At 61.4% G+C, this 56815-nt stretch carries 52 protein-coding genes, 1 pseudogene and 1 riboswitch (1 of these 54 running past the window's edge); of the genes and pseudogenes, 28 read left to right on the plus strand and 25 right to left on the minus strand.

The window, feature by feature from the left end; genetic code table 11:
* Positions 1-329 precede the first annotated feature (329 nt).
* A pseudogene (locus tag CKW25_RS18685) lies at positions 330-878 on the minus strand (BCCT family transporter); the annotation flags it as partial.
* A 482-nt stretch (positions 879-1360) separates the two neighbouring features.
* On the opposite strand from CKW25_RS18685, the gene betI reads away from it, so the two are divergent.
* From betI to yccS, 10 genes are all read left to right on the plus strand, one after another.
* A complete protein-coding gene (gene betI, locus CKW25_RS18690) occupies positions 1361-1969 on the plus strand; it encodes a transcriptional regulator BetI (RefSeq protein ID WP_095081431.1) in 609 nt (202 codons plus the stop codon).
* Between the two features lie 178 nt (positions 1970-2147).
* A complete protein-coding gene (betB, locus tag CKW25_RS18695) occupies positions 2148-3620 on the plus strand; it encodes a betaine-aldehyde dehydrogenase (RefSeq protein WP_095081433.1) in 1473 nt (490 codons plus the stop codon).
* Between the two features lie 215 nt (positions 3621-3835).
* Positions 3836-5539, plus strand: coding sequence for a choline dehydrogenase (gene betA / locus CKW25_RS18700; RefSeq protein ID WP_095081435.1), 1704 nt, complete (start codon positions 3836-3838; stop codon positions 5537-5539).
* Positions 5540-5811: 272 nt separating this feature from the next.
* Positions 5812-6507 carry an RraA family protein gene (locus CKW25_RS18705; protein ID WP_095081437.1) on the plus strand — a complete coding sequence of 232 codons (696 nt, stop codon included), beginning with the start codon at positions 5812-5814 and terminating at the stop codon, positions 6505-6507.
* A gap of 160 nt (positions 6508-6667) precedes the next feature.
* Positions 6668-8110, plus strand: coding sequence for a TldD/PmbA family protein (locus CKW25_RS18710; RefSeq protein ID WP_095081439.1), 1443 nt, complete (start codon positions 6668-6670; stop codon positions 8108-8110).
* Positions 8110-9447 (plus strand): TldD/PmbA family protein, encoded by a 1338-nt coding sequence (locus CKW25_RS18715; protein ID WP_095081441.1) that lies wholly within the window; start codon positions 8110-8112, stop codon positions 9445-9447. The genes CKW25_RS18710 and CKW25_RS18715 overlap by 1 nt, the downstream gene beginning before the upstream one ends.
* A 188-nt stretch (positions 9448-9635) precedes the next feature.
* Entirely contained in the window at positions 9636-11063 is a 1428-nt protein-coding gene (mdtD, locus tag CKW25_RS18720) for a multidrug transporter subunit MdtD (RefSeq protein WP_095081443.1), read from the plus strand.
* Positions 11064-11171: 108 nt separating this feature from the next.
* Positions 11172-12557: an ATP-dependent RNA helicase DbpA gene (gene dbpA / locus CKW25_RS18725; RefSeq protein WP_095081445.1), complete on the plus strand. Its 1386-nt coding sequence runs from the start codon at positions 11172-11174 to the stop codon at positions 12555-12557.
* Between the two features lie 204 nt (positions 12558-12761).
* Complete coding sequence (locus CKW25_RS18730; protein WP_095081446.1) at positions 12762-13940, plus strand: NAD(P)/FAD-dependent oxidoreductase; 1179 nt, start codon at positions 12762-12764, stop codon at positions 13938-13940.
* A gap of 315 nt (positions 13941-14255) precedes the next feature.
* Positions 14256-16439: a YccS family putative transporter gene (gene yccS, locus CKW25_RS18735; RefSeq protein ID WP_095081448.1), complete on the plus strand. Its 2184-nt coding sequence runs from the start codon at positions 14256-14258 to the stop codon at positions 16437-16439.
* A 29-nt stretch (positions 16440-16468) separates the two neighbouring features.
* Here the strand turns inward: yccS and CKW25_RS18740 are convergent, their stop codons facing one another.
* Entirely contained in the window at positions 16469-17206 is a 738-nt protein-coding gene (locus CKW25_RS18740; RefSeq protein WP_095081450.1) for an ABC transporter substrate-binding protein, read from the minus strand.
* Positions 17207-17472: 266 nt separating this feature from the next.
* Here CKW25_RS18740 and CKW25_RS18745 point away from each other — a divergent pair, with 266 nt between their 5' ends.
* Positions 17473-17925: a GNAT family N-acetyltransferase gene (locus CKW25_RS18745; RefSeq protein ID WP_095081452.1), complete on the plus strand. Its 453-nt coding sequence runs from the start codon at positions 17473-17475 to the stop codon at positions 17923-17925.
* 288 nt (positions 17926-18213) lie between these two features.
* Here CKW25_RS18745 and CKW25_RS18750 read toward each other — a convergent pair whose 3' ends face one another.
* The 3 genes from CKW25_RS18750 to CKW25_RS18760 are packed head-to-tail and all read right to left on the minus strand — an operon-like array spanning position 18214 to position 21191.
* Entirely contained in the window at positions 18214-18510 is a 297-nt protein-coding gene (locus tag CKW25_RS18750; protein ID WP_095081453.1) for a helix-turn-helix domain-containing protein, read from the minus strand.
* A 23-nt stretch (positions 18511-18533) separates the two neighbouring features.
* On the minus strand, positions 18534-19025 hold the full coding sequence (locus tag CKW25_RS18755; RefSeq protein ID WP_095081454.1) for a M48 family metallopeptidase: 492 nt from the start codon (positions 19023-19025) through the stop codon (positions 18534-18536).
* A 42-nt stretch (positions 19026-19067) separates the two neighbouring features.
* Positions 19068-21191: a bifunctional diguanylate cyclase/phosphodiesterase gene (locus tag CKW25_RS18760; protein WP_095081455.1), complete on the minus strand. Its 2124-nt coding sequence runs from the start codon at positions 21189-21191 to the stop codon at positions 19068-19070.
* Between the two features lie 309 nt (positions 21192-21500).
* Here CKW25_RS18760 and CKW25_RS18765 point away from each other — a divergent pair, with 309 nt between their 5' ends.
* The 3 genes from CKW25_RS18765 to CKW25_RS18775 all read left to right on the plus strand — a co-directional run bounded on the left by CKW25_RS18765 (position 21501) and on the right by CKW25_RS18775 (position 23696).
* Positions 21501-22172 (plus strand): polysaccharide lyase family 7 protein, encoded by a 672-nt coding sequence (locus CKW25_RS18765; RefSeq protein ID WP_095081457.1) that lies wholly within the window; start codon positions 21501-21503, stop codon positions 22170-22172.
* Between the two features lie 76 nt (positions 22173-22248).
* The gene (locus CKW25_RS18770) at positions 22249-22500 is read left to right on the plus strand and encodes a helix-turn-helix transcriptional regulator (RefSeq protein WP_095081458.1); all 252 of its coding nucleotides are present in this window, start codon (positions 22249-22251) and stop codon (positions 22498-22500) included.
* On the plus strand, positions 22497-23696 hold the full coding sequence (locus tag CKW25_RS18775; protein ID WP_095081459.1) for a type II toxin-antitoxin system HipA family toxin: 1200 nt from the start codon (positions 22497-22499) through the stop codon (positions 23694-23696). Before CKW25_RS18770 ends, CKW25_RS18775 begins: the two co-directional genes overlap by 4 nt.
* An 87-nt stretch (positions 23697-23783) precedes the next feature.
* Here the strand turns inward: CKW25_RS18775 and fba are convergent, their stop codons facing one another.
* The 6 genes from fba to tkt form a co-directional block, all read right to left on the minus strand.
* Positions 23784-24848: a class II fructose-bisphosphate aldolase gene (fba, locus tag CKW25_RS18780; RefSeq protein ID WP_027617054.1), complete on the minus strand. Its 1065-nt coding sequence runs from the start codon at positions 24846-24848 to the stop codon at positions 23784-23786.
* A gap of 174 nt (positions 24849-25022) precedes the next feature.
* On the minus strand, positions 25023-25358 hold the full coding sequence (locus CKW25_RS18785; protein ID WP_095081460.1) for an MliC family protein: 336 nt from the start codon (positions 25356-25358) through the stop codon (positions 25023-25025).
* Positions 25359-25417: 59 nt separating this feature from the next.
* A complete protein-coding gene (locus tag CKW25_RS18790) occupies positions 25418-25639 on the minus strand; it encodes a hypothetical protein (RefSeq protein ID WP_095081461.1) in 222 nt (73 codons plus the stop codon).
* A gap of 34 nt (positions 25640-25673) precedes the next feature.
* Positions 25674-26837 (minus strand): phosphoglycerate kinase, encoded by a 1164-nt coding sequence (locus CKW25_RS18795; RefSeq protein ID WP_095081462.1) that lies wholly within the window; start codon positions 26835-26837, stop codon positions 25674-25676.
* A 25-nt stretch (positions 26838-26862) separates the two neighbouring features.
* Entirely contained in the window at positions 26863-27918 is a 1056-nt protein-coding gene (epd, locus tag CKW25_RS18800) for an erythrose-4-phosphate dehydrogenase (RefSeq protein ID WP_095081464.1), read from the minus strand.
* Between the two features lie 189 nt (positions 27919-28107).
* Positions 28108-30105: a transketolase gene (gene tkt / locus CKW25_RS18805; RefSeq protein WP_095081465.1), complete on the minus strand. Its 1998-nt coding sequence runs from the start codon at positions 30103-30105 to the stop codon at positions 28108-28110.
* A gap of 273 nt (positions 30106-30378) precedes the next feature.
* Between tkt and CKW25_RS18810 the strand changes: the two genes are divergently transcribed.
* The 4 genes from CKW25_RS18810 (at position 30379) to CKW25_RS18825 (ending at position 34918) form a co-directional block, all read left to right on the plus strand.
* A complete protein-coding gene (locus CKW25_RS18810) occupies positions 30379-31374 on the plus strand; it encodes a metalloregulator ArsR/SmtB family transcription factor (protein ID WP_095081467.1) in 996 nt (331 codons plus the stop codon).
* Between the two features lie 19 nt (positions 31375-31393).
* On the plus strand, positions 31394-32584 hold the full coding sequence (gene metK, locus CKW25_RS18815) for a methionine adenosyltransferase (protein WP_095081468.1): 1191 nt from the start codon (positions 31394-31396) through the stop codon (positions 32582-32584).
* 156 nt (positions 32585-32740) lie between these two features.
* Positions 32741-34423: an NAD-dependent DNA ligase LigB gene (gene ligB, locus CKW25_RS18820; protein ID WP_095081469.1), complete on the plus strand. Its 1683-nt coding sequence runs from the start codon at positions 32741-32743 to the stop codon at positions 34421-34423.
* Between the two features lie 99 nt (positions 34424-34522).
* Positions 34523-34918: a DUF1090 domain-containing protein gene (locus CKW25_RS18825; protein WP_095081471.1), complete on the plus strand. Its 396-nt coding sequence runs from the start codon at positions 34523-34525 to the stop codon at positions 34916-34918.
* 78 nt (positions 34919-34996) lie between these two features.
* Here CKW25_RS18825 and CKW25_RS18830 read toward each other — a convergent pair whose 3' ends face one another.
* Entirely contained in the window at positions 34997-35446 is a 450-nt protein-coding gene (locus tag CKW25_RS18830; protein WP_095081472.1) for a cytochrome c, read from the minus strand.
* A gap of 126 nt (positions 35447-35572) precedes the next feature.
* Here CKW25_RS18830 and CKW25_RS18835 point away from each other — a divergent pair, with 126 nt between their 5' ends.
* Complete coding sequence (locus CKW25_RS18835; RefSeq protein ID WP_095081473.1) at positions 35573-36745, plus strand: murein transglycosylase A; 1173 nt, start codon at positions 35573-35575, stop codon at positions 36743-36745.
* Positions 36746-36822: 77 nt separating this feature from the next.
* Here CKW25_RS18835 and CKW25_RS18840 read toward each other — a convergent pair whose 3' ends face one another.
* Positions 36823-37206: an MAPEG family protein gene (locus CKW25_RS18840; RefSeq protein ID WP_095081475.1), complete on the minus strand. Its 384-nt coding sequence runs from the start codon at positions 37204-37206 to the stop codon at positions 36823-36825.
* Positions 37207-37241: 35 nt separating this feature from the next.
* On the minus strand, positions 37242-38075 hold the full coding sequence (locus CKW25_RS18845) for an EamA family transporter (RefSeq protein WP_095081477.1): 834 nt from the start codon (positions 38073-38075) through the stop codon (positions 37242-37244).
* Between the two features lie 194 nt (positions 38076-38269).
* Here CKW25_RS18845 and CKW25_RS18850 point away from each other — a divergent pair, with 194 nt between their 5' ends.
* Positions 38270-39439 (plus strand): MFS transporter, encoded by a 1170-nt coding sequence (locus CKW25_RS18850; RefSeq protein WP_095081478.1) that lies wholly within the window; start codon positions 38270-38272, stop codon positions 39437-39439.
* Positions 39440-39615: 176 nt separating this feature from the next.
* Here CKW25_RS18850 and CKW25_RS18855 read toward each other — a convergent pair whose 3' ends face one another.
* The gene (locus CKW25_RS18855) at positions 39616-40020 is read right to left on the minus strand and encodes an acyl-CoA thioesterase (protein WP_020295316.1); all 405 of its coding nucleotides are present in this window, start codon (positions 40018-40020) and stop codon (positions 39616-39618) included.
* 197 nt (positions 40021-40217) lie between these two features.
* Positions 40218-40320: riboswitch (S-adenosyl-L-homocysteine riboswitch) on the plus strand.
* Between the two features lie 22 nt (positions 40321-40342).
* Here CKW25_RS18855 and ahcY point away from each other — a divergent pair.
* From ahcY to CKW25_RS18880, 5 genes are all read left to right on the plus strand, one after another.
* A complete protein-coding gene (gene ahcY, locus CKW25_RS18860; protein WP_095081479.1) occupies positions 40343-41752 on the plus strand; it encodes an adenosylhomocysteinase in 1410 nt (469 codons plus the stop codon).
* 158 nt (positions 41753-41910) lie between these two features.
* Positions 41911-42756 (plus strand): methylenetetrahydrofolate reductase [NAD(P)H], encoded by an 846-nt coding sequence (gene metF / locus CKW25_RS18865; RefSeq protein WP_095081480.1) that lies wholly within the window; start codon positions 41911-41913, stop codon positions 42754-42756.
* Between the two features lie 84 nt (positions 42757-42840).
* Positions 42841-43935 (plus strand): hypothetical protein, encoded by a 1095-nt coding sequence (locus CKW25_RS18870; RefSeq protein WP_095081481.1) that lies wholly within the window; start codon positions 42841-42843, stop codon positions 43933-43935.
* A 33-nt stretch (positions 43936-43968) separates the two neighbouring features.
* A complete protein-coding gene (locus CKW25_RS18875) occupies positions 43969-44784 on the plus strand; it encodes an ABC transporter substrate-binding protein (protein ID WP_095081482.1) in 816 nt (271 codons plus the stop codon).
* A 227-nt stretch (positions 44785-45011) separates the two neighbouring features.
* Positions 45012-46865, plus strand: coding sequence for a DEAD/DEAH box helicase (locus CKW25_RS18880; RefSeq protein WP_095081483.1), 1854 nt, complete (start codon positions 45012-45014; stop codon positions 46863-46865).
* A gap of 68 nt (positions 46866-46933) precedes the next feature.
* On the opposite strand, the gene CKW25_RS18885 is transcribed toward CKW25_RS18880, so the two are convergent.
* Both CKW25_RS18885 and CKW25_RS18890 read right to left on the minus strand, forming a co-directional pair.
* Positions 46934-47530, minus strand: coding sequence for a YceI family protein (locus CKW25_RS18885; protein ID WP_095081485.1), 597 nt, complete (start codon positions 47528-47530; stop codon positions 46934-46936).
* A gap of 31 nt (positions 47531-47561) precedes the next feature.
* Entirely contained in the window at positions 47562-48113 is a 552-nt protein-coding gene (locus tag CKW25_RS18890; protein WP_095081486.1) for a cytochrome b, read from the minus strand.
* 301 nt (positions 48114-48414) lie between these two features.
* Between CKW25_RS18890 and CKW25_RS18895 the strand changes: the two genes are divergently transcribed.
* Both CKW25_RS18895 and CKW25_RS18900 read left to right on the plus strand, forming a co-directional pair.
* Entirely contained in the window at positions 48415-49821 is a 1407-nt protein-coding gene (locus CKW25_RS18895; RefSeq protein WP_095081487.1) for an adenosylmethionine--8-amino-7-oxononanoate transaminase, read from the plus strand.
* A 208-nt stretch (positions 49822-50029) separates the two neighbouring features.
* The gene (locus CKW25_RS18900; protein WP_095081488.1) at positions 50030-50749 is read left to right on the plus strand and encodes a 16S rRNA (uracil(1498)-N(3))-methyltransferase; all 720 of its coding nucleotides are present in this window, start codon (positions 50030-50032) and stop codon (positions 50747-50749) included.
* A 72-nt stretch (positions 50750-50821) separates the two neighbouring features.
* Here CKW25_RS18900 and CKW25_RS18905 read toward each other — a convergent pair whose 3' ends face one another.
* The 3 genes from CKW25_RS18905 to CKW25_RS18915 are packed head-to-tail and all read right to left on the minus strand — an operon-like array spanning position 50822 to position 53374.
* Positions 50822-51724 (minus strand): transporter substrate-binding domain-containing protein, encoded by a 903-nt coding sequence (locus CKW25_RS18905; protein ID WP_095081489.1) that lies wholly within the window; start codon positions 51722-51724, stop codon positions 50822-50824.
* Positions 51725-51753: 29 nt separating this feature from the next.
* The gene (locus CKW25_RS18910; RefSeq protein WP_095081490.1) at positions 51754-52104 is read right to left on the minus strand and encodes a RidA family protein; all 351 of its coding nucleotides are present in this window, start codon (positions 52102-52104) and stop codon (positions 51754-51756) included.
* A 28-nt stretch (positions 52105-52132) separates the two neighbouring features.
* Positions 52133-53374 carry a D-amino acid dehydrogenase gene (locus CKW25_RS18915; protein ID WP_095081491.1) on the minus strand — a complete coding sequence of 414 codons (1242 nt, stop codon included), beginning with the start codon at positions 53372-53374 and terminating at the stop codon, positions 52133-52135.
* A 107-nt stretch (positions 53375-53481) separates the two neighbouring features.
* On the opposite strand from CKW25_RS18915, the gene CKW25_RS18920 reads away from it, so the two are divergent.
* A complete protein-coding gene (locus CKW25_RS18920) occupies positions 53482-54414 on the plus strand; it encodes a LysR family transcriptional regulator (protein WP_095081493.1) in 933 nt (310 codons plus the stop codon).
* Here CKW25_RS18920 and CKW25_RS18925 read toward each other — a convergent pair.
* From CKW25_RS18925 to CKW25_RS18945, 5 genes are all read right to left on the minus strand, one after another.
* Positions 54402-55019 (minus strand): hemolysin III family protein, encoded by a 618-nt coding sequence (locus CKW25_RS18925; protein WP_095081494.1) that lies wholly within the window; start codon positions 55017-55019, stop codon positions 54402-54404. The two genes, CKW25_RS18920 and CKW25_RS18925, sit on opposite strands and share 13 nt — an antisense overlap.
* A 125-nt stretch (positions 55020-55144) precedes the next feature.
* The gene (locus CKW25_RS18930) at positions 55145-55576 is read right to left on the minus strand and encodes a hypothetical protein (protein WP_095081496.1); all 432 of its coding nucleotides are present in this window, start codon (positions 55574-55576) and stop codon (positions 55145-55147) included.
* Entirely contained in the window at positions 55569-56168 is a 600-nt protein-coding gene (locus tag CKW25_RS18935) for a nucleotidyltransferase domain-containing protein (protein ID WP_095081585.1), read from the minus strand. The genes CKW25_RS18930 and CKW25_RS18935 overlap by 8 nt, the downstream gene beginning before the upstream one ends.
* A gap of 69 nt (positions 56169-56237) precedes the next feature.
* Complete coding sequence (locus CKW25_RS18940) at positions 56238-56696, minus strand: chemotaxis protein CheW (RefSeq protein WP_095081497.1); 459 nt, start codon at positions 56694-56696, stop codon at positions 56238-56240.
* Positions 56689-56815: the 3' end of an Hpt domain-containing protein gene (locus CKW25_RS18945; protein WP_095081499.1), read on the minus strand. The gene runs 5789 nt beyond the window's last position; the window shows 127 of its 5916 coding nt (coding positions 5790-5916); its start codon lies off the right edge, out of view; the stop codon is at positions 56689-56691. Before CKW25_RS18945 ends, CKW25_RS18940 begins: the two co-directional genes overlap by 8 nt.

Here is a 56815-nt window from a genome sequence, read left to right on the forward strand (position 1 = left end):
GAGAGGATCGCGGCGTTTTTGTTCGTACACATATATGACCAGGAACACGGACAACTGTGGCGAGGGAGCTTGCTCCCGCTCGGTTGCGTAGCAACCGCAAATCCATACAGCGCGGTTTATCTGCAAGAACCGGGTCGCGGGTTTTGGGGCCGCTTCGCAGCCCAGCGGGAGCAAGCTCCCTGGCCACAATGGTGCTGCGGTGCAGTTGATGCACCGCATCACCTCAAGTCTTAGCTGTAAACCCGGCCAAGGAGTTGCCGATGGCTTTCAAACTGATCGAGCACGTCACGGGTGATCTGATCCTGAGTGAAGCCCATCAAGTCGTATTTGCCGAAGCCGTCCACCGCATGACCGGCCACGCCCTTGACCCAGCGCTCGCCCACCAGCGGATACAACGCCGAACGCAACGCCAGCGGCTGGTTATGACGATAGGCAAAGTACGCCACCGCCAGGCCGACCAGGGCATAGATCGCCCAGCCATGCAGGCCCCAGTGCAGGAAGGTCAGCTGTACCGCCTGACGCGCCGCCAGGTTGCTGCCGGCCACGCCTTCTGGCGGGTTGAAGTAGTGGTCCAGAGGCTCGGAAGCACCGAAATACAGCAGCGAGATGCCGATACCGGACGAGAACAGCATCCCGGCCCAGGCGCCATAGCTGAAGTCCGGGGTGTCGTCCTTGCTGCCCAGCTTGAGCTTGCCGTAGGACGAAAACGCCAGGCCCACAACGAATACCAGGTAGGCGGCGATCACCACCATGTAGTACCAGCCGAAGCTTCGCGACAACCAGGCCTAGGCAACCCCCAGCATTCTCCCGGCTTCTTGCGGCGCGGCAATGAGAATGGCGGTCAGCAGCAGAATCAATGCGGTGGAGGTGTAGAACACCCAACCGTTGACCGTCACCTTCTCGGGTGGGGTCTTTATAAGAGAGGCAGAACTCATTGCACAGATGCTCCAGGCAGTGCGAGAGAAGGACACAAGGCAAAGCAGCACCCGACCAATCGGTTAGTTGGCAGTCGACCGACGGGTGATATAAAGACACCCCGAAAAAAGCCCGAAACCGCGGCACAAGCATGGAGAACCGACCTCGAAGGTCTTGCGCGCGTACAAGACGTCGCACATGACCCTAAGCGTCATGCCCATTCACTTCGTCCGTCGCTATCGGTTCGCAGCATGCACCGCGTGGGTTTCGAGCTTTTGGGGATGTCGTTTTTCCGACGACTACACCGAGGAAAAACCTGTAGGTAGCGACGATTTGTCGCAGATCTTATTCTTTGTTGATTGAACGTTCAATCAAAACAAAATAGACTGGCCCTCAATCCAGCAGCCGCTTGTCGACCGCTGGAAGGCCTAAGGAGATGTGCAAGATGCCCAAGGTCGGTATGCAACCCATCCGCCGCCAGCAATTGATCGAAGCCACGTTGCAGGCCGTCGACCAGGTCGGAATGGGGGACGCCAGCATTGCGCTGATCGCCCGTTTGGCCGGTGTCTCGAATGGCATCATCAGTCACTATTTTCAGGACAAGAATGGCCTGATCGCCGCCACGATGCGGTATCTGATGAGCGTCCTCAGCGAGAACGTCACCGCGCGCCGCCAGGTGTTGGGAGATGACAGCCCACGGGCTCATCTGCAGGTGATTATCGAAGGCAACTTCGACGCCAGCCAGGTCAATGGCCCGGCAATGAAAACCTGGCTGGCCTTCTGGGCCACCAGCATGCACCAGCCGTCTTTGCACAGGTTGCAGCGGATCAACGATCACCGCCTGTATTCCAACCTGTGCTGCCAGTTCCGCCGCGTGTTGCCGCTTGATCAAGCGCGCAGCGCCGCCCGCGGCCTGGCAGCGCTCATCGATGGCTTGTGGTTGCGCGGCGCGCTGTCGGGAGACGCTTTCGACACCGAGCAGGCGCAACGAATCGCTTACGAATACATGGATATCCAACTGGCCAAGCAGGAGTGCAAAAGCACGAGTGCATAGACCAGAAAACTAAATAAATACACGGTTTAAAACGTAGCGAGCGAAGGCAAGACAAGGCGAAAACCGACGAGTAAGCAGAGTTGACGTTAGTCAATGAGCATTACGAGGAGGTTTTCCACGCAGGATTGTCGAGCGCAGTCGTTTTTAGCCCAACCACTTATGCACTTGCGAGGACTCTATGGCCCGTTTCGAACTGCAAAAACTCTACATCGATGGCGGCTACACCGACGCTGGCAGCGATGCCACCTTCGAAGCCATCAACCCGGCTAACGGTGAAGTTCTCGCCAAAGTGCAACGTGCGACCTTCGACGACGTTGAACGCGCTGTCGTCAGCGCCGAAAAAGGCCAGAAAATCTGGGCCGCGATGACCGCCATGGAGCGTTCGCGCATCCTGCGCCGTGCCGTTGACATCCTGCGCGAGCGCAACGATGAACTGGCCGCCCTGGAAACCCTGGACACCGGCAAGTCGTACTCCGAAACCCGCTACGTCGACATCGTGACTGGCGCAGACGTACTGGAATACTACGCAGGCCTGGTGCCCGCCATCGAAGGCGAGCAAATCCCGCTGCGCACCACCTCGTTCGTCTACACCCGTCGCGAGCCGCTGGGTGTCGTGGCCGGTATCGGCGCGTGGAACTACCCGATCCAGATCGCCCTGTGGAAATCCGCGCCTGCCCTGGCGGCCGGTAACGCGATGATCTTCAAGCCAAGCGAAGTCACTTCCCTGACCACCTTGAAACTGGCCGAGATCTACACCGAGGCAGGCCTGCCAGACGGCGTGTTCAACGTCCTGACCGGCAGCGGCCGTGAAGTCGGCACCTGGCTGACCGAGCACCCGCGCATCGAAAAAATCTCCTTCACCGGCGGCACCGACACCGGCAAGAAAGTCATGGCCAGCGCCTCCGCTTCCTCGCTCAAAGACGTGACCATGGAACTGGGTGGCAAGTCCCCGCTGATCATTTTCGACGACGCCGACCTGGATCGCGCAGCCGACACCGCCATGATGGCCAACTTCTACAGCTCCGGTCAGGTCTGCACCAACGGCACTCGCGTGTTCGTACCGAGCCACCTGAAAGCCGCTTTCGAAGCCAAGATCGTTGAGCGCGTTGCCCGCATCCGCGTTGGCAACCCGCAAGACGAGAACACCAACTTCGGCCCACTGGTCAGCTTCGCCCACATGGAAAGCGTGCTGGGCTACATCGCCAAGGGCAAGGAAGAAGGCGCTCGCGTCCTGTGCGGCGGCGGTCGCTTGACCGACGGCGAGTTCGCCAAGGGCGCGTTCGTGGCGCCGACCGTGTTCACCGACTGCACCGACGACATGACCATCGTTCGTGAAGAGATCTTCGGCCCGGTGATGAGCATCCTCACCTATGAAACCGAAGAAGAAGTGATCCGCCGCGCCAACGACACCGACTTCGGCCTGGCCGCTGGCGTCGTGACCAAGGACCTGAACCGCGCTCACCGCGTGATTCATCAGCTCGAAGCCGGTATCTGCTGGATCAACGCCTGGGGCGAGTCCGACGCCAAGATGCCGGTCGGTGGCTACAAGCAGTCGGGTGTGGGCCGTGAGAACGGCATCAGCTCGCTGAACAACTTCACTCGCATCAAATCGGTACAGGTTGAGCTGGGCGATTACGCCTCGGTGTTCTGATCCGCTGCAGTCCTGAAGTTGCGGGCCGTTGTGGCGAGGGAGCTTGCTCCCGCTGGGCTGCGAAGCGGCCCCATCTTTAGGTTCAGCGCTCATTCAAACAGAACACGGTCGCTGATTTGCGACTGCTGCGCAGCCGAGCGGGAGCAAGCTCCCTCGCCACAGTGAGTGACAGCTTGGCAACCGCGACCTGACCAACTTCAAAGAGGGTGCATTCAATGTCCCAAGAATACGACTACATCATTGTGGGTGCCGGCTCGGCCGGTAATACCCTGGCGACCCGTCTGACCGAAGACGAAGGCGTCACCGTCCTGCTGCTCGAAGCCGGCGGCCCGGACTACCGTTTCGACTTCCGCACGCAAATGCCTGCGGCCCTGGCGTTCCCGCTGCAAGGCCGTCGCTACAACTGGGCCTACGAAACCGATCCAGAGCCACACATGGACGGTCGCCGGATGGAATGCGGTCGCGGCAAGGGCCTCGGCGGCTCGTCCCTGATCAACGGCATGTGCTACATCCGCGGCAACGCCATGGACTACGACGGCTGGGCGAAAAACCCTGGCCTTGAGGACTGGACGTACCTGGACTGCCTGCCGTACTTCCGCAAAGCGGAAACCCGTGACATCGGCCCGAACGACTACCACGGTGGCGAAGGCCCGGTCAGCGTGACCACCCCTAAAGCCGGCAACAACCCGCTGTTCCACGCGATGGTTGAAGCAGGCGTACAGGCCGGTTACCCACAAACCTGCGACCTGAACGGCTACCAGCAGGAAGGTTTCGGCCCGATGGACCGTACCGTGACGCCCAAAGGCCGTCGCTCCAGCACCGCGCGCGGCTACCTGGACACCGCCAAGAAGCGTTCGACCCTGAACATCGTCACCCACGCCCTGACCGACAAGATTCTGTTCGAAGGCAAGCGTGCCGTTGGCGTGCGCTACCTGGTTGGCAGCGCCGAAGAACGCGTTGAAGCCCGTGCCCGCAAGGAAGTGCTGGTGTGCAGCGGCGCAATCGCTTCGCCACAGCTCCTGCAACGTTCCGGCGTTGGCCCGGCCAAGCTCCTGGAAAGCCTGGACATCCCGGTGGTCCACGACCTGCCAGGCGTGGGCGAGAACCTGCAGGACCACCTGGAACTGTACCTGCAATACGCATGCACCCAGCCGGTTTCGCTGTACCCGTCGCTGCTCTGGTACAACCAGCCAGCCATTGGTGCCGAGTGGCTGTTCAACGGCACCGGTATCGGCGCCAGCAACCAGTTCGAAGCCGGCGGTTTCATCCGAACTCGTCCAGACTTCGAATGGCCGAACATTCAGTACCACTTCCTGCCGGTCGCGATTAACTACAACGGCAGCAACGGCGTGAAAGAGCACGGCTTCCAGGCACACATGGGTTCCATGCGCTCGCCAAGCCGCGGCCGTATCCAGGTCAAATCCAAGGATCCGCGCCAGCACCCGAGCATCCTGTTCAACTACATGGCCACCGAGCAGGACTGGCAGGAATTCCGCGACGGCATCCGCCTGACCCGTGAAATCATGCAGCAGCCAGCCCTGGACCCCTTCCGTGGTCGCGAACTGAGCCCGGGCATCGAGGTACAGACCGACGAGCAACTGGATAAATTCATCCGTGAGCACGCCGAAACCGCGTTCCACCCGTCCTGCTCGTGCAAGATGGGCACCGACGAGATGGCCGTGGTCGATGGCCAGGGCCGCGTGCACGGGATGCAGGGGCTGCGTGTGGTCGATGCCTCGATCATGCCGCTGATCACCACCGGCAACCTGAACGCGCCAACGATCATGATGGCCGAGAAAATCGCCGACAAGATCCGCGGTCGCCAGCCGTTGCCACGCAGCCAGGCCAAGTACTACGTCGCAGGCGACGCCCCGGTACGTGGCAAGCCATTGCGTGAAGTGGGCCCAACCGCGCAGTAATCCGTCGCCTCTGTGGCGAGGGAGCTTGCTCCCGCTGGAGCACGAAGCGCTCCCAAATCAGTCGCATCGATGTACCTGATGTATCTCGATCGCCAGATTTGGGGCTGCTGTGCAGCCCAGCGGGAGCAAGCTCCCTCGCCACGAACCATCCGCCCTCCGCCTCCCCCACCCTTGCCCCTCCCCCCCGCGCAGGCCTACTCTAGGCATCGCGCAAACGTTTCACCCCCGCCCCCACCGACAAGCCATCACCTGGCTGACCACGAGGCTTTCTCATGTTTGATGTCGTGTCTTCGAGCAAATGGCCCACCGGCTTCCTGATCAACCCCAACGTAGAACCCCTCGATCCAAAATGGCTGACCGAGTTCAGCAAGATCCCCGCGGCCGCCGTCAGCGACTGCCTGGGCCGCAACGTCGGCGGCCTGGGCTTGAAAGCGTTCCACGGCAACGCGCCGATGCTCGGCAGTGCGCTGACGGTGCGCGTGCGCCCGGGCGACAACCTGATGATCCTCAAGGCCATGCAGATGGCTCGCCCGGGTGACGTGCTGGTGATCGACGGCAGCGCCGACCTGACCCGCGCCGTGTTCGGCGGCATCATGCGGGCCATGGCGCTCAAGGCCGGGATCGTCGGCGTGGTGATCAACGGCGCCCTACGGGACCTCGACGAGTGGCAAACCGGCGAGCTGCCGGCCTACGCCATCGGCGGCGTACACCGTGGCCCGAGCACCGACGGTGGTGGAGAGATCAACGTACCGATCTCCTGTGCCGGCATGCTGGTCGCCCCGGGTGACCTGATGATCGGCGACGGCGATGGCGTGGTCGCCGCCGCCCGGGCCGAACTGCCGGAATTGCTGGTGCGTTGCCACGACTTGTTGGCACGGGAACAGGCTACGCTGGCGGCTATCGAGGCCGGCACCCTGGACCCGGATCGCTTCGACGCCATCCTGCGCGCCAAGGGTTGCCCGGTTTAAGCGGCAAAAGCTTCGCGGGCAAGTCGGATCGCCGCCCGGCCCGCTCCCACAATGTCAGGGTGTGAATCACCAATGTGCGACTGATCCAGATCCTGTGGGAGCGGGCTTGCCCGCGAAGAGGCCCTCAAGGCCACCGCGTATTCACAAGGAGGTTCTCCGAATGTTCGATTTCCACCCCCAACTCAAGCAGCGCTTTGCGGCACTGCGCACGGGTGCCGAGTTTTTTTCGCTGCGCTATGTACGCGAGTCTGGCCAGTACCTGTCGGTGCGCAAGAACGTTGCCGAGCCGCCACGCCTGAGCCGCGATGAAGGCGCGATGCTGACCGCACGGGTCAACGGCGTCGAAGCCTATGCCGCGACCAACGACCTGTCGCCCGCCGGCCTGCAGGCCGCCCTCGAGCGCGCCGAACAACAGGCCCGCTCGATCGCCGCCCACGCCCTGCTCGACTTGCGCCAACAGCCGGTGTCCAGCGAGCGCGCCGACTACCTGTCACCGAATGTGGAACAGGCCTTCCCGTCCCTCAGCGAGTGCTACCAACTGCTCGGCACCGAGTCCGCCGCCGTGCCCAAGGACGAGCGCCTGGTGAATTGGGAAGTCAGCATCGGCATCACCCATGTCGAGCAGATCTACCTCAATAGCGCCGGCGCCGAACTGCGTCAGGCGCAACGTTTCGTGTATCCGGGGCTGGACGTCACCGCCTACGACGGCAATGACAGCCAGACCCGCAGCCTGGGCCGCGAGAACTTCGGTCAGCAAGGCGGTGCCGATGTGATCAGTCGCTGCGGGTTGATCGGTGCCGGACCGACCGTGGCCGATCAGGCCCTGCAATTGCTGCTGGCACCCAACACCCCGCAAGACACGTGCGATCTGTTGCTGATGCCCGACCAGATGATGCTGCAGATCCACGAGTCCATCGGCCACCCGCTGGAGCTGGACCGGATCCTCGGCGATGAGCGCAACTACGCCGGTACCAGCTTCGTCAAGACCAGTGACTTCGGCAGCCTGCAGTACGGCTCCCGACTGCTCAACGTGACCTTCGACCCGGACATTCCCGAGGAGCTGGCCAGCTACGGCCATGACGACGACGGCACCGCGGCGAGCAAACAATTCCTGATCCGCGAAGGCCTGCTGGAGCGCCCGCTCGGTGGTGCGCTGTCGCAGTTTCGGGCCGACATGAACGGCGTCGCCAACAGCCGCGCCTGCGGCTGGAACCGTCCGCCCATCGACCGCATGGCCAACCTCAACATCGAGCCTGGCGACCGGTCGCTGGAACAGCTGATCGGCGGCATTGAGCGCGGCGTGCTGATGTCGACCAACCGCTCATGGTCCATCGACGATGCGCGCAACAAATTCCAGTTCGGCTGCGAGTGGGGCCAACTGATCGAAAACGGCGAACTCAAGGGCGTGGTGAAGAACCCCAACTACCGGGGCATCTCCGCGCAGTTCTGGCGCAACCTCAGCGCGGTGGGCGATACCAGCACGCTCCAGGTGCTGGGCACGCCGAACTGCGGCAAAGGCGAACCGAATCAGGTGATCCGCGTCGGCCATGCGTCGCCGGCCTGCGTGTTCAGCAACATTGATGTGTTTGGGGGAGACGCCTGATGGCGACAGTCATGAGCCAGGTCGAACAATTCAAAGCACTGGTGGCCTGCCTGCGCACCGCCCTGCGCGAGCCAGAGCAGTTCACCCTGGGCTACGCCGCAGAGTCGTCCGCCTTCGTGCGCTTCAACCACGCCAAGGTGCGCCAGGCCGGACAGGTCCAGCAGGCCAGCCTGGACTTGAAACTGATCAACAACGGGCGCCATGCCGACTTGCGCATCACCCTGGCAGGCGATCCCGAGGTCGACGCCCAGCGCCTGACCGAAGGCCTGCAGCAACTGCGCGACACCCTGCCGTTGTTGCCCCAGGACCCGTACCTGCTGCTCAACCACAACGGCTGGCAGAGTAAAAACGTACAGGCCCATCCCCTGCCGGAGACCGAGCATGTCGTCGCCGCGATCGCCCGCGCCGCCGAAGGCCTGGACCTGGTCGGCTTCTACGCCGCGGGGCCCATCAGCCGGGGCTTTGCCAGCTCCGCCGGGGCCTTTGGTTGGCATCAGGCCAACAGCTTCAACTTTGACTTCAGCCTGTTCCACGCCAACGGCCAGGCCGTGAAAGCCAGCTACGCCGGCCATGCGTGGAGTGACGAAGGATTCGCCCAGCGCTTCCAGCAGGCGCGTGAGCAACTGGCGTTCCTGGGGCGACCGCTGCGCACCCTCGCTCCGGGCCAGTACCGCGCCTACCTGGCGCCCGCGGCGCTGGACGAAGTCCTCGGCATGCTCTGCTGGGGCGGGTTCTCGGCGCAGTCGATTGCCAGTAAGAACAGCCCGCTGCAACGGCTCTATGCCAGCGACAGCCGTTTCAGCCCGCTGCTGTCGCTGGATGAAAAGGTCAGCGGCTCCCTGAGCCCGGCGTTCTCCAATGAGGGCTACCCGCGCAGCGACCTGGCCCTGATCGTCGCCGGCAACGCCGGCGAGCGCCTGGTGAGTTCGCGCAGTGCCGCCGAGTACGGCCTGAGCGCCAATGGGGCCGGTAACGGCGAGTCGCCCAGCGCCCTGAACATGGCCGCAGGCACATTGCCCGATGCCGAAATTCTCAAGCAGCTCGGCACCGGCCTGTACATCAGCAACCTGTGGTACCTGAACTACTCGGACCAACCGGCCGCCCGCCTGACCGGCATGACCCGTTTCGCGACCTTCTGGGTCGAGAACGGCGAGATCCAGGCACCGGTGAGCACCATGCGGTTCGATGACAGCGCCTACAGTTTGCTGGGTTCGCAACTGGAAGCGCTGACCCTTGAGCGGGAGCTGATCCTGTCAGCCAGTACCTACGACCAACGCGCTACCGCCTCGGCGTTGTTGCCGGGAGCGCTGGTCAGCCGCCTGACCTTGACCCTGTAAACACGATAAGTCTGTGGCGAGGGAGCTTGCTCCCGCTGGGCTGCGAAGCAGCCCCAGAATGGACGCACGCGGTATGTCAGATAAATCGTGCGTTCAGGATTTACGACTGCTGCGCCCGAGCGCGGATCGGCCGACGGGAGCAAGCTCCCTCGCCACAGGGAATGAGCACTATCCAACTTAGAGGTCCCATGCCCAATCGCCCGGCTCTCGACCCCACCACCGCCCGCTGGATCCCGTGGGTGGTGGCGATTGCGTTTTTCATGCAGTCCCTGGACGGGACCATCCTCAACACCGCCCTGCCCGCCATGGCCCGCGACCTGGCCGAAGACCCGCTGCGCATGCAGGGCGTGATCATTGCCTACATGCTCACAGTGGCCTTGCTGATTCCGGCCTCAGGCTGGATCGCCGACCGCTTCGGCACCCGGAAAATCTTCTTCGGTGCCATTGTGCTGTTCAGCTTCGGCTCGGTGCTGTGTGCGCTGTCGGAGTCGTTGAGCATGCTGATCGGCGCCCGGGTGATCCAGGGGCTGGGTGGCGCACTGATGCTGCCGGTCGGACGCCTGGTGGTGCTGCGCGCGTACCCGCGTTCGGAGCTGGTGCGGATCATGGGCTTTATCACCATTCCCGGCCTGCTCGGTCCATTGATCGGCCCGACCATGGGCGGCTGGATGGTGCAGTACCTGACCTGGCACTGGATCTTCCTGATCAACCTGCCGGTGGGGCTGCTCGGTTGCTATGCCGTGTGGAAGTTCATCCCTGACCTGCGCGGCGCCGAGCGCACCCGCTTCGACAGCCTCGGGTTCGTGCTGTTTGGTGCGGCCATGGTGCTGATCACCATTGCCATGGAAGGCCTGGGAGAACTGCACCTGCCGCACCTGCGGGTGATGTTGCTGCTGTTCGCCGGCATGGCCTGCCTGGCCGCGTATTGGCTGCGGGCCGGGCATATCGACAACCCCATGTTCGCCCCCTCACTGTTCAAAACCCGGACCTTTGCCGTGGGCATTCTCGGCAACCTGTTCGCCCGCCTGGGCAGCGGCGCCCTGCCCTTTCTCGTCCCCTTGCTGCTGCAAGTGGCGATGGGGTATTCGCCGTCCCAGGCGGGGATGAGCATGTTGCCGCTGGCCGCGGCGGCCATGATTGCCAAGTGGGTGGCACGTCCGTTGATCGAGCGCCTGGGCTACCGCATCGTCCTGACCGGCAACACCCTGGCACTGGGGATCATGCTGGCGAGCATGGGCCTGGTCAGCGAACAGACGCCGTATTGGCTACTGCTGGTGCTACTGGCGATTCTGGGGGCGATCAACTCCTTGCAGTTCACCGCGATGAACACCGTGACCCTGATCGACCTCGACGACGCCAGCGCCAGCAGCGGCAACAGCCTGCTGTCAGTGGTCGCGCAACTGGCCCTGAGCCTGGGCGTGGCCTGTGCCGGCGCGTTGCTGGGCGGCTTTACCGCAGAAACCGGAAACGGCGCTGCCAGCAATGTGCTTGAGGCCTTCCAGCTGACCTTTGTGACGGTCGGAATCATGGCCATGCTGGCGGCGGCGATCTTTTTGCAGCTGTCGCCAAATGACGGACGGCGGGTCAAAGGCCCGGAAGGACACATAGAGCCTTAGTTTCCGGACGATAAGTGCCTGCGCTCGGCGACTTCTCGTCTGGAAACTACGGGCGTTTGGCCACCGGGCTGGTACACTGCGCGACATTTTGTTTTGCAGGCCCGTCCCGTGACCACCATCGCCACCGCTTTTAATACTTTGCCGCTGTCCGCCGCCATGCTGGCTAACCTCGACTCCCTCGGTTATGCCCAGATGACGCCGATCCAGGCGCAAAGCTTGCCGGTGATCCTCAAGGGGATGGACTTGATCGCCCAGGCCAAGACCGGCAGCGGCAAGACCGCGGCCTTCGGTATCGGCCTGCTGAACCCGATCAACCCGCGCTACTTCGGTTGCCAGGCACTGGTGATTTGCCCGACGCGCGAGCTGGCCGACCAGGTGGCCAAGGAAATCCGTCGCCTGGCCCGCGCCGAAGACAACATCAAAGTACTGACCCTGTGTGGCGGTGTGTCCTTCGGCCCACAGATCGGCTCGCTGGAACATGGCGCGCACATCATCGTTGGCACCCCGGGGCGCATCCAGCAACACCTGCGCAAGGGTTCGCTGGTACTGCACGGCCTGAACACCCTGGTCCTCGACGAAGCCGACCGCATGCTCGACATGGGTTTCTACGACTCCATCGAAGAAATCATCATGCAGGCCCCGGAGCGTCGCCAGACCCTGCTGTTTTCCGCCACCTACCCGGTGGGCATCAAGCAGCTGGCCTCGAAGTTCATGCGCAACCCGCAGCAAGTGAAGGCCGAGGCGTTCCACGACGACACCCAGATCGAACAGCGCTTCTACGAGATCTCCCCGGAAGAGCGCATGAGCGCGGTGACCAAGGTCCTCGGCCACTTCCGCCCGGCCTCCTGCGTGGCCTTCTGCTTCACCAAGCAGCAGGTGCAGGAAACCGTCGACCACCTGACCGCCAAGGGCATTTCGGCCGTTGGCCTGCACGGCGACCTGGAACAGCGTGACCGCGACCAGGTCCTGGCGATGTTCGCCAACCGCAGCACTTCGGTACTGGTTGCCACCGACGTCGCTGCTCGCGGCCTGGACATCGACGCGCTGGACATGGTGATCAACGTCGAACTGGCCCGCGACTCGGAAATCCACATTCACCGCGTAGGCCGTACCGGTCGTGCCGGTGAGAAAGGCATCGCCGTCAGCCTGGTCGCACCGTCCGAAGCCCATCGCGCCCAGGCCATCGAGCAACTTCAGAAGACGCCATTGACCTGGGACCAGGTAGACAACCTGACGTCCCAGGGCGGTGGCCCGCTGCTGCCGGCCATGAGCACCCTGTGCATCGGCGCCGGCCGTAAAGACAAGGTCCGCCCGGGCGACATCCTTGGTGCACTGACCGGCGACGCCGGTGTTCCGGGTGCCCAGGTCGGCAAGATCGCGATCTTCGACTTCCAGGCCTACGTCGCGGTCGACCGCAGCATCGCCAAGCAGGCCCTGCAGCGCCTGAACGACGGCAAGATCAAAGGCCGCTCGTTGCGCGTGCGGATCCTCTGATTGCTGTTGACTCACCCTGTGGCAAGGGAGCTTGCTCCCCCTGGCCGGTCCGCGTTCGAGCAACGCGGCCCAAAACTGCAAGCGCAGTTCTTCCAATGAGAACGCGTCAGCAGGATTTGCGAGTGCTATGCACTCGAGCGGGAGCAAGCTCCCTCGCCACAAAAGCCTTCACCAGCCTGCTTACCGAAACTTGAGGACACCGTTTTGCGCTCTACCGAAGTCGTGATCATTGGCGCTGGCGCCGCAGGGTTGATGTGTGCACTGACCGCCGCCGGACGCGGGCGCAAGGTGATGTTGCTGGACCACGCCAACAAGGCGGGCAAGAAAATCCTCATGTCCGGCGGTGGACGCTGTAATTTCACCAACATGTACACAGAACCAAGCAATTTCCTCTCGCAGAACGCACATTTCTGCATATCCGCACTGGCGCGCTACACCCAGTGGGATTTCATCGGGATGGTCGCCAAGCACGGCGTGCCCTACCACGAGAAAAAACTCGGCCAGCTGTTCTGCGATAACAAGTCCAGCGACATCCTCGGCATGTTGCTCGACGAATGCGATCAGGTGGGCGTCAACCTGCACCTGGACACTTCGATCCAGCAGATCGAGAAAACCGAGAGCGGCTACCTGCTGGAGACCACCCTGGGCCAGGTCACTTGCGAGTCGCTGGTGATCGCCACCGGCGGCCTGTCGATCCCGACCCTGGGCGCCACCGGCTTTGGTTATCAAGTGGCCAGGCAGTTCGGCCACACGTTGCTGCCGACCCGCGCCGGCCTGGTGCCGTTCACCATCACCGACCAGCTCAAGGAGCTGTGCGGCGAGTTGTCCGGCACGTCGGTGGATTGCCTGGTGAGCTGCAACGACCAGAGTTTCCGCGAAAACATCCTGTTCACCCACCGCGGCCTCAGCGGCCCGGCGATCCTGCAGATTTCCTCGTTCTGGCAATCCGGTGACACGGTTGAAATCAACCTGATGCCGGACCATGACGCGCCGACCTGGCTGCAACAGCAACAGGCCGAACGACCGAACAGCGAGTTGAAAACCCTGTTGGGCGAGATTTTCACCAAGAAGATGGCCAACCTGCTGGCCGACAGCTGGTTCGTCTCCAAACCGATGAAGCAGTACACCCACGCCGAGATCGCGGAAATCGCCGAGAAGCTCGCGAGCTGGCAGCTGGTCCCGGCCGGCACCGAAGGCTATCGCACCGCCGAAGTCACCCTGGGTGGCGTCGACACCCACGAAGTCTCCTCGAAAACCATGGAATCGCTGAAAAGCCCTGGCTTGTACTTCATCGGCGAAGTACTCGATGTCACCGGACACCTGGGCGGCTTCAACTTCCAATGGGCCTGGGCCTCGGGTTATGCGGCGGCGCAGTACGCCTGATTCAACGTCGCACACTAATCAGATTCTGGGAGCGGGCTTTGTGGCGAGGGAGCTTGCTCCCGCTGGCCTGCGCAGCGGGCCCTACATCAGTCATCGCAATCTGTCAGACACACCGTATACGCTGGATTTACGAAAGCTGCGCCCCTGACGCGGACCGGCCGACGGGAGCAAGCTCCCTCGCCACGAGCTCAATGCAGACCTGACACCTTCGCCCAGCAAGGAACACTTTTTGCTGCCAGATGTGATCGGCGCCATTGCGTCGACGTCATTACTGGCTCAATTTAGTGTCATTGCCTCGGAAGGCCTTCGCACTTCATGTCATCGACTTCGTTTCGTCAGTCTCTGCGTCGCCTTTGGGCACTGGATAAGTTCAGCTACAGCGTTCGGGTGTTCATCGCCCTGACCGGCAGCATGGCGCTGTGTTGGTACCAGGACGAGATGGGCCTGCTGATCCCGCTGTTCCTGGGGATCATCGCCAGCGCCCTGGCCGAGACCGATGACAGCTGGCAGGGCCGCCTGAATGCGCTGGCGGTGACACTGGTGTGCTTCAGCGTTGCCGCGTTCTCGGTCGAGTGGCTGTTCCCCTACCCCTACATCTTCGTGTTTGCCCTGGCGCTGGCGAGCTTTGGCCTGACCATGCTCGGGGCACTGGGCGAACGTTATGGTGCGATTGCCTCGGCCACCCTGATTCTGTCGGTCTACACCATGATCGGCGTGGACCAGCGTGGTGGCGCGGTCACCGATTTCTGGCATGAACCGGTGCTGCTGGTCGCCGGCGCCGCCTGGTACGGCTTGCTGTCGGTGCTGTGGCAGGCACTGTTCTCCAACCAGCCAGTGCAGCAAAGCCTGGCGCGGCTGTTTCGCGAGTTGGGGTTTTACCTCAAGCTCAAGTCGTCGCTGTTCGAGCCGATCCGCCAGATGGACGTCGAAGCCCGTCGCCTTGAACTGGCCCAGCAGAACGGTCGGGTGGTGGCCGCCCTGAACGCCGCCAAGGAGATCATCCTGCATCGGGTCGGCAACGGTCGACCAGGCTCGAAAGTCAGCCGCTACCTGAAGCTGTATTTCCTTGCCCAGGATATCCACGAGCGCGCCAGTTCTTCGCACTATCCCTACAACGCCCTGGCCGACGCGTTCTTTCACAGTGACGTGCTGTTCCGCTGCCAACGCCTGCTGCGCCAGCAAGGCAAGGCCTGCCGGGCGCTGGCCGAGTCGATCCAGATGCGCCAGCCGTTCGTCTACGACGCCAGCTTTGCGCAAGCCTTGAGCGATCTGGACGCCTCCCTGGAACACTTGCGCGTGCAGAGCAACCCGGCCTGGCGTGGCTTGCTGCGCTCGTTGCGCGCACTGGCGGCCAACCTCGGCACCCTCGACCGCCTGCTCAGCGATGCCAGCAACCCCGATGCCCTGGCGGACGCCACCGACAGCAGCCTGCTGGATCGTTCGCCGCGCAACCTCAAGGATGTGTGGACACGGCTGCGCACGCAGCTGACCCCCACCTCGCTGCTGTTCCGCCATGCCCTGCGGTTGCCCCTGGCCCTGACCATCGGCTACGGCATGGTGCACCTGATCCACCCCTCCCAGGGCTACTGGATCATCCTCACCACACTGTTTGTCTGCCAACCGAACTATGGCGCGACGCGGCGCAAACTCGGCCAGCGGATCATCGGCACGGCCATTGGCCTCACCGTGGCCTGGGCGCTGTTCGACCTGTTCCCCAATCCGCTGGTGCAATCGTGTTTCGCCATCGCCGCCGGGGTGGTGTTCTTTATCTATCGCACCACGCGCTACACCCTGGCCACGGCGGCCATTACCCTGATGGTGCTGTTCTGCTTCAATCAGGTGGGGGATGGTTACGGGCTGTTCCTGCCACGCCTGTTCGATACCTTGCTCGGCAGCCTGATCGCCGGGCTCGCCGTCTTCCTGTTCCTGCCGGACTGGCAGGGTCGACGACTGAACAAGGTGCTGGCCAATACCCTGACCTGCAACAGCATCTACTTGCGGCAAATCATGCAGCAATACGCCGCCGGCAAACGCGACGACCTGGCCTATCGCCTGGCCCGCCGCAATGCCCACAACGCCGACGCCGCGCTGTCGACCACCCTGGCCAACATGCTCATGGAACCGGGGCACTTTCGCAAGGAAGCGGACGTCGGCTTCCGCTTCCTGGTGCTGTCCCACACCCTGCTCAGCTACCTTTCGGGGCTGGGCGCGCACCGTGAAACCCAGCTCCCGGATGACGTCCGGGAGCAACTGATCAACGGTGCCGGCGCCAGCCTGGCCGCCAGCATCGACGACATCGCCCAGGGCCTGGCAAACAAATTGCCGATTGCGATCCAGAGTGACGACGAGGAAGCCCTGGCCGCCGAGCTCGAGCAGATGCCCGATGAGACCGATGAAGGCCAGCGCCTGGTGCAGACTCAGCTGGCGCTGATCTGCCGGCAATTGGGGCCGCTACGCACGCTGGCCGCGCATTTGATCAAGGACACGGGCCAGGATTGAGGGCCGCTTGTAGCTTGTAGCTATCGAACTTACATCCCATGCTGCCTGAGCAATCGGTCATAGCTGCCATCCGCCTTCATCCCGGCGATTTCACGGTCGAACCCCGCGACGATCCGCGCATGATCGGGGTTTTTCAGGCTGACCAGGATATGCAGGCTGTTTTCGCTCAAGGCCCGCGGCAAGAACTCCACGGCATTACGCACCTTGGGTGATTCGCGCGCCAGGAAGTAGCGAGCGACGTACTCATCCTCCAGCGCCAGCTTCACGCGATCGGCGGCGAGCATGCGCACCGCCATGGGGAAATTGTGCACCGGTACTTTTTGCAGCGCCGCGTCAGCGTCGAATTGGGGTGAGTAGGCATACCCGCGAACCACGGCAATCGGATAAGTGTGCAACTGCTGAAGGTTGTTGTATTCGATGGGTGTGTCTTTGCGCTTGATGAAACGAATCCGGTTGAGCAGGTATTCGCCGGAGAACTGCCCCATCTGGGTGCGTTCCTCGTTGTACCAGGCATTGACCAGTACGTCGTAGCGACCGTCGCCCACCCCCAGCATCGCCCTGGCCCACGGCACCTGCTCGAACTCACTGGCATAACCAGCCCGTGCCAGGGCGGTACTGACGATGTCGGTTGCCAGCCCGCCATTGACCAGTGCGATGTCGGTGAAAGGCGGCCATGCGTCAGCCACCAGGCGTAATTTTTCCGCTGTGGCGCCCTGGCTCAGGAACAGCAACCCAATCAAGGCAAAGGCTCGATGCAATCGCGGCATGCCAAAAAATCCTTAGCGGGCGTACAGCCCAGCGTGTTTTTAGCCGAACTCGATAACCCGTATGCGGCGTGGCGGCCACAACCCCGGCCTTTAACAGTAGCTCATCATCGCCACTGAAAAACGCGCCAATCCAGATTACACAAAGATCACGGGGCCGCGAGAGATGAATGATGGCATTTTGGCCTTTGTCACAGATTTTCATGCAAGCAAGACATCCTGCGCCGAGACGCTTAGTATCGGAAACAGGCTTTTCACAGGACGGGAAAATGACAGTCGATTGGGTCTGCAAACACCACAGCGATCTGGGCAAAGAGCAACTCTATGCCATCTTGCAACTGCGCACACAGGTGTTTGTCGTTGAACAGAAATGCGCCTATCAGGAAGTGGACGGACAGGATCTGGAGAGTGACACCTGCCACTTGATGGCCTGGGACGGTGACCGGCTGGTGGCCTACCTGCGCTTGCTCGACCCGACCTCACAGGGTGGTGACGTGGTCATCGGGCGCGTGGTGATTGCCGCCGATGCACGAGGCCAGGGCCTGGGCCATGAGTTGATGGAGCAAGCGCTCAAACAAGCCGAAAAGCATTGGCCCGACACACCGATCTTCCTGTCGGCCCAGGCCCATTTGCAGGACTACTACGGCCGCTACGGCTTTGTCGTGTCGGGCGTGGAGTACCTGGAAGACGACATTCCACATATCGGCATGCGTCGTTCTTAGGTCAGGCATGGCCCTTTAGTGGGGGCAATACTGGTCAGCCAAGGATAGGCTTGCTCAACACATCCCCGTGGCGAGGGAGCTTGCTCCCGCTCGACCGCGAAGCGGTCGCAAGTCCGGCAAACGCGTTTCTACAGGCCTGACGCGTTTGTCTTTTTAGGGCTGCTGCGCAACCCAGCGGGAGCAAGCTCCCTCGCCACGGGGCCCTCACTCACTTCAAACTTTTCTTAACTCAACAGCATTGCTGTGGCGAGGAAGGCGGCTCCTTCACCATAAAAGACGGGCCTGTATTCAGGGATATCCCAACACTGCCTTGATCTGCCGCAGATGCTGCTCGATCCAGCGCGGATCAATCGCCCCCCACTCACGAATCCGATAGCACCCGGCATGGTTGCGTGCGCCCTCCTCCTGCTCGAACTCGCAAAGGATGTCCAGGTCCGCCAGCGCCGCGATCGTATCCTGGGCGGTGCGCCGGGGCATGCCCGTCACCTCGGTCAGCGCCGGGACACTGCTGGCCAGCCCGCTGTCGATCAGGTAGGCCACGTACAAGCGGCGGTAGAAGCTGCTCTTGGTCTTGCTCACGTCCATCCAGACACTCCTTGTTGCGATAGTTACTGCATGTCCCGCCACGTCAGGTAAACCCGCAAATCAAACTCCAGCTGGTGATAACCCGGCAGCATGTGCTCGCACAGTTTGTAGAAGGCCTTGTTGTGGTCGGACTCCTTGAAATGCGCCAGTTCGTGGACCACGATCATCTTCAGGAATTGTGGGGCGGCATCCTTGAACAAGGAAGCGATGCGGATTTCTTTCTTGGCCTTGAGCTTGCCACCCTGTACCCGGGAGATCGCCGTGTGCAGGCCGAGTGCACGGTGAGTCAGGTCCAGGCGGTTATCGAACAGCACCTTGTCGATCGACGGGGCATTGCGCAGGTATTCCTGTTTCAGCTCCAGGGCATAGTTGTACAACGCCTTGTCGCTCTGTATCGCGTGCTTGTCCGGGTAACGCTGGCTCAGGTACCCACCCAGTCGATCCTCATCGATCAACTGACGCACCTGTGCTTGGAGTGTGGCAGGGTAAGCCTGGAGGTATTTGAGCGCGGTCATGGGGCAACAACAGAGTGGCGAAAGAGCGCCAGTGTAGCGAATTCAGGCCGTCAGCGCGCTCCAGTCAAACGGCCGTACAAAGCCCGCGACGTCCTCGGCCATCAGCGGCCGGGCCACCAGGAAACCCTGCACGTACTGGCAGCCGTTGGCCTCCAGCCACTGATACTGTGCAACGGTCTCCACCCCTTCGGCGATCACCAGAACCCCGAATTGCTTGCACAACCCAATCACGCTTTGAGCCAGTGCCGCGTCCCGGGGAGAGTCGAGAATGCGCGCGACCAGGTGTCGGTCAAGCTTCAGCGTGTCCAGTGCCAAGTCCCGCAAATGGGCCAGGGAACACGCCCCGGAACCAAAATCGTCCAGCGCGACCCGTACCCCCAGGTGACGCAGCAGGCGCACCTGTTTGTGCGACTCATCGAGGTTTTGCATCAAGGCCTCCTCGGTGATTTCCACTTCCAACTGCCCCGGTTGCAGTTGGTGACGCGCCAGCACCTGACGCAGTTCGGTGGCGAGGCCGGGCATGCCGAACTGGGTGCTGCTCAGGCTGACCGCAATCACCACGTCGTCGGCAAACAGGGTTTCCCAGGCTTTTCGCTGCCAGGTGCTGCGATGGTAAATCCAGCTGCCCAGGCGGCTGATCAATCGCGCTTCCTCCAGCAGCGGCAAAAACAATCCCGGCGGCACATCGCCGACACTGGGGTGGTGCCAGCGCAATAACGCCTCGAACCCGCGGACTCGCCCGTCGGCAATCGATACCTGGGGTTGATAGACCAGGCTGAAATCCTTGTTTTCGATGGCCGTGCGCACGCTTTCTTCAAGCATCAGGCGTGTCCGCGCCCGGCCGTTCATTTCGTGATCGTAGAACCGATACTGCTGGCGCCCGGCTCGCTTGGCCTCGTACATGGCGATGTCGGAAGCGCGCAACAGTCCGTCGAGACTGGCCCCACAGTCAGGATAAGTGGCGATCCCGATGCTCACCCCCAACGCCATATCCATACCCTCGATCTGCTGACAGATCGACACCCGCTCAATGATCTTTTCCGCAATCTTCGCCGCTTGCTCGGGAAGCTCCAGGTCGAGCAACGCAGTAAATTCATCCCCACCCATCCGCGCCAGAATGTCGAATGGCCGCAGGCAGGCCTTCAATTGCTCGGAAACCCAGCGCAGCACGCGATCACCCGCGTCATGCCCCAACAAATCGTTGACCCGCTTGAACCCGTCCAGATCCAGGTACAACAATACCCAGGCGCTGCCGGAGCGCTCACTGCGCGGCAGCAGGGTTTCCACGGCCTGGTAGAACCCGCGTCGGTTGAGCAAGCCGGTCAATGGGTCGGTGACCGCCTGGAACTCCAGTTGCTGGTGCAGGTGACGCACCACCGACATGTCGAGCACCGTCACCACCATGGCTTTCTGCTCAGGCGGCAGTGGCGCACAGGAGAGCGCAACCGGCACCTGCTGGCCGGGTGCCGTGCGCAGGATCGCATCATGCACGCGCCACGTTTCGCCCCGGCGGTAACCGCTGTAGATGTCTGAATCATTCCACACCGGGATGTGCGGTTTTTGCAGGAAGTCGACGAGCTCCGAACCTTGCAAATCAGCCACCGTCGCGTTGAGCAAGCGCGAGATGGCCGGGTTGGCAAAGCGGATCAGGCCTTCTTCGCCCACCACCAGAATGCCTTCGGCGGCATTTTCCAGCACCGACGCATTGAAGGCCCGGGCCGCTTCCAGGTCCTGACTCAAGCGCTGCAGCGCTCGGCGGTTGCGCTGATGCTCAAGCAGGGCCTGTACCTTGGGTTTGAGAATTAGCGGGTCGAAGGGTTTGAACAGGTAATCCACCGCTCCATTGGCATAGCCCTTGATCACGGCGTCCTGGGACTGCTCGTTGGCGGTGAGGAAAATGATCGGTGTCAGGTGCGTTCGCTGGCTGCCGCGCATCAGGCGGGCGACTTCAAATCCGTCCATGTCCGGCATCTGCACATCCAGCAGCACCAGATCGACTTCGTGTTCAAGCAACAGGTTCAAGGCTTCGAAGCCGGAAGCCGCCGTCATCACCTGCCAATCCTGGCGCTGCAACAACGCACGCATGCTGATCAGGTTTTCAGGGTAATCATCGACGATCAATAGAACCGGACGGCCTTCAGTGGGCTTGGGTTGCGCGCATTCCATGCTGCTTCTCTTGTTATGGCGTCAAGCGGGATACCGAAAAACCGGACAAGTTTCACTCTAGACCGGGATCAACCAAATCAGAAGAAACCAATACGCCATCACTCGGCAAAACTCCAGGCTCCCGACTAACGGTCGTTGTTACAGGCCACAAAACCCGATGAGGGTGACAGTCGACAGACGACTGACGCCAATAACCCGCCGGACGGACATTAACAAAACGCACCTCAGCGCTTATAAAGACCGCCCTCTAATGTGCGGGCCAGAGCTTCTGGCACGTACGTTCCGACCGCATTCATGGACGCTTTGACGATGATCGATCTCGCAACCTGGAACCTCAGCATTCCCGTCGGTAGCCCGCCGGCCACCATCGACACCCCTCGACTGGTGAGCGGTTACAAGGATCAATACTTCCACTCCGACACCGGCACCTTGTTCTTCTGGACACCGGTCACCGGCTCGCGCACCGAAAATGCGATCTACCCCCGCACTGAACTGCGCGAAACCTACAGCAACGGTACGCTGCACAACTGGCTCTACCCCAACGCCGACAACTCGCTACGCGCCACCCTTGCGGTCAACCAGGTGCCGAGCTCGGGCAAGCTCGTCATCGGCCAGATCCACGCCTACAACAGCCAGAAGCCGATGGTGAAGGTCGAATACCAGTACAAGACCAGCACCTCGACCGGCAACATCGTGGCCAAGGTGCGTATGCGCCCGGACGACGATGTGGGCCGGGTGATCACCATCGCCACCGGGGTCAAACTCGACCGGGAATTCTCCTACCTGATCCATCTCAGCCCCGGCGGGGCCCTGGGCATCAGCGCCGCCGGCTACTCATGGGATACCCAGATCAGCGCCACCTGGAGCAACAAGCCGCTGTACTTCAAGGCCGGGGTTTATGTGCAGGACAACACCGGCTACACCAGCGAAGGCGGGAAAGTGACGTTCAGCAAGCTGGACATTGATCACGATCAAACCTGAGCGCACCCAAACATAAGCTATCGCCATGGAGTTTCGTATACGTTACATTCAGCTATAAATGTCACGGTAACAGAACATGGACTATTTTCTGCTGATCGCCCGCCTTGGTAACCAGTTACGCGAAAAACGTGTGAACCGTGGCCTGACGCAAGTACAGCTTGCCGAACTCGCGGGGCTGACACGACACAAAGTCATTGCTGTAGAGAAGGGCACCCTTTCCGTCGGCATGATCGCCTATGCGCGCATCCTGGGCGCTCTGGATTGTGAACTCACTGTCGTGCCGGCCGTTATGCCGACCCTGGAAGAGCTTGGGGATTTGTTCGAATGAAAATGACCTCCCTCAAAGTCAGTACGCCAGAGGGGAATAGCGGCAGGATTCTCACCCATGCCGAGGGTTTCACTTTCCGTTATCACGAAGATGCATTGCCCGGAATGGCAATCAGTTTGTCGATGCCCGTACGACCTGACGAGTTTCGGCGGCGTGAACTGCACCCTATTTTTCAGATGAACCTGCCAGAAGGCTATGTACTGGAGCAACTGCGCAATCGCCTGGCTAAAACCGTAAATGTCGATCCGATGCTGCTACTGGCACTTTCCGGCAGCACTTCGCCCATCGGCAGAGTTCAGGTGCGCTCTGATGCGGTTGACACCTTGCTGGGGGAGCAACACTTTCCGGGAGAAAAACTCGACGAGATTCTGACGTGGGACGGCACGGAAGATATCTTCGCTGGCATTCTTGATCGCTACATCCTCCGGGCAGGCATTTCAGGTGTACAACCCAAGGTGCTGGTGCCGGAACGGCAGGAAACCGGGTTACCACGGATGACGTCTAAAACCTCGGACCTGATTATCAAAAGTGGCCGAGACGAATTTCCCGGCCTGGCGATCAACGAGTTCCTGTGCATGTCCATTGCAAAGGAGGCGGGCATTCCCGTTCCGCCGTTTTACCTCTCCGATAATGCCAAGCTGTTTGTCATGCGTCGCTTTGATCGCGACGACCAGCTCAACCCGATTGGTTTTGAGGACATGGCGGCGTTGATGGGGCTTTCGGCCGATCAGAAGTACAGCAAGAGTTATGCAGCAATCGCCAAGGCGGTTCGTGTGTTCTGCCCGGCAAAACATCAGCGGTCTTCCCTTGATCAACTCTTCGACAGCGTGGCCCTGAGTTGCATTGTCGGAAATGGCGACGCTCATTTGAAGAACTTCGGTTTACTCTATTCCGAGCCGACGCAACGCGATGCGCACCTGGCACCGGCCTACGACATCGTCAATACCACGGCCTATATCCCAGAGGATGTTTTGGCGCTGGACCTGGCGGGTAACAAGTCAATGTTTGCCTCGCGGCAAGGATTACTGGAGTTTGCGCACACCTGCGAGGTCGAGCAGCCCAAGGAGCGCATCCAGCGATTGCTTGCTGCGCTTGAAGTGGTGCTTGAGCGTTATCCCCAGCATCGGGAACGGGCACCTCATGTGGTCAGTGCCATTGCGCAAGCCGCGGCGCCATTTACCCTGACTTTTGGGTAGCTTTTATCGCGCAGCCTACTTTTAATTTATCCCAACAAAAAAACGCCTCTCGGCGTTTTTTTGTTAGTACGGCTTAACGCTAAAGGCTTAGTTGACCTTGGCGTTCAGCTCACCTTTCAGGTAACGCTGGTACATCGCTTCCAGGGAGATCGGCTTGATCTTCGAAGCGTTGCCGGCAGTACCGAAGGCTTCGTAACGCGCGATGCACACGTCACGCATGGCGGTCACGGTGGCGCCGAAGAATTTACGCGGGTCGAATTCGCTCGGGTTGGTGGCCATCAGGCGACGCATTGCGCCGGTGGATGCCAGGCGCAGGTCGGTGTCGATGTTGACCTTGCGCACGCCGTGCTTGATGCCTTCGACGATTTCTTCAACCGGCACGCCGTAGGTTTCCTTGATGTCGCCGCCGTACTGGTTGATGATCGCCAGCCATTCTTGCGGAACCGAGGAAGAACCGTGCATCACCAGGTGGGTGTTGGGGATGCGCTTGTGGATTTCCTTGATGCGGTCGATAGCCAGCACGTCGCCGGTCGGTGGCTTGGTGAACTTGTACGCGCCGTGGCTGGTGCCGATGGCGATGGCCAGGGCATCGACCTGGGTGCGCTTGACGAAGTCAGCCGCTTCTTCCGGGTCGGTCAGCATTTGGCTGTGATCCAGAACGCCTTCGGCGCCGATGCCGTCTTCTTCACCGGCCATGCCGGTTTCCAGCGAACCCAGGCAGCCCAGCTCGCCTTCGACCGATACGCCACAGGCGTGAGCCAGGGCGACGGTTTGCTGGGTCACACGGACGTTGTAGTCGTAGTCGGTCGGCGTCTTGCCGTCTTCACCCAGGGAGCCGTCCATCATCACCGAGCTGAAGCCCAGCTGGATGGAGCGCTGGCAGACGTCAGGGCTGGTGCCGTGGTCCTGGTGCATGCACACCGGGATGTGCGGGAATTCTTCGATCGCCGCCAGGATCAGGTGGCGCAGGAATGGCGCACCCGCGTACTTGCGGGCGCCGGCCGAAGCCTGGACGATCACCGGAGAGTCAGTCTTGTCAGCGGCTTCCATGATGGCGCGCATCTGCTCAAGGTTGTTGACGTTGAAGGCTGGAACGCCGTAGCCGAATTCGGCTGCGTGGTCCAGCATCTGGCGCATGCTGATAAGTGCCATTGTGTGTGTCTCTCCCGGTTGAGGGTCGTTAATCGTGCAAGCCTGCCGTAGCAGCGGCTGCTATTCAAGTTATTGCAGATCGGGGGTAAAGCCCGGCCTGCGAATTCGGTACTGCTTCAATCTCAAGCGCTACACAGGACTCCTGTGGGAGCGCGGTGAGTCAGATCAATCCTGTTACTGCGCTTTACAACCGCGACCGATCAGGTCATTGGTGGCGACCCAGTACACCAGGCCTTCCTCACCTTTGACGTGAAACGCCAACTGGTCGTCGCTGTACAGCGAACCAGAGCCCGCTGGGTCGAGCTTCAAGCGGTGAACCTGATCATCGCCAAGCCGTACATCAACGGCGCTGCGCGTGGTGTCGGTGTACCGCCAGTGCACGGGTGCCTGACTGTCACAGACCCAGTCGGTCCAGCTGTCCGATGGCGCAGAAGCAGACGACGCAAACGGGTTCAAATTGGCGCAACCGGCAAGTACTGCCAGCCACGCCACGGCGATCAAGCCTTTCATCCATCTTCCTCGGCTGGCGGCATACGCCGACAGCACTGGGCGTTGTTGAATCAGACCCGTCAAGGACAACCCTGTTCCCTGGCGGGTGTGTGCGTCTCGTATTTATCCAGGCCATCAGGCCCGGAACGCTTGTTGAGCACGGGGTTGGTTTCCGCCTGCCAGTCGGCCTGGTAGCAGCCTTTTTCCGGCGCACCGGCACCCGGCTCCGGCGCGGCCGTGGGACTACTCCCACAGCCGGCCAGTACACCCGCCGCGATCAATATCGCTAACGTCTTGACCATGTCCACACTCCTTTGCCTGGCCAACAGGTGGCCCTTAGGCTTTTGCCCGGCTTTCCAGGACTTCAACAGCGGGCAGCACCTTGCCTTCGACGAACTCGAGGAATGCGCCGCCGCCGGTAGAAATGTAGGAGATTTGCTCGGCAACGCCATATTTATCGATGGCCGCCAGGGTGTCGCCACCACCGGCAATGGAGAACGCCGAACTGTCGGCGATGGCCTGGGCCAGGACCTTGGTGCCGTTGCCGAACTGGTCGAATTCGAACACGCCGACCGGACCGTTCCAGAGGATGGTGTTCGACGACTTCAGCAGCTCAGCGAACTGCGCGGCGGTTTGTGGGCCGATGTCCAGGATCATGTCGTCTTCAGCCACGTCAGCGATCAGCTTGACGGTCGCGACGGCGCTTTCAGCGAACTCCTTGGCAACCACTACGTCGACCGGCAGCGGCACGCTGACTTTGGCGGCGATGGCGCGAGCGGTGTCCAGCAGGTCCGGCTCGTACAGGGATTTGCCCACCGGGTGACCGGCAGCGGCCAGGAAGGTGTTGGCGATACCGCCGCCCACGATCAGCTGGTCGCAGATCTGGCTCAGGCTGTTGAGCACGTCGAGTTTGGTCGAGACCTTGGAGCCGGCAACGATGGCGGCCATCGGCTGTGCCGGGGCACCCAGGGCCTTGCCCAGTGCATCCAGTTCGGCTGCCAGCAACGGACCCGCCGCGGCGACTTTGGCGAACTTGGCCACGCCATGGGTCGAACCCTCGGCACGGTGAGCGGTACCGAAGGCGTCCATCACGAACACGTCGCACAGGGCGGCGTATTGTTGGGCCAGCTCGTCGGCGTTCTTTTTCTCGCCCTTGTTGAAGCGCACGTTTTCGAACAGCACGATGTCGCCCGCTTTCACGTCGACACCACCCAGGTAATCAGCTACCAGCGGCACTTCGCGGCCCAGGGCGCGGCTCAGGTAAGCGGCGACGGGCGCCAGGCTGTTCTCGGCCGAGAACTCGCCTTCGGTCGGACGGCCCAGGTGCGAGCAGACCATCACGGCCGCGCCTTTTTCCAGGGCCAGCTTGATGGTCGGCAGCGAAGCCAGGATACGCGCATCGCTGGTGACTACACCGTCCTTGACTGGGACGTTGAGGTCTTCGCGGATCAATACGCGCTTACCTTGCAGATCGAGGTCGGTCATCTTCAACACGGTCATGGGTCGCACTTCCTGTTAGCTCTATTTAGAGAGCAGGTTGTTTAATCGCTGTTTGCAGATAGTGTTCTGCAACATCCAGCATTCGGTTGGCAAAACCCCATTCGTTGTCGAACCAGGCCAGTACGTTCACCAGCCTTGGGCCGGAAACGCGGGTCTGACTGGCATCGACGATCGCCGAATGTGGGTCATGGTTAAAATCACAGCTGGCGTGAGGCAGCTCGGTGTAAGCCAGCAGGCCCTTGAGCGGACCGCGGGTGGCGGCCTCGCGCAGGATCCGGTTGACCTCGCTAGCGTCAGTGTCGGTCATGGTCTGCAGGGTGATGTCCAGGCAAGACACATTGACCGTCGGCACGCGTACGGCTTTGGCCTGAATTCGTCCGGCAAGTTCCGGCAACAGGCGCTCGATGCCTCTCGCCAGACCAGTGGACACCGGGATCACCGACTGGAACGCCGAACGGGTGCGGCGCAGGTCTTCGTGGTGATAGGCATCGATCACCGGCTGGTCGTTCATCGCCGAGTGGATGGTGGTGATCGACACATAGTCCAGGCCAAAGGCCTGATCCAGCAAGCGCAGCAGCGGCACGCCGCAGTTGGTGGTGCAGGAGGCGTTGGACACCAGCAACTCATCGCCGGTCAGGCAATCCTGGTTCACGCCATAGACGATAGTGGCGTCGACATCCGCCTCGCTGGCCATCGGCTGGGAAAACAGCACTCGCGGCGCACCGGCGTCGAGAAACCGCTGGCCATCGGCACGGGTGTTGTAGGCACCGGAACATTCGAGCACCAGGTCGACACCAAGCGACGCCCAATCGATGCCTTCGGGGGTGGCACTGCGCAGGACCTTCACGCAGTCGCCATTAATATGCAGACAATCGCCATCGACCTTCACCTCGCCGGGGAACCGGCCGTGGGTGGAGTCGAAGCGTGTCAGGTATTCGATGCTGGCCATGTCGGCCAGATCGTTGATCGCGACAATTTCAAACCCAGCCGCCGAGCCTCGCTCAAACAACGCACGCAAGACGCAACGACCAATCCGGCCGTAGCCGTTGAGTGCAACTTTGTAGGGACGCGGTTGAGGCATGGGGTTCTCGATAATACGCAGCCAGACGAAATTCTCTTGTGCAACACCCCCCTGTAGGAGCGAGCGTGCTCGCGAAAAACGTGAGGGCAACGCGATTATCCAGATAGCACGCGTTATCGTTAACGTTCATCGCGAGCACGCTCGCTCCTACATGGGGATTGCGGTGGTCATGAAACCACCGCGTCGTGCTTAGTCTTCCAGCAGCTCTTCAGCCTGACCCAGGATGTTTTCCAGGGTGAAACCGAACTCTTCGAACAAGGCTGGCGCAGGCGCCGACTCGCCGTAGGTGGTCATGCCGATGACGCGGCCTTCCAGGCCCACGTACTTGTACCAGTAGTCCGCGTGGGCGGCCTCGATGGCGATACGGGCGCTGACCTGCAACGGCAGGACCGATTGCTTGTAGCCCGCGTCCTGGGCATCGAACACGCTGGTGCACGGCATGGAAACCATGCGCACCTTGCGGCCCTGTTCGGTCAGTTTGTCGAAGGCTTGAACAGCCAGGCCGACTTCCGAACCGGTAGCGATCAGGATCAGCTCAGGCTCGCCCGCGCAATCCTTGAGCACGTAGCCACCGCGGTTGATCAGTTCGATCTGCACCGCATCACGGGTTTGGTGCTGCAGGTTCTGACGCGAGAAGATCAGGGCCGAAGGACCGTCTTTACGCTCCAGGGCGCACTTCCAGGCCACTGCCGACTCAACCGCGTCGGCTGGACGCCAGGTGTCGAGGTTCGGCGTGCAGCGCAGGCTGGCCAACTGTTCGATTGGCTGGTGCGTCGGGCCGTCTTCGCCCAGACCGATGGAGTCGTGGGTGTAGACGTGGATCACACGCTGCTTCATCAGGGCGGACATGCGCACTGCGTTGCGGGCGTATTCCATGAACATCAGGAAGGTCGCGCCGTAAGGCACCAGGCCGCCGTGCAGGGCAATGCCGTTCATGATGGCGGTCATGCCGAACTCGCGCACGCCGTAGTACATGTAGTTGCCGCTGGCATCTTCAGCCGTGACGCCCTTGCAACCTTTCCACAGGGTCAGGTTGGAACCGGCCAGGTCAGCCGAGCCGCCGAGGAACTCAGGCAGCATCGGACCGAACGCGTTCAGGGCGTTCTGGCTGGCTTTACGGCTGGCGATGGTTTCGCCTTTGGCAGCGACTTCAGCGATATAGGCCGAGGCTTTTTCGGAGAAGTCAGCCGGCAGATCACCGCTCAGACGACGAACCAGTTCATTGGCCAGCTCAGGGAATTCGGCAGAGTAGGCAGCAAAACGCTGGTCCCACTCGGCTTCGGCAGCTCTACCGGCTTCCTTGGCGTCCCATTCGGCATAGATGTCGGCCGGAACTTCGAACGGACCGTGATTCCACTTCAGTGCAGCGCGGGTCAGGGCGATTTCCGCGTCACCCAGTGGGGCGCCGTGGCAGTCTTCCTTGCCCTGCTTGTTCGGCGAGCCGAAGCCGATGGTGGTCTTGCAGCAGATCAGCGTCGGTTGCTCGCTTTTGCGTGCAGTTTCGATGGCGATCTTGATCTCTTCGGGATCGTGACCGTCAACGTTGCGGATCACTAGCCAGTTGTAGGATTCGAAGCGCTTCGGGGTGTCATCGGTGAACCAGCCTTCGACTTCGCCGTCGATGGAGATGCCGTTGTCATCGTAGAAGGCAATCAGCTTGCCCAGGCCCAAAGTGCCGGCCAGGGAGCTGACTTCGTGGGAAATGCCTTCCATCATGCAGCCATCACCCAGGAACACGTAGGTGTGGTGATCAACAATGTTGTGGCCAGGACGGTTGAACTGTGCCGCCAGCACTTTCTCGGCCAGGGCAAAGCCCACCGCGTTCGCCAGGCCCTGGCCCAGTGGGCCAGTGGTGGTTTCAACGCCCGGGGTGTAGCCGAGTTCCGGGTGGCCCGGGGTGCGGCTGTGCAATTGGCGGAAGCTTTTCAGGTCATCGATCGACAGGTCGTAGCCAGTCAGGTGCAGCAGCGAGTAGATCAACATCGAGCCGTGACCGTTGGACAGCACGAAGCGGTCACGGTCGGCGAAGGATGGATTGCTCGGGTTGTGCTTGAGGTAGTCACGCCAAAGTACTTCGGCGATATCCGCCATACCCATAGGGGCACCGGGATGGCCGCTGTTGGCTTTTTGCACGGCATCCATGCTGAGTGCACGAATGGCGTTGGCACGCTCACGACGGCTGGGCATCGCTGATCTCCTGCGGATTCTGAATCGAGAGTGAATAAAACGGAACGGAAAAAAGGCGAGCATTTTCCCTCAGCGGACAGCCTCGGGGCAATGACAGATAGTCGATATGGCAGGTTTTTCCTGTGGATATCTGCGTATTGGTCAGGTGAAACCTTTCCGCGTTTCGTTTGTAGAGTAAGGTCCGGCCTGGGAAGTGCCATCTATCGAGCAATATCAAAACTTTTTGATATTGACCTTGCGGTGCTTTCGACGCGTGACTAGACTGCCAGCCTTATGAATTTACGCGTGCCTTCCATTCGCCACGACGATTGCGACGAGCTGGCGGCCCTGTGCAAGGCCGGCGGCGATCCGTTGCGGCTGAATGTATTGCGCGCCCTGGCCAACGACTCGTTTGGCGTACTGGAACTGGCGCAGATCTTTGCAACCGGCCAATCGGGCATGAGCCACCACCTCAAGGTGCTGGCCCAGGCCGACCTGGTGGCAACCCGCCGTGAAGGCAACGCGATTTTCTACCGTCGCGCCCTGCCCCACACCGAGTTGCTCGGAGGCAAGCTGCACGCTGCCTTGCTTGAAGAAGTGGACAACCTGACCTTGCCCGGCGATGTGCAATCGCGGATCAGTCAGGTCCACGGGCAGCGGGCTGCCGCCAGCCAGGACTTTTTCTCACGGGTTGCGGAAAAATTTCGTGCCCAGCAAGACTTGATCGCTGGCCTGCCACAGTACCGCGAGAGCGTACTGGCATTGCTCGACAAACTGAGTTTCAACGAAGCGGCCACCGCCATCGAAGTCGGCCCCGGCGACGGCAGTTTTCTGCCGGAGCTTGCACGACGCTTCACCCAGGTCACGGCCCTCGACAACAGCCCGGCCATGCTCGAACTGGCGCGTCAGGTCTGCGAGCGTGAAACGCTGACCAATGTCAGCCTTCAATTGGCCGATGCATTAAATGGCGTGAGCCTGGCGGCCGATTGCGTTGTACTGAACATGGTCTTGCACCATTTCGCCGCACCCGCCGATGCGCTCAAGCAGATGGCCGGCTTGCTGCAACCAGGCGGTAGCCTGTTAGTGACAGAGTTATGCAGTCACAACCAAAGTTGGGCCAGGGAGGCCTGCGGTGATCTTTGGTTGGGATTTGAACAGGACGATCTGGCCCGTTGGGCCACCGCTGCGGGACTCGTTCCCGGGGAAAGCCTCTATGTAGGCTTACGTAATGGTTTCCAGATTCAGGTCCGCCATTTTCAGCGACCGGCTGGCGACACTCACCATCGGTAAATATCAGGAAAACATCGAGATGAGCGAATACTCCCTTTTCACCTCCGAGTCCGTGTCTGAAGGGCATCCGGACAAAATCGCCGACCAGATTTCTGATGCGGTGCTGGACGCCATCATTGCTGAAGACAAGTTCGCCCGTGTGGCGTGCGAGACTCTGGTGAAAACGGGCGTGGCGATCATCGCCGGCGAAGTCACCACCTCGGCCTGGGTTGACCTGGAGCAGATCGTTCGTGACGTCATCACCGACATCGGCTACAACAGCTCCGACGTCGGTTTCGACGGCGCGACCTGCGGCGTGATGAACATCATCGGCAAGCAGTCCCCCGACATCAACCAGGGCGTCGACCGTGCCAAGCCTGAAGATCAGGGTGCCGGCGACCAGGGCCTGATGTTCGGCTACGCCAGCAACGAAACCGACGTGCTGATGCCAGCCCCGATCACCTTCTCGCACCAACTGGTGCAGCGCCAGGCCGAAGCCCGTAAATCCGGCCTGCTGCCCTGGTTGCGTCCGGACGCCAAGTCCCAGGTCACCTGCCGCTATGAAAACGGCAAGGTGGTGGGTATCGACGCCGTCGTTCTGTCGACCCAGCACAACCCGGAAGTGTCGTACAAGGACCTGCGCGAAGGCGTAATGGAGCTGATCGTCAAGCACGTACTGCCTGCCGAACTGCTGCACAAGGACACCCAGTTCCACATCAACCCGACCGGCCAGTTCATCATTGGTGGCCCGGTGGGCGACTGCGGCCTGACCGGCCGCAAGATCATCGTTGACACCTACGGCGGCATGGCCCGTCACGGTGGCGGTGCGTTCTCCGGCAAGGATCCATCGAAGGTTGACCGTTCGGCCGCCTACGCGGGTCGTTATGTGGCCAAGAACATCGTGGCAGCCGGCCTGGCCGAGCGTTGCGAGATTCAGGTTTCCTACGCCATCGGCGTCGCTCAGCCGACTTCGATCTCGTTGAACACCTTCGGCACCGGCAAGATCAGCGATGACAAGATCATCAAACTGGTCCGCGAAGTGTTCGACCTGCGTCCATACGCGATCACCACCATGCTCGAGCTGCTGCACCCGATGTACCAGGAAACCGCTGCTTACGGCCACTTCGGTCGTACTCCGGAAACCAAGACTGTGGGCGAAGACACCTTCACCACCTTCACCTGGGAAAAAACCGACCGCGCCGACGCCCTGCGTTCCGCCGCCGGCCTGTAAGCCTCCCGGCTACAGCAAAAGCCCCGCACGGCTCGCCCTGCGGGGCTTTTTCATGGGCGCATGACTGGCCCGGACACACACTGCAAAGCTCCCGAGCGCGCCCGCGCAATGGCTGGTCTAGCCTTCAAGCATCCCCCCAGAGCAAGGATGCTCATGATGCGACCTGTGCACCTGTTGTCGATCGGCGCATGGCTGACCACTGTTTGCCTGAACGTCAACGCAAGCCCCTGCCCCGACTGGCCAGCCAAGCGCGCCTACGCGGAAATCAACGCCCTGCAACAGCAGATCAGCGACTGGGATGACAACTACCATCGACAAGGGCGTTCACTGGTTGCCGATGAGCTCTACGACCAGTCCCGCGCCCGCCTCGACAGCTGGCGCTCCTGCTTCAACCCGGGCACGACACCGGTCAATCCACTGAGCACGGCTCGCGGAACGGTGCTCCACCCCATCCCCCATACCGGCCTGGATAAATTGAGCGATGGCCAGGCGGTCCAGGACTGGCTCGCCTCCCGCGATGACGTGTGGGTTCAACCCAAAGTCGATGGCGTTGCCGTCTCACTGGTTTATCGCAAAGGGCGACTTGCACAGGCAATCAGTCGCGGCGACGGCATCAACGGCCAGGACTGGACGATCCCGGCACGCAAGATCGATGCAATCCCCCAGCAACTGACGCAACCTGTCGACCTGGTGGTGCAAGGCGAACTCTACTGGCGCCTGACCGATCATGCACAAGCCGCCGCGGGCAGCCTCAATGCCCGTGGCAACGTGGCCGGGCTGATGGCCCGCAAGACGCTGAGTCTTGAGGAGGCCAACAAGGTCGGACTGTTCACCTGGGACTGGCCCCAAGGCCCGAGCAACCTGCCAGCCCGTGCGACAGCACTGACCGAGCTGGGCTTCGCCACCACGGAGCCCTACTCCCAGCCGATCAAGACTTTCGCCGATGCCGAACATTGGCGTGACCACTGGTATCGCACACCACTGCCCTTCGCCAGCGACGGTATCGTTCTGCGTCAGCAGTCGCGGCCGCCGGCCGAACGCTGGCAAGCAAAATCGCCGTACTGGGCCATCGCCTGGAAATACCCCGTTGCCCAAGCGTTGGCGCAGGTGCGCAAGGTTCACTTCACGGTCGGCCGCACCGGGCGCATCACCCCGATACTGGAACTGGAGCCGATTACCCTTGATGATCGGCGGGTCAAACGGGTCAGCGTCAGCTCGCTGCAACGCTGGCAGCACCTGGATATCCGCCCCGGCGATCACGTCGCCATCAGCCTTGCCGGCCTGACCATCCCCCGGCTCGACAACGTTGTATGGCGCAGCACCGAACGGCCCGAAGTGCTGGCGCCACGCCCTGAAGACTTCCACCCCCTCAGTTGCTGGCAACCGACACCCGGATGCGAAAGCCAGTTTCGCGCGCGCTTGACCTGGCTCAGTGGCAAGCACGGCCTGGCGCTGCAGCATATGGGAGCCGGCACCTGGGAAAAGCTGATCGATGCCGGCCGTATCAAAGGGTTACTTGATTGGTTGACCCTTGAAGCTCAAGAGCTTGCTACCATTGATGGTTTCGGCGAGCGCAGTGGTGCCCGCCTGGCAACCAGTTTTCAAGGTGCCCGACAACAGCCCTTTTCACGCTGGCTGAAGGCCTTGGGCATGCCGCCGACGGGCAACGCGAGCCTTGCTGGCTCATGGCAGTCCCTGGCACAACGAGACACCGGACAATGGCAGGCCGAAACCGGAATCGGCCCAGGGCGCGCGGCGCAATTGAGCGCCTTTTTTCGCGACCCGCAGGTACAGGCATTGAGCGAACAGTTACGCACGGCCGGCATCGACGGGTTTTAGAGGCCCGGATGTCCGGCAACGGTTGAACCCACCGGGTATTGATGCGCTCCAATCGACCATCTGCTCGCCGACTTGAACACGTTCTTAAACGGAGCCTTTATGAAATTTCTTGCACCGATAGCCCTGCTCGCCCTGTGCAGTGCCATCGTCACGCCCCTGATGGCTACCGAGCAAACACCGGAACTCACTGGCTGCGCAGCCAAGCGCCAGTCCATCAGCACCCAGATTGAACAGGCCAAGGCCCAGGGCAATGCCGAACAACTGGCCGGCCTGGAAAAAGCCCTGAGCGAAGTGACCGCGCACTGCACCGATGCTTCGCTGAAGAAAGAGCGCGAAAACAAGGTGCTGGACGCCAAGCACGAAGTCAGTCAACGCCAGGCCGACCTCGACAAGGCGATGAAAAAAGGCGATCCGGAGAAGATCAACAAACGCAAAGACAAACTCGCCGAATCCCGCAAGGAACTGCAGCAGGCGCTGGAAGAACTGGACAAGTAATTCGGATCACAGGTGCAGGAGCCGGCTTGCCAGCGCCTGCAGATCAGCGTGAACCGTCAACCTGCGAAGACTCTGGACTCAGTGATCACGAAACTCTTTATGGCACGCACTGCAGGCGTCTTCGACCTTCTGCATCGCAGGCCCCAGGTTACTGGCCTTGTAGGGCTGCACCTGGCTGGCGATCACCAATTCACCGGTGGCGGCCTCAAGCGTGCGGGCCATGTCCTGGAAACGTGCCTGCTTTTGCCAGACCTCATCCTTGGCGCTGGTGTGGTCTTCTTCGCGAACCTGCGGGAAATGCTTCCACGGCTCGCGGGACAACGCGTCGAGCTTCACAGCACCCTCGGCAAATCGAGGCCCGTCGAACGGGATGCGGCCACGCAGCATGCCACCCAGGTCTTCGCCGGTCTTGAGCATTTGCTTGAAGATCGCCTTGCGCTGACCCAGCGGCGAGTTCGGATCGACACCGCCACAGGCGGACAGCGCCAGGCAGGCCAGCAATACAACAGAAAGTCTTTTGAGAGTCATGGTGGCTCAAGGTTCGGAAATCGGCGGCCAGTATCCTCGCCTCATTCGCAAAGACCAATAGCCCTATTAACAATAAGGGTTGCCTGAGTGCTTGAGCGCTCCGGCAGCCGTCACAGGAAGCACTGCATGAACAGCCGTTACAAGGCCTGGCGCAAAAGCCTGCTCTGGACCTTCCCGATGATTGCCCTGCTTGCCGGTTGCAACGGTGGTGATCATACCAAGCCACAAACCCACGCCATCGCCACCTATTCCAGCGCGACCTGGGACGCCTTGCCAGCGGTGTCCGATAACGACCTGCTGGCCGGTTTCGGCTCATGGCGCAGCGCCTGCACCCGCTTGAAGGCCGACCCGGTCTGGGGGGCGACCTGCGCGGCAGCCGCCAACGTGCCGCAAAACGCCGAGGCGATCCGCTCCTTCCTCAAGGAGCACCTGCAGGTCTATGGCTTGCGCTCCTCGGGCGGCAATGCCAACGGCTTGATCACCGGCTACTACGAACCGGTGTATCCAGGCAGCCTGACGCAAACGCCAGTGGCCAATGTGCCGGTTTACGGCATACCGGAAGACATGATCATCGTCTCCCTCGACAGCATTTACCCGGAACTCAAGGGCAAGCGCCTGCGAGGCCGGCTGGAGGGGCGAGTACTCAAGCCCTACGACGATGCCGCGACCATCGGCGCCCAAGGCGTCAAGGCGCCAACACTGGCCTGGTTGACCGACCCGATGGACCTGCAGTTCCTGCAGATCCAGGGCTCGGGTCGCATTCAGCTCGAAGATGGCCGCCAACTGCGCATTGCCTATGCCGACCAGAACGGTCATCCGTACCGGCCTATCGGCCGTTGGCTGGTGGATCAGGGCGAGTTGAAAAAAGAAGACGTGACCATGGGTGCCATCAGCGCCTGGGCCAAGGCCCACCCGACACGCATCCCGGAACTGCTGGGCAGTAACCCGAGCTACGTGTTCTTCACCCGCAACCCGGAGAGCAACGAAGGCCCGCGCGGCTCGCTGAATGTGCCGCTGACATCGGGCTACAGCGTGGCGGTGGATCGCAAGGTGATTCCGCTGGGCAGCCTGTTGTGGCTATCCACCACCCGGCCAGATGGCACCCCGCTCGTGCGGCCTGTCGCCGCACAGGATACCGGCGGCGCGATTACCGGCGAAGTGCGGGCCGACCTGTTCTGGGGCACGGGCGATGCCGCCGGGCAATTGGCCGGCGACATGAAACAGCAGGGTCAGATCTGGATGCTGTGGCCAAAAGGCGTGGCGTTGCCACAGTTGCCTCAAGTGACTGACGCCAAGTAAGTAGCCGCCATCCTGCCGCCGCCTGCGTTCGAAGACACAGGCCGCGGCAGCGACGGCAACTACATCAGCGCGCCGTTTTAGATCGAGACGAAGAAGAAACTGATGATCAGCCCCATGCCGACAAACCACACCAGCGAACGCAGGATCGCCCAGTCCGCCAGGTAGCAAATGATGTACAGCAGGCGACTGGTGATGAACAGTACCGACAGTACGTTGATGGTCACCAGTTCCGCGTTGCCGGCCAGATGAGCGACGATGACCGCGGCGGCAAATGCCGGTGTGACTTCGAAACTGTTGAGCTGGGCCGAGTGAGCCCGTTTGGCGAAACCGTCCAGGGTTTCCAGGAAGGACCGCGGGTCATGATTGTCCCGAAGCCGGTACCCACCCCCGATCTTGGCGATGCCAGTACACAGGTATGGCAGGAAAATCGCGATCAAAATGCACCACAGAGCAACAGTCATTACGGGTTCCTTTTTTAAGTTTTATGATCGTTCACTCAGAACTTCATCACGAGCATACCGATCAGCACCAGCCCACAGGCCAGCAGCCGTGGCCTGCCGAACGGCTCTTTCAGGTAACGCATGCCGAACAGCACCACCAGGATCACACTGATCTCGCGCAGTGCCGCCGCCTCGGCAATCGACCCCAGCTGCATGGCCCACAGCACCAGAGCGTAGCTGAACAACACGCAGAATCCGACCGCCAGCCCCAACCGCCATTGCTCGCGCCAGAACAGCAAGAACGCAGGACGCTTGCGCACCAGCGCCAGCAGCGGGAACGGCCAGGCACTGAGCAGCGTGACCCACACCAGATAATCCAGTGGATGCGACCAGCGCCGTAGCGCCTGGCCATCGATGAAGGTGTAGCAGCCGATGCACAGGCCGATCAACGCCACCACCGGCAGCATCGACCAGGGCAGCCGCTCGCCACCACCGCCCTGCCACAGCAGGCAGAGCATGCCGAACGGGATCAACAGAATCCCGAGGATTTGTTGAGGGGTCAGCACTTCACCGGCGAAGATCAGCGTCAGTGCCAGCACCACCAACGGCGACAACCCGCGCATCAACGGGTAGACCAACCCCAGGTCGCCCACCCGGTAGGCCTGGATCAGCAAATAGCGATAGAGCAACTCGAACGCCGCCGAGGCCAGGATCCACGGCCAGATCGCCAGGGGTGGCAGGTTCACGAATGGCAACATCAGCGCGACGAAGAGCATCGCCACGCTGTCCATGCAGGCCACCACCAACAGTCGCTCAGCACTGAATTTGATCAGGGTGTTCCAGGCCGCGTGCAACAGCGCCGCCACCAGAACCAGAACCGTCGCCAGCACGTCGCCTCCTTGCTCGATAGAATTGATTCGCCATAGATCAGCAGCTGTTTATACTGCAACCGACCACGCTGCACTCACTTGCGCACATAACTTATTCCAAAAAATTCCGCTGCTGCCCGACTCGACACCGAATCGGGGGGCCGGCATGCGTTTGCCTGATCAGAGCGTCAAGACTAACGACAGAGACCTTGCGCATGCCACTGGCCTTGCTTGCTTTGGCTGTTGCCGCCTTCGGCATCGGCACCACTGAATTCGTCATCATGGGCTTGCTGCCCGATGTCGCCCGCGACCTGGGTGTCAGCATTCCCGACGCCGGGCTGCTGATCACCGGCTATGCCCTGGGCGTGGTGTTCGGTGCACCGATCCTCGCGGTCGGCACCGCCAACATGCCGCGCAAAGCCACGCTGCTGGGCATGACGCTGATGTTCATCCTCGGCAACATCCTCTGCGCCCTGGCGCCGAACTACAGCACGCTGATGGCTGCCCGGGTGATCACCGCACTGTGTCATGGCGCGTTCTTCGGCATCGGTTCGGTGGTGGCCGCCGGGCTGGTGGCCCCCAACAAGCGGGCCCAGGCGATCGCGATGATGTTCACCGGCCTGACCCTGGCCAACGTGCTTGGTGTGCCGCTGGGCACGGCACTGGGGCAGTACGCTGGCTGGCGTTCGACCTTCTGGGCGGTCTCGGTGATCGGCGTGATTGCCGCCATCGCCCAATGGCTCTGGTTACCCAAGGCAATCGCCATGGACAAGGCCAACCTGGCCAGTGAGTTCAAAGTGCTGGGCAAGGCCAACGTGCTGCTGGCGCTGGGCATGAGCGTGCTGGCGTCCACCAGCCTGTTCAGCGTGTTCACCTACATCGCGCCGATCCTGCAGGACATCACCGGTGTCAGCCCCCATGGCGTCACCGTCATGCTGTTGCTGTTCGGTGTAGGCCTGACCGCTGGCAGCATGCTCGGCGGACGCCTGGCAGACAGCCGCTTGTTGCCTTCACTGGTGGGCATGGCCCTGGCGGTGGTCGTTGTCTTGGCCGCCTTCAGCCAGACCAGCCACTCGGTCATCCCGGCGGCCATTACCTTGGTACTCTGGGGGATCTTTGCCTTTGCGTTGTGCCCGATCCTGCAACTGCTGATCATCGACCAGGCCCATGAAGCGCCGAACCTGGGCTCGACCCTGAACCAGAGCGCCTTCAACCTCGGTAACGCGGCAGGTGCCTGGATCGGCGGACTAGTGGTGGCCAGCGGCGCCGACCTGGCCGACTTGCCGTGGACCGGCGCTCTGGTCAGCGGCTTGACCGTACTCACGGCGCTGTTCTTTATCTACCTGCAACGTCGCCGCGCCGCGACGGCAACGGTCCCCGGCTGAGCCTTTCGCCGGGTCCGTGCAGCGAAGTAAAACCCTGTGGCGAGGGCGCTTGCTCCCGCTCGGCCGCGAAGCGGTCGCAGATTGATCAATGCGTTGTGCCTGACACATCGCGATTGCAGGTATCAGGGCCGCTACGCGCCCCAACGGGAGCAAGCTCCCTCGCCACAATGACCGCCTCATTCGACCGCGGCGTCATCCTGGAACTGGTCCTTGACGTACTTGATCTCGGTGCGGCCGTGCGGTGCGGGCAGGCCGTCTTCACCCAGGTTGACGAAGACCATCTTCTCCACGGTGAGGATGCTTTTGCGGGTGATCTTGTTGCGCACCTCGCACGTCAGGGTGATCGAGGTACGGCCGAACTCGGTGGCGGTGATGCCCAGTTCGATGATGTCGCCCTGGCGCGAGGCGCTGACGAAGTTGATTTCGGAAATGTACTTGGTCACTACGCGCTGGTTGCCCAGCTGCACGATGGCATAGATCGCCGCTTCTTCATCGATCCAGCGCAACAGACTGCCGCCGAACAGCGTGCCGTTGGGGTTGAGGTCTTCGGGTTTTACCCATTTGCGGGTGTGGAAATTCATGCTCGCTCCTGACCGTCTTGCCGATTGATGCCGGTCATCATGGCAGACCGGGCAGTCAGGCTCCATGGGCCTTGGACTATGGTCGCGATAGAGATCTTCATCCGGGCGACAGAAACCCTTTGGAAGATCGGCGGGGCTCGCTATAATCGCCTCCGTTTCAAAACGGTCATCTTCGATTGCTACCGTTTTCCCGCCACCTGTCCGAGGGGCGCTGCAGCAGGTTCGACCTGTCAGGCTCGGATGGGGCGTTGCCTGGCTTTGAGTAGCCAGACTTTAAACGCACAACGGCGCCCATTCGCATACTTACGAATGGAGGCTCTTCATGAGCGCTGTCAACACGCCTGCAGATTTTAACGACTACAAAGTCGCCGACATGTCCCTGGCTGCCTGGGGCCGTCGCGAAACCATCATCGCTGAATCCGAAATGCCAGCCCTGATGGGTCTGCGCAACAAGTATTCCGCCGAGCAACCGCTCAAGGGCGCGAAGATCCTTGGCTGCATCCACATGACCATTCAGACCGCCGTGCTGATCGAAACCCTGGTTGCCCTGGGTGCCGAAGTACGCTGGTCGTCCTGCAACATTTTCTCGACCCAGGACCAGGCTGCAGCCGCCATCGCCGCTGCCGGCATCCCGGTTTTCGCCTGGAAAGGCGAGACTGAGCAAGAGTACGAGTGGTGCCTGGAGCAAACCATCCTGAAAGATGGCGCGCCTTGGGATGCCAACATGATCCTCGACGACGGCGGCGACCTGACCGAGCTGCTGCACAAGAAGTACCCGCAGGTGCTGGACCGCGTCCACGGCGTGACCGAAGAAACCACCACTGGCGTACACCGCCTGCTGGACATGCTGGCCAAGGGCGAGCTGAAAATCCCGGCCATCAACGTCAACGACTCGGTGACCAAGAGCAAGAACGACAACAAGTACGGCTGCCGTCACAGCCTGAACGACGCCATCAAGCGTGGCACCGACCACCTGCTGTCCGGCAAGCAAGCGCTGGTCATCGGCTACGGTGACGTGGGCAAGGGTTCGGCCCAGTCCCTGCGCCAGGAAGGCATGATCGTCAAGGTCTCCGAAGTCGACCCGATCTGCGCCATGCAAGCCTGCATGGACGGTTTCGAACTGGTTTCGCCGTTCATCGACGGTATCAACACCGGCACCGAAGCGAGCATCGACAAAGCGCTGCTGGGCAAGATCGACCTGATCGTGACCACCACCGGCAACGTCAACGTTTGCGATGCCAACATGCTCAAGGCCCTGAAGAAGCGCGCCGTTGTCTGCAACATCGGCCACTTCGACAACGAAATCGACACCGCTTTCATGCGCAAGAACTGGGCATGGGAAGAAGTGAAGCCACAGGTTCACAAGGTCCACCGTACCGGCGCTGGCGATTTCGACCCACAGAACGACGACTACCTGATCCTGCTGGCCGAAGGTCGCCTGGTTAACCTGGGCAACGCCACTGGCCACCCAAGCCGCATCATGGACGGTTCGTTCGCCAACCAGGTACTGGCCCAGATCTTCCTGTTCGGCCAGAAGTACGCCGACCTGTCGCCAGCCCAGAAAGCCGAGCGCCTGACCGTTGAAGTACTGCCGAAGAAACTCGACGAAGAAGTGGCCCTGGAAATGGTTCGCGGCTTCGGTGGCGTGGTCACTCAACTGACCAAGCAACAGGCCGAGTACATCGGCGTGACCGTCGAAGGCCCGTTCAAGCCGCACGCTTACCGCTACTGATAGGCCGGCTCTTCCTGTGTAGGAGCGAGCTCGCTCGCGATGGACGTTAACGATAACGCGTGCTGTCTGGATAAACGCGTTGACTTGATGTTTTTCGCGAGCAAGCTCGCTCCTACAGGGGGCCAGCGTCCGTCTTATGAGTTTCCAAGGGTATTCCCATGTCCCAAGATCGTCGCTACAGCTTCGAGTTCTTCCCGACCAAGACCGATGCTGGGCATGAAAAGCTCATCGCCACTGCCCGTCAGCTGGCCGGCTACAACCCCGACTTTTTCTCCTGCACCTATGGCGCTGGCGGTTCGACACGTGATCGCACCCTCAACACCGTGCTGCAGCTTGAAAGCGAAGTCAAAATCCCTGCCGCGCCGCACTTGTCCTGCGTGGGTGACAGCAAAGCCGACCTGCGCGGCCTGCTGAGCGAGTACAAGGCTGCCGGCATCAAGCGCATCGTCGCCCTGCGCGGTGACTTGCCTTCGGGCATGGGCATGGCCAGCGGCGAAATGCGCCACGCCAATGACCTGGTTGAATTCATTCGTGAAGAGACCGGCAATCATTTCCACATCGAAGTCGCCGCCTACCCGGAAATGCATCCGCAAGCGCGCAATTTCGAAGACGATCTCACCAACTTCGTGCGCAAGGCCAACGCTGGCGCCGACAGTGCGATCACCCAGTACTTCTTCAACGCCGACAGCTACTTCTACTTCGTCGAGCGTGTACGAGCCATGGGCGTGGACATCCCGATCGTGCCGGGCATCATGCCGATCACCAACTACAGCAAGCTGGCGCGCTTCTCCGATGCCTGCGGTGCGGAAATCCCGCGCTGGATCCGCAAGCAGCTGGAAGCCTACGGCGACGATACCCAGAGCATTCAGGGTTTCGGTGAACAGGTGATCACGCAAATGTGTGAACGTTTGTTGCAGGGCGGCGCACCAGGGCTGCATTTCTATACCCTGAACCAGGCTGAGCCTAGCCTAGCTGTCTGGAACAACCTGAAGCTGCCGCGCTGACACCGGCATCGTCTTCAGGAACAAGGCTCTGGCGCAAACCAGGGCCTTTTTTATTTGTCATATCACCAGGGTAAAACGTAGTAGATGTCGATACCTCATCCAGCCCCCACCCCCCAACTGATCTATCTGGTCTACGGGGCAAGCACCTACCACCAGGAAGCGGTCTTCAGCATCGCCAGCGCCTTGGCGGGAATGCGAAAAACGCCGGACGAAGCACTCGACATCCAGGTGTTCACGGATAACCCCGCGCCCTATCGCGACCTACCGGTGCGTATCCGCGAGCTGGACGAAAGCACCCGTCAACGCTGGATTGCCCCCCACGGTTATCACTTCCGCGCCAAGCATGTGGTCATGCAACAGGTGCTGCGCGAATCCGAGCGAGCACTGTTGATCGACACCGACACGTTTTTCCATTGCTCGCCGCTGGAGCTGTTCCGGCGCATCGAACCCGGTACGTTGCTGTGTAACACGCTGGGCATGCCTTATGGCGCCAACCGGCAAACCCGGCTTTACCAGACCCTGGCCACGCTGCTGCAACAACGACAACTGGCAGACGACCAGATGCCCTTGCTGAACTCCGGCGTGATCGGACTTGAGCGTGCGGATGCCGATGTCCTCGATCACTCGATCGCCTTGATGGACGAGTTGTATCCCCTGGCCCAGGGCGCCTATACCCTTGAAGAGTTCTGCCTGTCGGTGGCCGCCTACCGCACCCGGAACGTGCGCGAATGCCCCGACCTGATCCATCACTACTGGAGCCGCAAGGAACTGTTTCGCGCCAAGATCAAGGCCTGGCTGGACAAGCACGAGACTGACCCGACCAGCGCTTTCGCCCTGGATGAAACCGGCCTGGTGACGGCCACCCTGCCTCGCCCGCCCACATTGCAGCGCCTGGCCTACAAAATCATTACCCTGGCCTTGCCCCGGCAACAGCGCCAATTCATGCGCGAAATTCTCTACGGCTGCTACCGTCACCCCAATCCGTTTGATCAGGCATGCACGCCCGTCTGGTGGGAAAAGGCCCGTGACAACCTCGAAAAGCGCTTGAAACGACCGCTTCAGAGCCACCAACTGGAACACTGGTTCAACCACCCGATCAATCGACTGGTGCTCGGCCAACGAAGAAACGCCATTTACCTACATCTGATGCAGGCAAAAGGCGACTCTGCCTCAGGCTAGCTATTTCACTACCTCTCGTCGTAATCTCAAACGATGCCCGTCATTGCCCAACTGCTGACAGCTGTACTTTTTGCTTGCCTGAGCCTTACCGCCCGGGCGGAAAAACTGCGCATCGTCACCGAGCCCTGGGCCCCCTACGTCTACGAAGAAAACGGCCAGGCCCGTGGGCTGGATTACGAAACCACGGCGATTGTCTTCCAGCGCCTGGGCATCGAAGTGCAATGGCAATTCCTGCCCTGGAAACGCTGCCTGCAAATGCTCGACCAAGGGCTGGCCGACGGTGCGCTGGACATCTTCCACAGCAATGAGCGCGACGCGACGCTGCTCTACCCCAGCGAGCCGCTGTCGCAAGTCGAATTCGTGATGTTCTACGCCAATGCCCGCCCTCACCCCTTCCGCACCCTGGAAGACCTGCGCGGCCTGACCATCGGCACCTCACCCGGCTACCTGTACAGCCAGGATTTTCGCGAGTCGACGCTGTTCACCCGCGAACCGGCGCCGACCCATGAAGCCAACTTCGGCAAACTGGCGCGCGGGCGCATCGACCTGCTGATCACCGACCGCCGGGTAGGCCAGACCCTGCTCGACAGCCTGAACCTGCGCGATCAGATCAGCGAAAGCCCGACTGTCATCAGTCACGAAAGCCAGTTCCTGGCCGTACGCCGCAATGCGGGCATGGACCTGCTGGTGCAGCGCTTCGGTGCCGAACTCAAGCGCTTCAAGCGCGAACCGGCCTACGCCCAGCTCAGCGCGCGCTATGGCGCAACACCCGCCCCCGCAGCCCAGTTGGCGACACCGCAAGCGGGCAATGAAAAAACCGTTGAGCAGCAGGAAAGCAGCGCACACTGATTGCTCTGTTATACTCCGGCCTTCCCGCCAGGCTTACGCCCGGACGCTCGGGACTGTTTAAGGCCTCTCGACATCGCTACAGCGCAGCTTTCCAGCCCGCGCGAGCACTCGAAGTTGAGCCTTCAGACCCCAGCAGGACCGGACGCGATTGCGCTTCTCTCAAACGCCACTCGCGCCAGGCAAGACTATCCCATTGGGCCAAGCCCTAACTAAAAACAGGATTACTCATGTCCTTTGCTTCCCTCGGTCTCTCCGAGGCTTTAGTCAGCGCCATCGAAGCCGCCGGCTACACCCAGCCTACTCCGGTGCAACAGCGGGCCATTCCCGCCGTGTTGCAAGGTCGCGACCTGATGGTCGCGGCACAGACAGGCACAGGCAAGACCGGTGGTTTCGCCCTGCCGATTCTGGAACGCCTGTTTCCCAACGGTCACCCGGACAAATCCCAGCGTCACGGCCCGCGCCAACCGCGCGTACTGGTCCTGACCCCGACTCGCGAACTGGCTGCCCAGGTGCATGAAAGCTTCAAGCTCTATGCCCGCGACCTCAAGTTCGTCAGCGCCTGCATCTTCGGCGGCGTTGGCATGAACCCGCAGGTTCAGGCCATGGCCCGTGGCGTTGACGTGCTGGTTGCCTGCCCGGGTCGCTTGCTCGACCTGGCCGGCCAAGGCAGCGTCGACCTGTCCCACGTGGAAATCCTGGTACTGGACGAAGCCGACCGCATGCTCGACATGGGCTTTGTCCATGACGTGAAGAAGGTCCTCGCCCGCCTGCCGGCCAAACGTCAGAACCTGCTGTTCTCGGCGACGTTCTCCAAGGACATCACCGACCTTGCCGGCAAGCTGCTGCACAACCCTGAGCGCATCGAAGTCACGCCGCCGAACACCACGGTCGAGCGCATCGAGCAACGGGTCTTCCGCTTGCCTGCCAGCCACAAGCGTTCGCTGCTGGCGCACCTGATTACCGCGGGCGCCTGGGAACAGGTACTGGTCTTCACCCGCACCAAGCACGGCGCCAACCGCCTGGCCGAGTACCTGGACAAGCACGGCCTGAGCGCCGTGGCGATCCACGGCAACAAGAGCCAGAATGCCCGCACCAAAGCCCTGGCTGACTTCAAGGCCGGCGAAGTGCGCATCCTGGTGGCCACCGACATCGCCGCACGCGGCCTGGACATCGACCAGTTGCCACACGTGGTCAACTTCGAACTGCCGAACGTCGACGAAGACTACGTGCACCGTATCGGCCGTACCGGCCGTGCCGGTCGTTCGGGCGAGGCCATCTCGCTGGTAGCACCGGACGAAGAAAAACTGCTGAAAAGCATCGAGCGCATGACCAAGCAGAAAATCGCCGATGGCGACCTGATGGGTTTTGACTCCAGTACCGTAGAAGCGGAAAAACCTGAAGTACGCGAGCGTCCGGATGTACGTAACCCGCGCAACCCACGCGGCCCTCGCGGCGACGGTCCGAACGGTGGTGGTGGCGGTCGCAAGGACAAGGGCAAGGACAAGGGTGGCAAGGAAAAACCGCCGGCCGCCCGTGGCGAACGCCCGGCGCAAAAACCGCGTGAAGGCACGCCAGCCCGTGAACAGCAACGCCCTGCTCCACGTGCGGCCGCCGACCGGGCACCGGACGAGTTCCTCGACGACGATGTGGATAACTTCGGTAACCGCGTCGACTACGTGCCACAGCAGAAACCGGCCCAGGGCCGTGGTCGCCGTCCGGGTGCCCCGGCTCAAGGCGCAGGGGCTGGCGCTCCACGCACCGGCCAGCCGCAAGGCCGGCAGAACGGTCCGCGCAACAGCAGCGGCGCCACCACTGGCACCCCGCCAGCCAAGCGCAGCGGCCCGCGTAGCGGCGCCCCTCGTGACGGCCAGGCCCGCCGCGAAGACTCGCGCACCCGTCGTCCGGCCCGTGACGACCAGCCGCGCCAGGAACCGGCGGTACAAAACCCGCGCGGCGGCCCGGCACCAAAGATCATTCACAAGGAGTCCAAGAGCGATCGCTTCCCGACACCTGAGCAGCTCGATCAACTGCCAAGCCGTCCACGCGGCGAAAAACCTGCGTTGCTGACCCGCAACCGCTGATTTTTCAAGCACCATGAAAAACGCCCCGGATCTTGCGATCCGGGGCGTTTTTTTTGTAGCCGCGAAAATTACTTCGCTTTCACGCCTTCAAACGTGATGTACAACTCGACCGCGTCGGAAGCCGGGCCCAGATTTTTCTGCTTGCCGAAATCGCTACGCTTGATGTGGGTGGTACCTTCGAAGCCCGCACGGTAGCCGCCCCATGGATCCTTGCCTTCACCCAGGAAGGTGGCCTTGACCACAACCGGCTTGGTCACGCCCAGCAGGGTCAGGTCGCCTGTCACGTCAGCGGTTTCCTTGCCATCCGCGTTCTTGCCGGTGGACTTGACGCTGGTGGAGACGAACTTGGCATCAGCAAACTTTCCCGCATCCAGGAAGTCGCTACTGGTGATGTGCTTGTCACGCTCGGCATGGTTGGTGAACACACTGCCAGTGCGTACGTTGACTTCGATCTTGCTGTCTTCCGGCTTGGCCGCGTCGAAGCTGAACTTGCCATCCAGGTCCTTGAAGGTACCGGTGATGTAGCTGTAACCCAGGTGGCTGATCTTGAAATCAACGAAGGCGTGCTGGCCTTCCTTGTCGATCACATAGTCCGCGGCCATCACCTGACCTGCCGACAATACTGCAGTACCAATTGCCAGAGCGGCGAGAGTCTTTTTCAACATGCTTTCTATTCCTTGGAGTCGAGGTTGAACATCAGGCTTTGCGACCCAGCATTCGGGTCAGCGTCACATCACGATCGATAAAGTGGTGCTTCAATGCAGCCAGTGCATGGAGGCCGGAAAAAACGACCAGCGCCCAGGCCAGATAAAAATGAATCACACCCGCTATGTCTGCCTGGTCCGGTAGACCGGAAATCAAGGCAGGGACTTCGAACAGGCCAAACACCGGAATCCCGACACCGTCTGCGGTGGAAATCAGGTAGCCGGTAATCATCACGCCGAACAGGCCCAGGTACAGAAACCCGTGACCCAGCTTGGCGCCGAGGCGAGTCATGCGGTCGTAGCTGGCCAGGATCGGCGGTGGCGGGCTGAAAAAGCGCCAGAGCCCCCGCAATACCATGACCGCGAAGAGCACCAGGCCGATGCTTTTGTGCAAGTCGGGCGCGTCTTTGCGCCAGGTGCTGTAGTAATCCAGCCCGACCATCCACAAGCCCAGCGCAAATAGGCCGACAACGACCAGCACTACGCCCCAGTGCAGGAAAATACTGACCCAACCATATCGGGAAGAAGAGTTACGTAGCTGCATTGCCCAAATCCTGTAAAAAACTGCGACCAAGACTATCGAGTTATCTATCGATTTAAAGCCGAAAATTTCGCTTTGAAATATCGAGAAAACCGATCAAGAGCCTGCAACAGGATGGTTAAGGAAAGATTAACGCCGTGGCAAGCTTCTCTCCCCGGCACACCGGGCGTGCCCCCGGACGCCGCCGGCTCGTCAATGCAAACACGTGAAAAAGCCACAATAGGTTGTCCGCATCCCTTTCATTGCATAGGCTTGCGCGACTGTTTGCCCGCGAAACAAGCGAGCCGTCTCGAGGAGAATGAAAATGGGCCTGAATAATCAGTGGATGCAGCGCGATCTCGCGGTCCTGTGGCATCCCTGCACCCAGATGAAAGACCACGAACAACTGCCGCTGATCCCAATCAAGCGCGGCGAAGGCGTGTGGCTCGAAGACTTCGAAGGCAAACGTTATCTCGATGCGGTCAGCTCCTGGTGGGTCAACGTCTTCGGCCATGCCAACCCGCGGATCAACCAGCGGATCAAGGACCAGGTGGATCAACTGGAACACGTGATCCTCGCCGGCTTCAGCCACCAGCCGGTGATCGAACTGTCCGAGCGCCTGGTGAAAATGACTCCGGAAGGCCTGACCCGGTGCTTCTACGCCGATAACGGCTCGTCGTGCATCGAAGTCGCGTTGAAAATGAGCTTCCACTACTGGCTCAACCGCGGCCTGCCGAACAAAAAGCGCTTCGTCACCCTGACCAACAGCTACCACGGCGAGACCATGGCCGCGATGTCGGTCGGCGATGTGCCGCTGTTCACCGAAACCTACAAAGCCCTGCTGCTGGACACCATCAAGGTGCCGAGTCCCGACTGCTACCTGCGCCCCGAGGGCATGAGCTGGGAGGAACACTCGCGCAACCTGTTTGCCGCGATGGAGCAGACCCTGGCGGAAAACCACGACACGGTCGCGGCGGTGATTATCGAACCGCTGATCCAGGGCGCGGGCGGCATGCGCATGTATCACCCGGTGTACCTGAAACTGCTGCGCGAAGCCTGCGACCGTTACGGCGTACACCTGATCCTCGACGAAATCGCCGTCGGTTTCGGCCGTACCGGCACGATGTTCGCCTGTGAGCAGGCCGGTATCCGTCCAGACTTCCTGTGCCTGTCCAAGGCCCTGACCGGCGGCTATCTGCCGCTGGCGGCCTGCATCACCACCGACGACGTCTACAGCGCCTTCTACGACGACTACCCGACCCTGCGCGCCTTCCTGCACTCCCACAGCTACACCGGCAACCCGCTGGCCTGTGCGGCCGCGCTGGCGACCCTGGATATCTTCGAGCACGACAACGTCATCGAGAACAACAAGGCCCTGGCCCAGCGCATGGCCTCGTCCACCGCGCACCTGGTGGACCACCCTAACGTCTCGGAGGTGCGCCAGACCGGCATGGTACTGGCCATCGAGATGGTCCAGGACAAGGCCAGCAAGACCGCCTACCCATGGCAGGAACGCCGTGGCCTGAAAGTGTTCCAGCATGCGCTGGAGCGCGGTGCGCTGTTGCGCCCGTTGGGCAGCGTGGTGTATTTCCTGCCGCCCTATGTGATCACCCCCGAGCAGATCGACTTCCTCGCCGAAGTCGCCAGCGAAGGCATCGACATCGCTACCCGCGACAGCATCAGCGTGGCCGTGCCGAAGGACTTCCACCCGGGGTTCCGTGATCCGGGTTAAGCCCTGTCGATGACCCACTGTGGCGAGGGAGCTTGCTCCCGCTGGGGCGCAAAGCGGCCCCAAAACCTGCAACCGTGTTTCACCGGTTAAAACGCATCCGCCGGGTTACGGCTGCTTCGCAGCCGAGCGGGAGCAAGCTCCCTCGCCACAAAAACCCGTTCCCGCAAATCAGTGTCAAGCTACATCCGACTTTTTACAGAGAACCGAAATGAGACTGTCCCGCTTCTTTATCGACGCCCCCTTGAGCCTCGGCGAACATGAATTGCCCGAGGCCCAGGCGCATTACATCAGCCGCGTGCTGCGCATGGCCGAAGGCGATGCCCTGCAAGTGTTCGACGGTTCTGGCCAGGAATTTCGCGGCACCCTGGCGGAAGTCGGCAAGAAGCGTGTACGGGTAGCGTTGACGGAAAGCTTCGCCGGGCAAGTCGAGTCGCCCCTGCAGATTCACCTGGGCCAGGGCCTGTCCCGTGGCGAGCGCATGGACTGGGCGATACAGAAAGCCACCGAGTTGGGCGTGAACGAAATCACCCCGATCTTCAGTGACCGCTGCGAAGTCCGGCTCAAGGACGAACGCGCCGACAAACGCCTGCAACACTGGCGTCAGGTGGCGATCAGTGCTTGTGAACAATGCGGTCGCTCACGGGTGCCGGTGATTCATCCACCCGTACTGTTGGCCGACTGGCTCAAACACACCGAGGCCGAGCTCAAGCTGGTGCTGCACCCGGTGGCCGAGCCGCTGGTGAGCCATGCAAAACCCGCGACCCTGGCCTTCCTGATCGGCCCGGAAGGCGGCTTGACGGAGGCTGAAGTCGAACAGGCCCAAGGCGCGGGCTTCCATTCCGCTCGCCTCGGTCCACGGGTGTTGCGCACCGAGACCGCGCCGGTGGTGGCGTTGGCGGTGGCCCAGCAGTTGTGGGGGGACTTCTAAAAATCCAAGGTTTGATCGTTCCCACTCGTTGATCGTTCCCACGCAGGAGCACGGGAACGATCTGCGCTGAGGTTACTGCACCGGATCACTCACCGGCTTGGCGATGATGGCCTTGAGTTCGCTGGTCATCGGGAATTCAAGGTTCAGGCCTTTGGGCGGGATCGGCTGCTCGAACCAGCGCTGGTAGATCCCGTTGATTTCACCCGAGCTGTAGAGGTCGGCCAGCGTCCCGTTGACCAGTGCGAGGAACTGCGGATCGTCCTTGCGCACCATGCAGCTGTAGATTTCCCGCGACTGCTCTTCCCCGACCACCACCCACTTGTGCGGATCACGGGCCTTGGCGCGCTCGCCGTAGAGCAACGCGTCGTCCATGTAAAACGCTGCCGCCCGACCCGATTGCAGCATCTGGAAGGCTTCGCCGTGGTCCTTGGCGCTGATCACGAACATGTCAATCTTGTGGTCGACGTTGTAGCTTTTCAGGAAGCGCTCGTTGGTGGTGCCGGCGGTGGTCACCACATTCTTGCCGCGTAGATCGGCGAAGCTTTTGATGCCGCTGTCGTTGGCGGTCAGCAACTGGCCTTTGACGTAGATAAACCCGTAGGAAAACGCCACCTGCTTCTGCCGCTCAGCCGTCACCCCGGTCGACCCGCACTCCAGGTCCACGGTACCGTTCTGCACCAGCGGGATTCGGGTTTGCGAGGTCACCAGGTTGTACTTCACCTTGAGCTCGGGCAGCGCCAGTTTCTGCTGGATACGCTCGACAATCTTGCTCGCCAGGTCCACCGAGTAGCCCATGGGCTGGCCCGAGTGATCCCCCACGTAGGAGAACGGCACCGACGCATCGCGGTAGCCCAGGGTGATGCTGTTGGCGCTGGCGATCTTGCCCAGGGTGCCGGTCAACGGCGCTTCGTTCGCCTGGGCTTGCGTGCCGAGCAACAGGCCCAGGGTGCAGGCGATCAACGTGATTTTTTGCATTGTTATTCTCCGTTGTGGGTAAGACGTGTTTATCGACGAGCCGCGATGACGGTGATTTCCACCAGGACCTGCGGGCGTGCCAGTTCGGCCTGCAAGGTGGTGCGGCTCGGTGCCTGGCCCGGCGACAACCAGGCCGACCAGACTTCGTTCATGGCCGCAAAGTCCTGCTCGATGTTCTTCAGGTAAATGGTCGCACTGAGCAGATGATCCTTGTCGCTGCCCGCTTCGGCCAGTAATGCATCGATCTTCTCCAGCACTTCGCGGGTCTGTCCGGTGGCATCGGTGGCATCGCCCGGCACCTGGCCTGAGAGAAAGGCCAGGTCGCCAAAGGTCACGGCGCCGGACAGACGTGGGTTGGTGTGGATGCGGGTGATGGTCATCAGACGTTCCTTCTCAGTGGGTAAGCGTTCAGGCCGCACGCGGTGTGAAGCCCTGCAGGTCGATGGAGGGGCGGCGCTGGCCGATCAGTTCACTGAGCAGCCGGGCACTGCCGCAGGCCAGGGTGAATCCCAGCGCGCCATGGCCGAGGTTGAGCCACAGATTGCGATACGCCGTGGCGCCCAGCAACGGTACGCCACTGGGGGTGGCCGGGCGCATGCCGGCCCATTCGACAGCCGAGTCGTAAGCCCCGGCATCGGGAAAGGTGTCACGCGCTTGGCGCTTGATCAGGGCCAGTCGCTTGGGGTCCAGCGCCGGGTCGAAACCGACGATGTCGACCATTGCCGCCACCCGCAACTGCTCGCCGATACGGGCATAGACGATCTTGCGGTCGTAGTCGGTGATGCTCAGGTCCGGCGCACGGTGCTCGGCGCCGATCGGCACGGTCAGGCTATACCCCTTGAGCGGGTACAACGGCAGGTTCAAGCCGGGCAGCGCCAGATGCGGGCTGCGATGGCCGGCGGCGATCACCAACTGATCCACCGGCAACACCTCGCCGCCCAGTTCGATGGCGGTCACCGCGCCACTGGCATGGCGAATCCCGGTCACGGCCTGCCCCAGTCGAAACTCGCAGCGACCGGAAGCCTGCAAGCGCGCCGCCAATTGCAGGCAAAAGCCGTGGCAATCGCCGACTTCTTCATCCGGGGTGTAAATCGCGCCCACAAACGGCGCATCGGCCAGGGCGGGGTCAAGGCGCGCGCATTCGGCTTGCGACAGCACCTGCTGTTGTTGCGGATCGGCAAGGCTGCCACGGGCATGGTCAAAGCTTGCGGCCTGGCGAAAGGTCACCAGCTTGCCGTTGCGCCGCCAATTGAAACCGCCCAATGAATCCTCGTCGCGCCAGGTTTGCAGGGTGGACTGGCTCAACAGCGCCAGGCGCAACAGATGGGCAGCGTTGGCGCGGTTGACCGAGGAGCGGCAGGCCCCCAGGAAGGACGCCATCCAGCGCCATTGCGCCGGGTCGAAACGCGGGCGCAGCTTCAGCGGGGAGTCGCCACGCAGCATCCAGCCGATGGCCTGCAAGGGCACGCCGGCATCTGCCAGCGGTGCCACGTAGCGATAGGACAACTGGCCGCCGTTGGCGAAACTGGTTTCGCTGCCCAGTGACTCACGGGCCTCGACCAGAGTCACCGCAACGCCCTCGCGAACCAGCGCGTAAGCCGTTGCCAGGCCAATGACGCCGCCGCCGATGATGCACACTCGCTGAGCCATGTCAGTCCTTACGCGTTATTCAGACGAGCCCGAGGTTAGAGCCAGGTGACAGGCGTCGAACAATGAATAAAGATGCCAGTCCCATAAACAAAGGTTATGGACGTGTCATGCGCCTTCGCCACATCGAGATTTTCCAGGCCATCCGCCAGACCGGCTCGGTCAGCGGTGCCGCGCAATTGCTGCACGTCTCCCAGCCCGCGGTGACCAAGGTCCTGCAACACGCCGAGCAGCAGCTGGGGTTCCCGCTGTTTCTACGGGTGCGCGGCAAGTTACAGGCGACCCCCGAAGCCCTGGAACTGGAGCGCGAGGTCGACAAGGTCACGGAAAGCCTGCAAGGGGTGCGGCGCCTGGCCCAGAGCCTGCGCCGCGAGCCAGGCCACAGCCTGCGGATCGGCGCGACACCGGCGCTGGCCCTGTCGCTGCTGCCGCCGGCGATCCATGCCTGGACCCGGCGCTACCCGGACATCGTCTGCGAGTTGGCCAGCGCCCACAGTCGCGAACTGGTGCAGAACCTGCTGATGCGCGAAATCGATGTCGCCCTGACCCTGCAACTGCCCGACCACCCGGGGCTCAAGGCCCAGGCGCTGGCCTGCGGGGTGCTGGTGGCGTTGGCGCCGGCCGGTTACTGGCCGAGCGAGGATGAGGGCAAGCCGCTGCCGCTGATGGCCTTGGCCGATGCACCGTTGATCGGGCTGTCGAGCGCCGACCCGTTGTCCGCACGGCTCGACAGTTACCTGAAAGCCGTCGAACCGCCCCCGCGCATCAGCATCGCCGTGCAGACTTACTCACTGGCCAGGGCCATGGTCGAATCCGGTGCCGGGCTGGCCGTGATCGACCCATTCACCGCGCTGGGTGCTGCGCCGAGTACAACCACCATCCGCCCGTTGGCACCACCGCTGCCGATCACCTTGTATGCCGTGACCCGCGCCGATGAGCCACCGCCCCATACCCTCAGCGATTTGCTGACGATCTTCAGCCAGCGCGCGCAGGAACAGTTGAATCGCCTGGCCGGGCACTCAACTCCAAGTCAGATCACGTAAAACAGAATCGCCACGAAATGCAGCACGCTGCCGGCGATGACAAACAGGTGCCAGATGCCGTGGGCATGGCGCAGCCGGCTGTCGAGGGCAAAGAAGATAATGCCCACCGTATAAAACACCCCGCCCGCCGCCAGCCAGGCGAAGCCGGCGGTACCTAGTGCCGCCAGCAACGGCTTGATCGCCACCAGCACGATCCAGCCCATCACGGCGTAGATCACGATCGACAGGATCCGCGCCTCGGAACGTGGCTTGATCTCTTGCAGCATGCCGATCACCGCCAACCCCCAGACGATCCCGAACAACGTCCAGCCCCAGGGCCCGCGCAGGGTCACCAGGCAGAATGGCGTGTAACTGCCGGCAATCAGCAGGTAGATCGACAGGTGATCAACCTTCTGCATGATCCGCTTCGCCCGCCCGCGCACGCTGTGATAGACCGTCGAAACGCTGTACAGCACAAGCAGGGTCACCCCGTAGATCGTCACGCTGACAATCTTCCAGGGGCTGCCGTCGACACTGGCAATCACCAGCAGCCAGACCGCCCCGATAAACGCCGCAACCGCCCCGAACAAATGGCTCCAGGCGTTGAATCTTTCCCCGTGGTACATGTGCCTCCCACCTCAAAGTCACAACGACGGCATGCAAGGCTAAAGGCTGACAACACTGAACGTGCACTGTTTCAAAATTACGCGCATGAAACAAACAGGTGCGCACCTATTCAGCTGGCGCAGACTCATGTCGACCAGCCCGCAAGGGCTTTCTCGATACGGGTCAGCATTTCTTGCGTACTGCTCAGCAATTGCGCAAGCAGCGACTCATCGTCATCCATGTATCCCTCGTATTCCGCCAGATTTCTGCGTTCGTGGCACAAGGCAAATAATCGAACCTGAAGCTTGCTCAATCCAGCGGTATGAATCAGGCACTGAAAGACAAGATAGCGCTTGTCCGAGCGATAGCCATGCAAACGCAACGCAGTGAGCGCAATGGCATGGGCCGCGTTGTAGGCCAGGTCAAACCGGCTGGCAAATGAGAGTTGTGGACTACTCGCATCCCTCAAGCGATCTGTCGCGGAGCGCATTAACCCTTCACACTCCTTTCGGTCAGGTGGCTCGCTTTTCAGTGCGCCACTATGCAGCAGGTTTTCCAGACTCTCATTGCTACCCATCCTTGGCCTCCAAAGGGTTTTCACCTATCAGGTTGATCTTTTCCTGTTGCGCTACCCGTTGTACGAAGCTGTTGCCCGATGCCAGTTTCCCGGCCCAGTCTTCAGGGGTGTAGAGCGTCGGATTGAGCGGACGGCCAAGTTGTTCCTCCATGGGCATCAGTCGCTCCATCACTTCACTGTAGTGCAGGCCTTCCCCGATCAGCATCAGGTCTATGTCACTGGATGCGTTTGCCTGATCCTTGGCAATGGATCCGTAGACGAATGCCCAAACCAATTGATCCGCGAATGGCGCCAAGACAAGCCGCAGCGGCTCGGCAATACCAAAGGTTTTTCGCACAATACCCAACAGTTCCTGATAGATCGGGCACTGCGGATTAGCCTGGTAATGGGTCTGATTACCCTGGCGGGTCATGCTCAACACCCCTACCGACTGCAAGCGCCCCAACTCTCGCATCAAGCTGCCTTTACCCACTTGGGCCCAACGAGCAATTTCATTGGCATAAAAGCTTTGATTCGGCTTGCCATAGAGCAATCCCAGCACTTTTTGCTGAGTCACGGTAAATAGCGCATTACTGAGCGATAGCGTTTGCAAAGCAATCACCAATGAGTCCCAAAAAGAGAACGATAGGTCCCTTTTTGAGACCTATCAAGCCAAGCCTGATTAAACGGCCAACCCCGCCCCCACCAGCAGCTCTTCCAGCGCCAGCAGGTCCGGGATTTTCGCCACCTGGTCAGCGACTTGCACCGCCGCCTTTTCCAGGGTGCAGAGCGGCACGTCGACGTAGCTCAACTGGCTGTCGAGCTTGTACGAACGCGGGATGCCTTGAACCAGCAAGGCAATGAACTTGAGGTTCGGCCGGCCGCTCAGGGTGTTGAGGACGACGATGCGCGCGCGCTCGCCGATGACGGTTTTCTGGCCGCAGGCCGATTCGAAGCTCAGCAGCGGGATCTTGCGGTCGCGCCAGTTCACCTGCCCCAGGTACCAGGGCGGCGAGTCGAGGTCGAAGGCGCCGGGTTGGTAGTCGATCAGCTCGGCCACCGCGACGTTGGGCAGGATCAAGGTGCGATCGGCCAAGGGCAACAACAGCCCGATGAGGTGGCTGGAGCGGTGTTCAAGCATGGGTTTTGCTCCACAAGGCGATGCTTTCGAGCAACACCGATTCCTGGTACGGCTTGCCGAGGTAATCATTGACGCCGATGGCCATCGCCCGGTCGCGGTGCTTCTGACCGGTGCGAGAA

Source organism: Pseudomonas sp. Irchel s3h17, assembly GCF_900187505.1.
GTDB lineage: Bacteria > Pseudomonadota > Gammaproteobacteria > Pseudomonadales > Pseudomonadaceae > Aquipseudomonas.

What these genes read in the sequence shown, in the direction of transcription:
- betI (WP_095081431.1), top strand. Translation starts at nt 1,361, where the DNA reads ATGCCCAAGGTCGGTATGCAACCCATCCGCCGCCAGCAATTGATCGAA.
- betB (WP_095081433.1), top strand. Translation starts at nt 2,148, where the DNA reads ATGGCCCGTTTCGAACTGCAAAAACTCTACATCGATGGCGGCTACACC.
- betA (WP_095081435.1), top strand. Translation starts at nt 3,836, where the DNA reads ATGTCCCAAGAATACGACTACATCATTGTGGGTGCCGGCTCGGCCGGT.
- CKW25_RS18705 (WP_095081437.1), top strand. Translation starts at nt 5,812, where the DNA reads ATGTTTGATGTCGTGTCTTCGAGCAAATGGCCCACCGGCTTCCTGATC.
- CKW25_RS18710 (WP_095081439.1), top strand. Translation starts at nt 6,668, where the DNA reads ATGTTCGATTTCCACCCCCAACTCAAGCAGCGCTTTGCGGCACTGCGC.
- CKW25_RS18715 (WP_095081441.1), top strand. Translation starts at nt 8,110, where the DNA reads ATGGCGACAGTCATGAGCCAGGTCGAACAATTCAAAGCACTGGTGGCC.
- mdtD (WP_095081443.1), top strand. Translation starts at nt 9,636, where the DNA reads ATGCCCAATCGCCCGGCTCTCGACCCCACCACCGCCCGCTGGATCCCG.
- yccS (WP_095081448.1), top strand. Translation starts at nt 14,256, where the DNA reads ATGTCATCGACTTCGTTTCGTCAGTCTCTGCGTCGCCTTTGGGCACTG.
- CKW25_RS18740 (WP_095081450.1), bottom strand. Translation starts at nt 17,206, where the DNA reads ATGCCGCGATTGCATCGAGCCTTTGCCTTGATTGGGTTGCTGTTCCTG.
- CKW25_RS18745 (WP_095081452.1), top strand. Translation starts at nt 17,473, where the DNA reads ATGACAGTCGATTGGGTCTGCAAACACCACAGCGATCTGGGCAAAGAG.
- CKW25_RS18750 (WP_095081453.1), bottom strand. Translation starts at nt 18,510, where the DNA reads ATGGACGTGAGCAAGACCAAGAGCAGCTTCTACCGCCGCTTGTACGTG.
- CKW25_RS18755 (WP_095081454.1), bottom strand. Translation starts at nt 19,025, where the DNA reads ATGACCGCGCTCAAATACCTCCAGGCTTACCCTGCCACACTCCAAGCA.
- CKW25_RS18760 (WP_095081455.1), bottom strand. Translation starts at nt 21,191, where the DNA reads ATGGAATGCGCGCAACCCAAGCCCACTGAAGGCCGTCCGGTTCTATTG.
- CKW25_RS18765 (WP_095081457.1), top strand. Translation starts at nt 21,501, where the DNA reads ATGATCGATCTCGCAACCTGGAACCTCAGCATTCCCGTCGGTAGCCCG.
- CKW25_RS18770 (WP_095081458.1), top strand. Translation starts at nt 22,249, where the DNA reads ATGGACTATTTTCTGCTGATCGCCCGCCTTGGTAACCAGTTACGCGAA.
- CKW25_RS18775 (WP_095081459.1), top strand. Translation starts at nt 22,497, where the DNA reads ATGAAAATGACCTCCCTCAAAGTCAGTACGCCAGAGGGGAATAGCGGC.
- fba (WP_027617054.1), bottom strand. Translation starts at nt 24,848, where the DNA reads ATGGCACTTATCAGCATGCGCCAGATGCTGGACCACGCAGCCGAATTC.
- CKW25_RS18785 (WP_095081460.1), bottom strand. Translation starts at nt 25,358, where the DNA reads ATGAAAGGCTTGATCGCCGTGGCGTGGCTGGCAGTACTTGCCGGTTGC.
- CKW25_RS18790 (WP_095081461.1), bottom strand. Translation starts at nt 25,639, where the DNA reads ATGGTCAAGACGTTAGCGATATTGATCGCGGCGGGTGTACTGGCCGGC.
- CKW25_RS18795 (WP_095081462.1), bottom strand. Translation starts at nt 26,837, where the DNA reads ATGACCGTGTTGAAGATGACCGACCTCGATCTGCAAGGTAAGCGCGTA.
- epd (WP_095081464.1), bottom strand. Translation starts at nt 27,918, where the DNA reads ATGCCTCAACCGCGTCCCTACAAAGTTGCACTCAACGGCTACGGCCGG.
- tkt (WP_095081465.1), bottom strand. Translation starts at nt 30,105, where the DNA reads ATGCCCAGCCGTCGTGAGCGTGCCAACGCCATTCGTGCACTCAGCATG.
- CKW25_RS18810 (WP_095081467.1), top strand. Translation starts at nt 30,379, where the DNA reads ATGAATTTACGCGTGCCTTCCATTCGCCACGACGATTGCGACGAGCTG.
- metK (WP_095081468.1), top strand. Translation starts at nt 31,394, where the DNA reads ATGAGCGAATACTCCCTTTTCACCTCCGAGTCCGTGTCTGAAGGGCAT.
- ligB (WP_095081469.1), top strand. Translation starts at nt 32,741, where the DNA reads ATGCGACCTGTGCACCTGTTGTCGATCGGCGCATGGCTGACCACTGTT.
- CKW25_RS18825 (WP_095081471.1), top strand. Translation starts at nt 34,523, where the DNA reads ATGAAATTTCTTGCACCGATAGCCCTGCTCGCCCTGTGCAGTGCCATC.
- CKW25_RS18830 (WP_095081472.1), bottom strand. Translation starts at nt 35,446, where the DNA reads ATGACTCTCAAAAGACTTTCTGTTGTATTGCTGGCCTGCCTGGCGCTG.
- CKW25_RS18835 (WP_095081473.1), top strand. Translation starts at nt 35,573, where the DNA reads ATGAACAGCCGTTACAAGGCCTGGCGCAAAAGCCTGCTCTGGACCTTC.
- CKW25_RS18840 (WP_095081475.1), bottom strand. Translation starts at nt 37,206, where the DNA reads ATGACTGTTGCTCTGTGGTGCATTTTGATCGCGATTTTCCTGCCATAC.
- CKW25_RS18850 (WP_095081478.1), top strand. Translation starts at nt 38,270, where the DNA reads ATGCCACTGGCCTTGCTTGCTTTGGCTGTTGCCGCCTTCGGCATCGGC.
- CKW25_RS18855 (WP_020295316.1), bottom strand. Translation starts at nt 40,020, where the DNA reads ATGAATTTCCACACCCGCAAATGGGTAAAACCCGAAGACCTCAACCCC.
- ahcY (WP_095081479.1), top strand. Translation starts at nt 40,343, where the DNA reads ATGAGCGCTGTCAACACGCCTGCAGATTTTAACGACTACAAAGTCGCC.
- metF (WP_095081480.1), top strand. Translation starts at nt 41,911, where the DNA reads ATGTCCCAAGATCGTCGCTACAGCTTCGAGTTCTTCCCGACCAAGACC.
- CKW25_RS18870 (WP_095081481.1), top strand. Translation starts at nt 42,841, where the DNA reads ATGTCGATACCTCATCCAGCCCCCACCCCCCAACTGATCTATCTGGTC.
- CKW25_RS18875 (WP_095081482.1), top strand. Translation starts at nt 43,969, where the DNA reads ATGCCCGTCATTGCCCAACTGCTGACAGCTGTACTTTTTGCTTGCCTG.
- CKW25_RS18880 (WP_095081483.1), top strand. Translation starts at nt 45,012, where the DNA reads ATGTCCTTTGCTTCCCTCGGTCTCTCCGAGGCTTTAGTCAGCGCCATC.
- CKW25_RS18885 (WP_095081485.1), bottom strand. Translation starts at nt 47,530, where the DNA reads ATGTTGAAAAAGACTCTCGCCGCTCTGGCAATTGGTACTGCAGTATTG.
- CKW25_RS18890 (WP_095081486.1), bottom strand. Translation starts at nt 48,113, where the DNA reads ATGCAGCTACGTAACTCTTCTTCCCGATATGGTTGGGTCAGTATTTTC.
- CKW25_RS18895 (WP_095081487.1), top strand. Translation starts at nt 48,415, where the DNA reads ATGGGCCTGAATAATCAGTGGATGCAGCGCGATCTCGCGGTCCTGTGG.
- CKW25_RS18900 (WP_095081488.1), top strand. Translation starts at nt 50,030, where the DNA reads ATGAGACTGTCCCGCTTCTTTATCGACGCCCCCTTGAGCCTCGGCGAA.
- CKW25_RS18905 (WP_095081489.1), bottom strand. Translation starts at nt 51,724, where the DNA reads ATGCAAAAAATCACGTTGATCGCCTGCACCCTGGGCCTGTTGCTCGGC.
- CKW25_RS18910 (WP_095081490.1), bottom strand. Translation starts at nt 52,104, where the DNA reads ATGACCATCACCCGCATCCACACCAACCCACGTCTGTCCGGCGCCGTG.
- CKW25_RS18915 (WP_095081491.1), bottom strand. Translation starts at nt 53,374, where the DNA reads ATGGCTCAGCGAGTGTGCATCATCGGCGGCGGCGTCATTGGCCTGGCA.
- CKW25_RS18920 (WP_095081493.1), top strand. Translation starts at nt 53,482, where the DNA reads ATGCGCCTTCGCCACATCGAGATTTTCCAGGCCATCCGCCAGACCGGC.
- CKW25_RS18925 (WP_095081494.1), bottom strand. Translation starts at nt 55,019, where the DNA reads ATGTACCACGGGGAAAGATTCAACGCCTGGAGCCATTTGTTCGGGGCG.
- CKW25_RS18930 (WP_095081496.1), bottom strand. Translation starts at nt 55,576, where the DNA reads ATGGGTAGCAATGAGAGTCTGGAAAACCTGCTGCATAGTGGCGCACTG.
- CKW25_RS18940 (WP_095081497.1), bottom strand. Translation starts at nt 56,696, where the DNA reads ATGCTTGAACACCGCTCCAGCCACCTCATCGGGCTGTTGTTGCCCTTG.